At 45.1% G+C, this 57,671-nt stretch carries 47 protein-coding genes and 4 tRNA genes (2 of these 51 running past the window's edge); 9 read left to right on the top strand and 42 right to left on the bottom strand.

What is annotated here, in order from left to right; translation table 11 throughout:
- The 9 genes from cas5c to NEE14_RS01940 all read right to left on the bottom strand — a co-directional run.
- Positions 1-675: the 5' portion of a type I-C CRISPR-associated protein Cas5c gene (gene cas5c, locus NEE14_RS01980; RefSeq protein ID WP_251967672.1), read on the bottom strand. 6 nt of this gene lie to the left of the window's left edge; 675 of the gene's 681 nt are visible here — the first part of the coding sequence; the start codon lies at positions 673-675; its stop codon lies beyond the left edge, outside the window.
- Positions 676-690: 15 nt separating this feature from the next.
- On the bottom strand, positions 691-2,946 hold the full coding sequence (gene cas3, locus NEE14_RS01975; protein ID WP_251967673.1) for a CRISPR-associated helicase Cas3': 2,256 nt from the start codon (positions 2,944-2,946) through the stop codon (positions 691-693).
- A gap of 71 nt (positions 2,947-3,017) precedes the next feature.
- On the bottom strand, positions 3,018-4,148 hold the full coding sequence (locus tag NEE14_RS01970; protein ID WP_251967674.1) for a lactonase family protein: 1,131 nt from the start codon (positions 4,146-4,148) through the stop codon (positions 3,018-3,020).
- A gap of 130 nt (positions 4,149-4,278) precedes the next feature.
- The gene (locus NEE14_RS01965; RefSeq protein ID WP_251967675.1) at positions 4,279-4,599 is read right to left on the bottom strand and encodes a helix-turn-helix domain-containing protein; all 321 of its coding nucleotides are present in this window, start codon (positions 4,597-4,599) and stop codon (positions 4,279-4,281) included.
- Positions 4,596-4,961 carry a type II toxin-antitoxin system RelE/ParE family toxin gene (locus NEE14_RS01960; protein WP_251967676.1) on the bottom strand — a complete coding sequence of 122 codons (366 nt, stop codon included), beginning with the start codon at positions 4,959-4,961 and terminating at the stop codon, positions 4,596-4,598. Before NEE14_RS01960 ends, NEE14_RS01965 begins: the two co-directional genes overlap by 4 nt.
- Before the next feature lie 335 nt (positions 4,962-5,296).
- Positions 5,297-6,943 (bottom strand): diphosphate--fructose-6-phosphate 1-phosphotransferase, encoded by a 1,647-nt coding sequence (locus NEE14_RS01955; protein WP_251967677.1) that lies wholly within the window; start codon positions 6,941-6,943, stop codon positions 5,297-5,299.
- 88 nt (positions 6,944-7,031) lie between these two features.
- On the bottom strand, positions 7,032-7,553 hold the full coding sequence (locus NEE14_RS01950; RefSeq protein ID WP_251967678.1) for a hypothetical protein: 522 nt from the start codon (positions 7,551-7,553) through the stop codon (positions 7,032-7,034).
- Between the two features lie 362 nt (positions 7,554-7,915).
- Positions 7,916-8,134: a hypothetical protein gene (locus tag NEE14_RS01945; protein ID WP_251967679.1), complete on the bottom strand. Its 219-nt coding sequence runs from the start codon at positions 8,132-8,134 to the stop codon at positions 7,916-7,918.
- A gap of 49 nt (positions 8,135-8,183) precedes the next feature.
- Positions 8,184-10,310 (bottom strand): tetratricopeptide repeat protein, encoded by a 2,127-nt coding sequence (locus NEE14_RS01940; protein WP_251967680.1) that lies wholly within the window; start codon positions 10,308-10,310, stop codon positions 8,184-8,186.
- Positions 10,311-10,654: 344 nt separating this feature from the next.
- On the opposite strand from NEE14_RS01940, the gene NEE14_RS01935 reads away from it, so the two are divergent.
- The 4 genes from NEE14_RS01935 to yihA all read left to right on the top strand — a co-directional run bounded on the left by NEE14_RS01935 (position 10,655) and on the right by yihA (position 16,157).
- Positions 10,655-12,658, top strand: a complete 2,004-nt coding sequence (locus NEE14_RS01935; RefSeq protein ID WP_251967681.1) for an OPT family oligopeptide transporter — start codon at positions 10,655-10,657, stop codon at positions 12,656-12,658.
- 105 nt (positions 12,659-12,763) lie between these two features.
- On the top strand, positions 12,764-14,074 hold the full coding sequence (locus NEE14_RS01930; protein ID WP_251967682.1) for a SpoIID/LytB domain-containing protein: 1,311 nt from the start codon (positions 12,764-12,766) through the stop codon (positions 14,072-14,074).
- Positions 14,075-14,076: 2 nt separating this feature from the next.
- Complete coding sequence (locus NEE14_RS01925) at positions 14,077-15,528, top strand: sodium:solute symporter (protein WP_251967683.1); 1,452 nt, start codon at positions 14,077-14,079, stop codon at positions 15,526-15,528.
- Between the two features lie 8 nt (positions 15,529-15,536).
- Positions 15,537-16,157 carry a ribosome biogenesis GTP-binding protein YihA/YsxC gene (gene yihA, locus NEE14_RS01920; protein ID WP_251967684.1) on the top strand — a complete coding sequence of 207 codons (621 nt, stop codon included), beginning with the start codon at positions 15,537-15,539 and terminating at the stop codon, positions 16,155-16,157.
- A 71-nt stretch (positions 16,158-16,228) separates the two neighbouring features.
- On the opposite strand, the gene nspC is transcribed toward yihA, so the two are convergent.
- Both nspC and NEE14_RS01910 read right to left on the bottom strand, forming a co-directional pair.
- Positions 16,229-17,392: a carboxynorspermidine decarboxylase gene (gene nspC / locus NEE14_RS01915; protein WP_251967685.1), complete on the bottom strand. Its 1,164-nt coding sequence runs from the start codon at positions 17,390-17,392 to the stop codon at positions 16,229-16,231.
- A complete protein-coding gene (locus tag NEE14_RS01910; RefSeq protein ID WP_251967686.1) occupies positions 17,389-18,579 on the bottom strand; it encodes a saccharopine dehydrogenase family protein in 1,191 nt (396 codons plus the stop codon). Before NEE14_RS01910 ends, nspC begins: the two co-directional genes overlap by 4 nt.
- 248 nt (positions 18,580-18,827) lie before the next feature.
- On the opposite strand from NEE14_RS01910, the gene rlmD reads away from it, so the two are divergent.
- The 3 genes from rlmD to NEE14_RS01895 all read left to right on the top strand — a co-directional run bounded on the left by rlmD (position 18,828) and on the right by NEE14_RS01895 (position 23,101).
- Complete coding sequence (gene rlmD, locus NEE14_RS01905; protein WP_251967687.1) at positions 18,828-20,258, top strand: 23S rRNA (uracil(1939)-C(5))-methyltransferase RlmD; 1,431 nt, start codon at positions 18,828-18,830, stop codon at positions 20,256-20,258.
- Between the two features lie 3 nt (positions 20,259-20,261).
- Positions 20,262-21,653 carry a transglycosylase SLT domain-containing protein gene (locus NEE14_RS01900; RefSeq protein ID WP_251967688.1) on the top strand — a complete coding sequence of 464 codons (1,392 nt, stop codon included), beginning with the start codon at positions 20,262-20,264 and terminating at the stop codon, positions 21,651-21,653.
- A gap of 71 nt (positions 21,654-21,724) precedes the next feature.
- Positions 21,725-23,101, top strand: a complete 1,377-nt coding sequence (locus NEE14_RS01895; RefSeq protein WP_243323191.1) for an aminopeptidase P family protein — start codon at positions 21,725-21,727, stop codon at positions 23,099-23,101.
- 96 nt (positions 23,102-23,197) lie between these two features.
- Here the strand turns inward: NEE14_RS01895 and NEE14_RS01890 are convergent, their stop codons facing one another.
- The 10 genes from NEE14_RS01890 to NEE14_RS01845 all read right to left on the bottom strand — a co-directional run bounded on the left by NEE14_RS01890 (position 23,198) and on the right by NEE14_RS01845 (position 29,761).
- Complete coding sequence (locus NEE14_RS01890; protein ID WP_251967689.1) at positions 23,198-23,599, bottom strand: D-Ala-D-Ala carboxypeptidase family metallohydrolase; 402 nt, start codon at positions 23,597-23,599, stop codon at positions 23,198-23,200.
- A gap of 622 nt (positions 23,600-24,221) precedes the next feature.
- Complete coding sequence (locus tag NEE14_RS01885; RefSeq protein WP_251967690.1) at positions 24,222-24,413, bottom strand: hypothetical protein; 192 nt, start codon at positions 24,411-24,413, stop codon at positions 24,222-24,224.
- Between the two features lie 662 nt (positions 24,414-25,075).
- The gene (locus tag NEE14_RS01880) at positions 25,076-25,246 is read right to left on the bottom strand and encodes a DUF4248 domain-containing protein (RefSeq protein ID WP_251967694.1); all 171 of its coding nucleotides are present in this window, start codon (positions 25,244-25,246) and stop codon (positions 25,076-25,078) included.
- A gap of 83 nt (positions 25,247-25,329) precedes the next feature.
- Complete coding sequence (locus NEE14_RS01875) at positions 25,330-25,803, bottom strand: hypothetical protein (protein WP_251967691.1); 474 nt, start codon at positions 25,801-25,803, stop codon at positions 25,330-25,332.
- Between the two features lie 196 nt (positions 25,804-25,999).
- The gene (locus NEE14_RS01870; RefSeq protein WP_338578769.1) at positions 26,000-26,695 is read right to left on the bottom strand and encodes a hypothetical protein; all 696 of its coding nucleotides are present in this window, start codon (positions 26,693-26,695) and stop codon (positions 26,000-26,002) included.
- The gene (locus tag NEE14_RS01865) at positions 26,692-27,654 is read right to left on the bottom strand and encodes a DUF4373 domain-containing protein (RefSeq protein WP_338578768.1); all 963 of its coding nucleotides are present in this window, start codon (positions 27,652-27,654) and stop codon (positions 26,692-26,694) included. Before NEE14_RS01865 ends, NEE14_RS01870 begins: the two co-directional genes overlap by 4 nt.
- A 38-nt stretch (positions 27,655-27,692) precedes the next feature.
- The gene (locus NEE14_RS01860) at positions 27,693-28,025 is read right to left on the bottom strand and encodes an endonuclease domain-containing protein (RefSeq protein WP_251968798.1); all 333 of its coding nucleotides are present in this window, start codon (positions 28,023-28,025) and stop codon (positions 27,693-27,695) included.
- The gene (locus tag NEE14_RS01855) at positions 28,000-28,272 is read right to left on the bottom strand and encodes a hypothetical protein (protein ID WP_251968794.1); all 273 of its coding nucleotides are present in this window, start codon (positions 28,270-28,272) and stop codon (positions 28,000-28,002) included. Before NEE14_RS01855 ends, NEE14_RS01860 begins: the two co-directional genes overlap by 26 nt.
- Positions 28,273-28,722 (bottom strand): hypothetical protein, encoded by a 450-nt coding sequence (locus NEE14_RS01850; RefSeq protein ID WP_251968795.1) that lies wholly within the window; start codon positions 28,720-28,722, stop codon positions 28,273-28,275.
- Between the two features lie 310 nt (positions 28,723-29,032).
- Complete coding sequence (locus tag NEE14_RS01845; protein WP_338578765.1) at positions 29,033-29,761, bottom strand: hypothetical protein; 729 nt, start codon at positions 29,759-29,761, stop codon at positions 29,033-29,035.
- A gap of 509 nt (positions 29,762-30,270) precedes the next feature.
- Between NEE14_RS01845 and NEE14_RS01840 the strand changes: the two genes are divergently transcribed.
- On the top strand, positions 30,271-30,699 hold the full coding sequence (locus NEE14_RS01840; protein ID WP_338578764.1) for an HU family DNA-binding protein: 429 nt from the start codon (positions 30,271-30,273) through the stop codon (positions 30,697-30,699).
- Positions 30,700-30,844: 145 nt separating this feature from the next.
- On the opposite strand, the gene NEE14_RS01835 is transcribed toward NEE14_RS01840, so the two are convergent.
- Positions 30,845-31,222, bottom strand: coding sequence for a winged helix-turn-helix transcriptional regulator (locus tag NEE14_RS01835; protein ID WP_243323179.1), 378 nt, complete (start codon positions 31,220-31,222; stop codon positions 30,845-30,847).
- Between the two features lie 334 nt (positions 31,223-31,556).
- Here NEE14_RS01835 and NEE14_RS01830 point away from each other — a divergent pair, with 334 nt between their 5' ends.
- Complete coding sequence (locus NEE14_RS01830) at positions 31,557-32,012, top strand: ester cyclase (protein WP_251967725.1); 456 nt, start codon at positions 31,557-31,559, stop codon at positions 32,010-32,012.
- Between the two features lie 128 nt (positions 32,013-32,140).
- On the opposite strand, the gene NEE14_RS01825 is transcribed toward NEE14_RS01830, so the two are convergent.
- The 20 genes from NEE14_RS01825 to NEE14_RS01730 all read right to left on the bottom strand — a co-directional run.
- Complete coding sequence (locus tag NEE14_RS01825) at positions 32,141-34,444, bottom strand: TonB-dependent receptor (RefSeq protein ID WP_251967724.1); 2,304 nt, start codon at positions 34,442-34,444, stop codon at positions 32,141-32,143.
- Positions 34,445-34,544: 100 nt separating this feature from the next.
- Complete coding sequence (locus NEE14_RS01820; protein WP_251967723.1) at positions 34,545-34,901, bottom strand: hypothetical protein; 357 nt, start codon at positions 34,899-34,901, stop codon at positions 34,545-34,547.
- A 139-nt stretch (positions 34,902-35,040) separates the two neighbouring features.
- Positions 35,041-40,575 (bottom strand): alpha-2-macroglobulin family protein, encoded by a 5,535-nt coding sequence (locus NEE14_RS01815; protein ID WP_251967722.1) that lies wholly within the window; start codon positions 40,573-40,575, stop codon positions 35,041-35,043.
- A 115-nt stretch (positions 40,576-40,690) separates the two neighbouring features.
- Positions 40,691-41,512 (bottom strand): purine nucleoside phosphorylase I, inosine and guanosine-specific, encoded by an 822-nt coding sequence (locus NEE14_RS01810; protein WP_251967721.1) that lies wholly within the window; start codon positions 41,510-41,512, stop codon positions 40,691-40,693.
- A 12-nt stretch (positions 41,513-41,524) separates the two neighbouring features.
- A complete protein-coding gene (locus NEE14_RS01805) occupies positions 41,525-42,787 on the bottom strand; it encodes an amidohydrolase (RefSeq protein ID WP_251967720.1) in 1,263 nt (420 codons plus the stop codon).
- Position 42,788: 1 nt separating this feature from the next.
- Positions 42,789-44,096 carry a DEAD/DEAH box helicase gene (locus NEE14_RS01800; protein ID WP_251967719.1) on the bottom strand — a complete coding sequence of 436 codons (1,308 nt, stop codon included), beginning with the start codon at positions 44,094-44,096 and terminating at the stop codon, positions 42,789-42,791.
- Positions 44,097-44,107: 11 nt separating this feature from the next.
- Positions 44,108-46,645 (bottom strand): M1 family metallopeptidase, encoded by a 2,538-nt coding sequence (locus NEE14_RS01795; RefSeq protein ID WP_251967718.1) that lies wholly within the window; start codon positions 46,643-46,645, stop codon positions 44,108-44,110.
- Positions 46,646-46,656: 11 nt separating this feature from the next.
- The gene (locus tag NEE14_RS01790; RefSeq protein ID WP_251967717.1) at positions 46,657-47,112 is read right to left on the bottom strand and encodes a DUF4268 domain-containing protein; all 456 of its coding nucleotides are present in this window, start codon (positions 47,110-47,112) and stop codon (positions 46,657-46,659) included.
- A 211-nt stretch (positions 47,113-47,323) separates the two neighbouring features.
- Positions 47,324-48,007, bottom strand: a complete 684-nt coding sequence (locus NEE14_RS01785) for an OmpA family protein (RefSeq protein WP_251967716.1) — start codon at positions 48,005-48,007, stop codon at positions 47,324-47,326.
- 23 nt (positions 48,008-48,030) lie between these two features.
- Positions 48,031-48,357, bottom strand: coding sequence for a hypothetical protein (locus NEE14_RS01780; protein WP_251967715.1), 327 nt, complete (start codon positions 48,355-48,357; stop codon positions 48,031-48,033).
- A 134-nt stretch (positions 48,358-48,491) separates the two neighbouring features.
- Entirely contained in the window at positions 48,492-51,080 is a 2,589-nt protein-coding gene (clpB, locus tag NEE14_RS01775; RefSeq protein WP_251967714.1) for an ATP-dependent chaperone ClpB, read from the bottom strand.
- Between the two features lie 265 nt (positions 51,081-51,345).
- Positions 51,346-51,419 (bottom strand) — tRNA-Arg (locus NEE14_RS01770).
- 31 nt (positions 51,420-51,450) lie between these two features.
- Positions 51,451-51,524 (bottom strand) — tRNA-Arg (locus NEE14_RS01765).
- 31 nt (positions 51,525-51,555) lie between these two features.
- Positions 51,556-51,629 (bottom strand) — tRNA-Arg (locus tag NEE14_RS01760).
- 34 nt (positions 51,630-51,663) lie between these two features.
- Positions 51,664-51,737, bottom strand: a tRNA-Arg gene (locus tag NEE14_RS01755).
- Positions 51,738-51,894: 157 nt separating this feature from the next.
- Positions 51,895-53,211: a retropepsin-like aspartic protease gene (locus NEE14_RS01750; RefSeq protein ID WP_251967713.1), complete on the bottom strand. Its 1,317-nt coding sequence runs from the start codon at positions 53,209-53,211 to the stop codon at positions 51,895-51,897.
- A 189-nt stretch (positions 53,212-53,400) separates the two neighbouring features.
- On the bottom strand, positions 53,401-54,294 hold the full coding sequence (dapA, locus tag NEE14_RS01745; protein WP_251967712.1) for a 4-hydroxy-tetrahydrodipicolinate synthase: 894 nt from the start codon (positions 54,292-54,294) through the stop codon (positions 53,401-53,403).
- Between the two features lie 51 nt (positions 54,295-54,345).
- Positions 54,346-54,864: a DUF6913 domain-containing protein gene (locus NEE14_RS01740; protein WP_251967711.1), complete on the bottom strand. Its 519-nt coding sequence runs from the start codon at positions 54,862-54,864 to the stop codon at positions 54,346-54,348.
- Positions 54,861-56,861 carry an NAD-dependent DNA ligase LigA gene (ligA, locus tag NEE14_RS01735; protein WP_251967710.1) on the bottom strand — a complete coding sequence of 667 codons (2,001 nt, stop codon included), beginning with the start codon at positions 56,859-56,861 and terminating at the stop codon, positions 54,861-54,863. The genes NEE14_RS01740 and ligA overlap by 4 nt, the downstream gene beginning before the upstream one ends.
- Before the next feature lie 40 nt (positions 56,862-56,901).
- Positions 56,902-57,671: the 3' portion of a PCMD domain-containing protein gene (locus tag NEE14_RS01730; protein WP_422394666.1), read on the bottom strand. Its footprint extends 214 nt past the window's final position; the window shows 770 of its 984 coding nt (coding positions 215-984); the start codon falls outside the window, past its right edge; it ends in the stop codon at positions 56,902-56,904.

Genomic DNA, 57,671 nt, shown 5'->3' with positions numbered 1-57,671 from the left:
CATCACCTCCTCACTGTCTTTATCGGGTACAACAATTACTCCCTGCTCCATCTTGGCACGGTAAAACATGGCATCCGGCTTTTTAGGATCCTTGTCGAAATCCATATCATAAAGTATAATGCCCAAATCCCGGTCTTCGGAAAGTGGAGGCACAAGAGTTTCTGAGTCTTCAATCAACCGCCAGTTGGCTGCAAACTCACGACATCCCAAATACGGTTGCGTAAAACATTGCCCCTGTGCTGCACGCCGCTCGAACATCTGATAATATTTCATCGGATTCTCATCATCACCGGGCTTATGTTTGGCAAAAGCCTCTTTCGGACGGTCCTTAACCGGTATAAATACCAACTTGGCATAAATGCGATAACGCACATTCTGAAGAAGCAACGAATTTTTCTGTTGGCGTTTATCTTCTATAAAAATAGATGACTTACCGGCCACAGCACCGACCTCGTTTCTCCGGATCGTAGTCCATTTAATTGGATTCAGAACCTCTATTCTGGTAATTTGCCAACGCATGGCATAGCGTTTGAAAAGGATAGCTTCAAAAATAGCCCGTGCGGCAGATGGAGTAATCACATCGTAACTGACACGCTCCACCTTTAGCTCCGGACGCGTAAAGCACGCCCAGTCGCCCCACACTTCCAAACCGTATTCTTTATCTGTATATTCCATATCATATTCTTTTGTTTAGATCATTAATATCTCTTCCATCCAATGATTATCCAGTCTGACTCCTGTATCCTTATCATATTGCTCTCTGTCCGATAAAAGATAGATTCCTTCCAGAATCTCTTTCACTGCTCCATATTGCACCAACTTCTTAAAGTCCGACTGTCGGATACCAACAGTATACTTTGCGAGTTGTTTCATCAAGGAATAGGTGCATCCGGACGTTTTTAATTCGGCAACCAAATCCATACTGTTTCCCCAATTTACGATCAAATTGACTCCATCATCCTCTATCAGTTTAAACGCATCAGATGCTTTTTCGAAACACAGTTCATTAGGTTTATAAAGATAATGACTGATCGTTTTCCGGTCAAATGTCTCTGTACGCGAATAAAGTTGTTTGAAATATGCTTCCATCACAGAAGGAGCAAACCAATCGCTCGTTGCCGGCAAATTCAGCCGGGCATTGTTCGCCGCAGCCATAGAGCCGTATGGTTTTCTGTTTTCGGCACTCAGGCTGAAAACAAAAGTTTTTCCTTGTGCCAATTTTCCTTCTCGGTTACAACGGCCCGCAGCCTGCAAAACAGAGTCCAACCCGGCTTCTTGCCGGAAAACTACTGGAAAATCCATATCTACACCCGCTTCAACCAACTGCGTGGCAATTAACCGAATAACCGGTACGTCATTGCTTCTCAAAAGTTCTTTTATCCGGTTTATCGTTTCGCAGATATGCTCCGGACACATCATTCGCGACAGATGGAGCTTAACGCCTTCTTCCGGCAGACGATCATAAAGTTCTTTGGCATCTTTTCGTGTATTCACGATGCAAAGCACCTTTTCAAATTGTACCAGTCTCCCGGCAATCTCATCATACGTAGAACCGGCATCATCTATCTCCAGACGCACGCGACGCAGTTTGTCGTGCAGAACAAAGTCCTTTGGAATGATTTCCGTAATCCGGTCTATCCCTTTAAAACTTACTCTTGGATTAGAGCCCTCAATCAAACCGCTAAGAACCGGCTGACTGGCTGTGGTAAACAGAACCGATACTCCGAACATCTCTTGATATGCCTTCATTCCATCTACTATCGGTTGCAGAAAATCGGTCGGCAAAGTCTGTGCCTCATCCAATAGAATTACGGAATTTGCCAAATTGTGTAATTTACGGCAAACAGAAGGTTTGTTGCTGAACATGGATTCAAACAACTGCACATTTGTGGTCACAATAATCGGATAATCCCAATTTTCTGTTGCCAGCTTTGCTTTTTCACGTAACGCAATGATTTCTTGTCTTGTCTTTCCATTCAGATTCTCGTCCTGAATCTCATCCGGATTAAAGCTACTATGATGCTCCAGAACATTTTCTTCTCCGAAAATCCTTTTCAACTGGGCCGCAGTCTGAACAATGATACTGGTATAGGGTATTGCGATAATAATACGGCTCATACCGTTATGAACAGCGTGCTTCATAGCCCAAAGCAAAGAAGAAAGAGTCTTACCGCCACCGGTAGGCACCGTCAGACTGTAAAAGCCCTTTTCTCCAGTGGACATCTTTATGCACTGCTGCAATATCTGCCTGCGAATCCGATTTACATCAGTATCTGAAGCTTTTTCCTGAAGATCTTTCATATACATTTCTAATTCAGGCAATAATTCAGCAAGTGTACTTGCACAACCCCGCTTTTGCCACGACTCTACATTCATAAAATGTTCTGTATCGAGCCGATCAGCATCTACCAGACAAGAAAACAGCATACGCGAAAGATGATGAAAATGCTTTAAATCAATCTTCTGTTTTGCCAAAGGAGCTTCACTCAATTCTTTGATCAACTGCACTTTGTCCAATACAATACTTTTACGATCTATTTCTTCCGGCAATTGTTTTTCTTGCAAGATTGTCTCTATATCCGAATAATCATGTAATCCGGAATGATGAGAAATGATCTGGTTCGTGAGAAGATTAAGGACACTCATACCCATCAGTTTCCTCGCCAATATACCTCCCACAAAGGCATGATTATGCTCTTTATAAATCTTGTTATCGGTAACCGGTAACCCATTTGCTTTACGGATGTATTGCTGAAAAGCATTACGTTCCTTTCCTTTGTCATGAAGCAAACCCAAAGAATATCCCCAAGAAGAGTATCCGAATTGTCCGGCAAATGCCGCTGCCAATTCAGCTACCCCTTTTTGATGTTCTTCATTTGTTTGAATAATCCATTCTCCCCTATCATCTTGATATAGATGAGAAATTACTTGCTTCTCCGTTTTCATTGTATTAGACCTATTAATTGGTGATTTTCAAGCAAATATACCAAACTGAAATTAACTCAAAAACCCCAAGCTCACTTATTGCCAATATAAAGTTGTAGGCAAACCGGTTGCGACATTCTGATTCTTTTCTTAGTATCCTGCAATTTACCCGTTTGCAAATCACGTTCATAAATCTGGACTTCATTATCATCCCGACAGGCTACCAGCAAAAAGCGCCCGTTTGGCGTAATCATAAAGTTACGTGGATGACGGCCTGTCTGCTGATAAGCCACTTTCGTCAGTTCTCCTGTTGTTTCAGATACAGAGAATATAGCGATACCATCATTCTGTAAGCGATTGGAAGCATACAGAAAACGGCCATCAGGCGAAAGATGTATATCGGCACTGCCCTGTGCTCCTACTTCATCCGCCTGAACGGATTGTTTTTCCTTTAAATGTCCTTCCTGATAGGTAAAGAAGATAACAGCTCCCGACAATTCATTGATCAAATAAGCCCATTTACCATTCGGATGAAAGCACAGATGCCGAGGTCCAGAACCCGGTCGAACAACATTATCAATTCGTTCTGCCTGCGGCACATAAGGAGCATTTTCATGGACGGGAAAACTATATACCTTGTCGGTTCCCAAATCGTCGGCCAATAAATAGTTTCCATCCGGACTAAAGATCGAATAATGAAGATGTGATTTTTCCTGTCTTTCCTTATTCGGACCTTTTCCTTCAAACCTCAAAACCTCGTCCCGGGCATGGATACAACCTTTTTCATCCAACGAAAAAAGGCTTAAACTGCCACCATTATAATTGGCTGTTATCAGATACTTTCCAGAGGGCGACAAGCGTACATGGCAAGGCGAAGCACCCAACGTCGGTAACGTATTTACCAGATGCATGGTTCCTGTCTGCTCATCCAAAGATACCGTATGAACTGTAGAGTTGGCATCGGTATCTCCTTCTCCCACAACATACACCAATCCCTTTTCCGGATTAGGCGTCAGGAAGGATGGATTCAAAATACCAGCCAACCCACTGACTCTTTCCACCTCTGCTGTTTCTTGATTCAAACGATATAATGCAAGTCCTTCACTTGCTGCCGGTGCATAGCTCCCGATCAATAAATAATCACTCTCTGGCTTTTCAGCTGCTTGTAATACTTGTAATCCGACCAACAGGCAAATGCTCCAAATGTACTTCCGTATCTTCATAACTTATCTTTTCTCCTTATTATTTAGCAAAGATAATCGGAATAATTTTCTTTGCTACTATACTATAAGGAAAGTACATCCAAAAAACATTTTTGTCCGATTTAACGAAGAATAGCACCTGTTGGCTTCTTCAACGGATAGGGTTGAAGGTAGGTGTGAACTCTATTCCCAAAGCTCGTGCAATACGAAAGAAACTTGATAATTGTATATCCACTTCGCCTTTTTCTACACGAGCAATATAACTTTGTTCTTTACCGATCTTCTGAGCCAACTGTTTTTGAGTTAGTTTAAGTTCTTTACGACGATCTCGAAGTATATCACCATAATACCAAGCCATTGCTTTTTCATTGAAAGCCTCACGGGTAGCCGTACCATGTTTCCCGTACTTTTCATCAAGCGACTGATTGGTGGTTTTGAGCTTTCCCAATTTATTTTCATCTAACTGTATCATAATGCTAAACTTTTTAATATTCGTTCTGCTTTGGCTATCTGCTTACTATAGTCCTTTGTAGATTTCTTTAGGAAACCGTTAAGTAGAATTATTTTTGTTGATAATATGACATTACTGTTATCAATTGCGAACAGTACTGTTCTATACTCATTAGATCCGACTGATACACGCATCTCATATAGGTCTGTTCCCTCTAAATGTTTTACATATTTTACTGGTATGGCATATACAGTTTGTACAAGTTCAAATGTGTACTCAAACTTGTCTTTGACCTTTTTATCCAAACCATTATAGAACTCTTCAAATTCATCTGTTTTGAATATGGTCCTTATATCAGAGGCCTTGTCTTCAACTGATTCCATATTGCAAATATAACTAATTAGTAATATTTACACAAGAGTGATCAAATAAAAATTTCATCTTTCTCCATATCCAACTTCTCATTGCTTCGTTCTTTATCGATAATTCACAACAAAATTTTCAATTCTTGTCTTCACGGATCTTATCAAGTTTGCGATTTTTCTAATCAATCTTTTATTAATTAAACTTCCATCTCTAATATAAATTCATCTTATTATTCTCCTTACCCCATAAAACTTCTCCCCTCACACCAAGAAAAAGAAAGGAGATTCCCCAGTGGAAAATATCGCCACCGGGAAATCTCCTTTTATGAAAAGATTTGATTTATAAAATCAGATTATTTTGCCTGTTCCAACTGTAATGTCTTAGTCGGCTGGTCGCATACTTCAGTCGGACCGAAGTACTGGATCGGACCCGGATATACATAACATGTATTCATAGCCCATTCGTCACGCTGTGCAGCGAATGCCTTGAATGGAGCACCGTCCAATTTAACCAAAGCCTTCTGGATAACTGGTTTCATTTCGCCATGACGACGTTCCATGTTCATCATCATCGTTACAGGAATACCACCTGCAATCCACTGGTCAGCCGGAGCTGTTGTGTTGCGTACAGATGACATATAACCAGTCTTACCAGCAGCGATCAGGCAAGATGCTGTGTAACCTAATGAATAGCAATAGTCGGCATCGTAGTTTGACGGAGCAGCGCAACGGCCTTCGTAACCGAAGAAGTGGTGCTGTGCAGCGAATTTACCTACATATTTGCCTTCAGCCTTCCATTCAGCCAACTTCTTACCTACCATTTCTGACAACAGCTTTTCAGTTTCGATCAATGAAACCTGTACGTTTCCGTGCGGGTCACGATCCAAAGACAACTGACGGGCTACGCCTTCCGGCAGAGAAGCATACAGTTCTGAGTTTTCTTTTGTCAGCTTGCTGATGATGTAAGCACGCTGTTCGCTCTTCTTGATCATCTTGAATTCAGCATCGTGCTTAGCCAGGAAGTCGTTCAATTCAGCGATCAGACGTTTCATAGCCGGTACGAACTCGATCAGACCTTCCGGAATCAATACAGTACCGAAGTTATGACCTTCAGCAGCACGTTTAGCAACGATGTTTGCAATATATGTTACGATATCGTCCAAAGACATATCTTTTGCTTCTACCTCTTCAGAGATGATACAGATGTTCGGCTGAGTCTGCAAAGCACATTCCAATGCGATGTGAGAAGCTGAACGACCCATCAATTTGATGAAGTGCCAGTATTTCTGAGCAGAGTTACAGTCGCGCTGGATGTTACCGATAACTTCTGAATATACTTTACAAGCTGTATCGAAACCGAATGAAGTTTCAATCTGAGCGTTCTTCAAGTCGCCGTCGATTGTTTTCGGGCAACCGATTACCTGAACACCGGCACCGATAGCCTTGTAATATTCAGCCAATACGCAGGCATTCGTATTAGAGTCGTCACCACCGATGATAACCAGAGCCTTGATACCTAATTCGTTCAAGATTTCCAGACCTTTGTCGAACTGTTCTTTTGTTTCCAGTTTAGTACGACCTGAACCGATCATATCGAAACCACCCGTATTACGATATTCATCGATAATATCGGCAGTCAGTTCCATATACTTGTGATCAACCAGACCACCAGGACCCAAGATAAATCCGTACAGACGAGATGCAGGATTGTGAGCTTTGATACCATCGAACAAACCGGCAATAACATTATGACCACCAGGAGCCTGTCCGCCAGACAAAATAACACCTACGTTCATAGCAGGGAATTCTTTCACGTCATTTGTCTTTTCGAAAGTAACCACCGGCATACCGTATGTATTCGGGAACAATTTCTTGATTTCTTCCTGATCAGCTACAGACTGAGTGTATTCTCCATCAACAGCCTTTACTGCACCTTTCAAAGCAGCAGGAACCTTTGGCTGGTAAGCTGCTCTTGCAATTTGTAATGCACTTTTTACCATTTCTACTTATGTTTTACAGTTTGCTTTTATATCTCTGCAAAGATAATACTATTTCTTCTAATACGACAAATGCTCTCCCTGCATTTTTTCAGAATTCGTAGCCGAAACGGATAGCTAAACCGTTCATGTTAATAGGTTTTACAAACAAACCTGCCCAAGGAACGCTAATAAAGGCCTCTCCTTGCTGAACCGCATATCCCAATTCAAAACGGACGGCATTCCGGGAACGGACGGCACATCGCACGCCTACTGCAGGCGATGCAAACAATCCCATGGGTGTTACTCCGTCGGATACATTGAAACTATAACCTAATTTAAGACCAATTGTCGGAGATACTTTTCGTCCCGGCAATAAGGTACTGCGGAAATCGGCATAGAGAGGCAACAAGAAACTCTCGGGCAACGTATAATACTGTAAACCCGTTCCTGCACCGGCAAAGAAATACGGAGAAAATTCATACCCATGACTTGTCAATACTTCCAACCGGTGTAAGTTCCAATTTCCTAATCCGGCTGTAAAGCCGCCTTCTACAAATCCTTTATAACCTTTTTGAGCATGGGCCAGACCTAAACTGCTCGCTAAAAGGGCCAACATTAACTTTTTCTTCATACAATACTCCACTCTTTTATAAATTAAACATATATCTATTTGTAGTCTTTCTTCCGGTTATTCCGCCGGAAAGACTTCTTTCTGCTGTTTTTGCTAACACGCCTTTTCAAAGAAACGAACGAAAAATGCCTCTTTGCCGACTTCAAACACCATTTTTTGTGCCCCAAAAGGGTATTTTTCCCCTATTTTTCGGCCATTTCATGCCTATCTTTTCCGAAAAATGTCGTTATGTTTTACTCAAAACACGCCGGCTTTTCATTCATTCCCGGTATATTTTGTCCAAAAACCTCGTATATTTTGCCTTGAGAAGCCTTCAAACCCGGTTTCAGGACTTATTTCGGCCGTTTTTATTATCTTTTTTGTCACAAAACAAGACCTGTTTCCAATGAACAAAATGCTTGCTGATCGGACTCATTCCTGACTACTTTCTGGAATTGCTGCCTGACATGCCGGCGGCCTTTATCTTTTAGTAGCCAATCGGCCCGTTTCACTTTCTTTTCGTCAATGCTGAACTCCGCCAGAATCGCATAAAAAGAAATGTACCTGAACTTTGGTCCGTACAGACGAAAAATCAGGTACATTCATTTGACAATTTGACAAAATGACTTTCTGACGGTTTCAGCCCGCCGTTTATTCCATCATCCGTTTAATGATGCTATACGCATTGATGATACCCAATTCTCCGGCTTTACTCAAATCGGCAATGCCCTGACTCGTACTTCCTTGTGAGAGCCTTGCCAAGCCCCGGTTGAAATAGGCTTCGGCAAATTCCGGATCGCGGCGGATGGCTTCCGAATAATCCTCGATAGCTGCCCGGTAATCGCGCAAAGCACAGCGCAAGTTTGCCCGGTTGAAATAAGCATAGACAAAATCAGGATAGATTTTGATGGCCATATCATAATCTCGCGTTATCTGCTCATGCTGGTAAGCCCGTCGTTCTTCCTTGATCGCATTCAAATCGTCTTTCGAAGGAGTTACAGCCGAATGTACTATTTGTTTTCCGCCGATATTGAAGTTCATCGTCATATCCGAACGGATATCCATAATCTCGGCCTCTTCATTCGAATCCTGGTATTGCATTTGCTTGTAACGGACAACTGCCCGGTTGAAGAATGCAATCATCGAATTCGGATCCAGCTCGATTACCTTATCATAATCTTTGATGGCCGATGCAAAGTCTTGTACCAGCATATAATCGATGGCACGTCCGAGATAAGAATTCACGTCTGAAGGATTCTTGGCGATCTGGGCCGAATAATCATCAATCGAAGCAAAATGGGCAGCAATCTGGTCTTCCGTCAGAGCCGCTTCTTCATTGGTGATCAGCAGCTTCATCTTCAATACCATCTTCTGGTTGAAATCGTCGATCAGCTTACTGTAATACAACTGCTTCTTCACCGGATCCGGTTTTTCGTAGAATGTCAATACAAACTGCGGTTCGAGGTCTACACGAACATTCCGATCCTGAACACGGCCACGCACATCGCTGTTGAACTTATTCCGGCGTTCTTCTTCCTTGTCATATACCACCAGACGGTTGAACTTGTCGATGTTCTTATCCGACTGTTCACGGGTATTGTTATCAGTTGCATTTCCACTTCCAGAAGAGCTGGCCGTCGTGGTTCCCGAAGCTGTCGAAGCCGTCGTCTTACCGGCAGCCCGGTCTTTCTTCATCTGCTCTTCCTTTTTATAAGCCGTCCAGACATCCCGGTCGGCACCCGCCAGGTCGTTCATCTTTTTCTTGGCTTCCGCCCGGCTGTAATAACCCGGCAGGAAATCCGGATATTCGGCCAGCACCACATTGAAGTCGGCTACTGAACCCCTATAATCGCCAGTCTCATACCGCAGCAAAGCCCGGTTATAATAAGCCATATAGTTGTCTGGTTCCAGCTGCAGTACCACATCAAAGTCTTCAATCGCCCGGTTGTTGTCGCCCACCTGGAAACGCAACAGTCCGCGGTTGAATCGGGCAATCAGGTTATCATGATCCATATTGATCACCTGATCATAATCGGCCATTGCGCCTTTCAGGTTATTCATCTGATAGCAAACCAGACCCCGATTGATGTAATAACCACTTTCTCTCGGGTCAAGATGAATGGCTTCATTCAAATCGGCCAGCGCCTTGTTGAAGTCTTGTAACTGATAATACAGGATGGCGCGGTTGCCATAAGCCGGCGGATAATACGGATCCAGTTCGATGGCCTTGTCGTAATCGGCAAGTGCCTTGGTGGTATCTCCTTTTTCGATGTACATGGCACCACGGGAAAGATAAGCCATCGGATAACGCGGATGAGCCGTCATCAGTCTTTCGAACATCTTTTCCGCTCCGTCATAATCTTTCTTCTGGATATAAGCGACCGCTTCATTGACCATCATCTGCCGGTCATCCCGCTTAAATTCCAAACCCTTTTCATAGTCGGCAATGGCGCCGTCAAAATTATCCATACTCTGCCGCGCAATGCCTCGGGCATAATAAGCCTGTGCCAGGAAAGGGTTTCGTTCGAGGCAAGCCGTACAATCATCTTCCGCACCCTGAAAATCATCCAGACTGATTTTTGCCACAGCCCGGTAGAAATAAGGCTCAGCCAGCCAAGGTTTGGAACGGATCACCTGATTGAAATATTGGATTGAGAGCACATAATCTTCGAAATACAAGGCATTCCGTCCGATGGCTAACACCCGGTCCGTATTGATTTGTGCCCATATTGAAAGCGAACACAGTTGAAACACAAGACAAAAAATCAACTTCTTCATTCGTAAAATCTAAATGTATGATGTCTGCAAATCTATTATGTATTACGTTCTTTCGTTTTTGAGTCAGGGGTTCACATCCTTCTAAGATCAGCAAACTTAAAACCAAAAAACTGGGAAACTAAAAAAACCAGAGGTTTTCAGGCAACAAATGTAGTAAAAATTTTAAGTTCCGGCGTCTGTGAGCTGCTTTCATTATAGAGATTATAAGTTTTTTAAGCCGATTATGCTTCAGCCAGTCTGCCGGATAAACTACCCTGTTAAATTTGTCATTTGAAAAATAAAATCTATTTTTGTATCTGTTGAAAATCAAAATGCAACGATTAATCGTAAAAAAACAGGATAAAATGGAAGAAAAGAAAGAACAAATGAGCGGTTTGCCCGAAAACGCTTACCGCGAGTTAAAAGAAGGGGAAGAATATCGCCCTATTATGCATCCCGACAAAACCTACCGGGAAGTAACACCGTGGTCTGTCTGCTGGGGTTTGGTCATGGCAGTTGTGTTCAGCGCTGCCGCAGCCTTTTTAGGATTGAAAGTCGGACAGGTATTCGAAGCGGCCATTCCGATTGCCATCATTGCCGTCGGGCTTTCCAGCGGATTCAAACGGAAGAATGCTTTGGGCGAGAATGTCATCATCCAGTCAATCGGTGCCAGCAGCGGTGTCATCGTGGCAGGAGCCATCTTTACCCTTCCTGCTTTGTATATCCTTCAAGATAAATATCCGGAAATTACCGTCAACTTCTTCGAAGTATTCATGAGTTCGTTGCTTGGCGGCATCTTAGGAATCCTGTTGCTGATCCCGTTCCGCAAGTATTTCGTTTCGACCATGCACGGAAAATATCCTTTCCCGGAAGCAACAGCTACAACGCAGGTATTGGTTTCGGGTGAAAAAGGCGGAAACCAGGCAAAGCCGTTGATCTTTGCCGGATTGATTGGTGGTTTATACGACTTCATCGTGGCGACATTCGGCGGATGGAGTGAAACCGTCAGCACTACCATTGTCAGTGCGGGAGAGACATTGGCCGAAAAGGTCAAGCTCGTCATGAAAGTCAATACCGGTGCAGCCGTATTGGGATTGGGTTATATCATCGGACTCAAATATTCCTTAATTATATGTGCCGGTTCTTTCCTGGTTTGGCTTATCATCATCCCGGTGATGTCGGCAGTCTTCAGTACAGATGTGCTGACTTTCGGAAATGACGCCATCACGGCTACGGTAGGAAGCATGAGTGCCGAAGAAATCTTTACGACCTATGCCCGCCATATCGGTATCGGCGGTATTGCCACTGCCGGTGTAATTGGTATCATCAAATCGTGGGGAATCATCAAAGGAGCCGTAGGACTGGCTGTCAAGGAAATGAACAATAAGGGAGAAGCCAATATGCAACGTGTGCCCCGCACCCAACGGGATATTCCGATGAAGATCATTTCGGTGGGTGTTGTCCTGACGTTGTTCGTAACAGCCTTCTTCTTCCAGTTCGGTTTGCTGCATAATCCGTTCTATGCCTTCATCGGACTCCTGCTGGTTGCCGTCATCGCCTTTCTGTTTACTACGGTAGCCGCCAATGCCATTGCGATTGTCGGTACAAACCCGGTATCCGGAATGACGTTGATGACGCTGATCTTAGCTTCCATCATCTTGGTAGCTTGCGGATTGAAAGGAACAGCCGGCATGGTTTCAGCCCTGATCATCGGAGGTGTTGTGTGTACGGCTCTGTCTATGGCCGGAGGTTTCATCACCGACCTGAAGATCGGATATTGGTTAGGCACGACACCGGCGAAACAGGAAACCTGGAAATTCTTAGGCACGCTGGTTTCGGCAGCTACTGTGGGCGGCGTGATCCTGATCCTGAACCAGACTTACGGATTTACGAGCGGACAGCTGGCTGCTCCGCAAGCCAATGCCATGGCAGCTGTAATTGAACCGCTGATGAGCGGAGCCGGAGCACCATGGGTACTTTACGGCATCGGTGCTGTATTGGCCATTATCCTCAACTTCTTAGGTATTCCGGCATTGGCATTTGCCTTGGGTATGTTCATCCCGTTGGAACTGAATACACCGTTATTGATAGGCGGTGCCATCAGCTGGTATGTAGGAAGCCGGAGCAAAGACCAGGCATTGAACAATGCCCGTCTGGAAAAAGGAACACTGCTTTCATCCGGATTCATTGCCGGTGGCGCTCTGATGGGCGTTGTCAGTGCCGCCCTCCGTTTTGCTGGAGTCGATTTATATCAAGCCGATTGGGCCGGAAGCAAGGGAGCCGAAGTCCTGGCCATCGTCATGTATCTGGCCTTGATGGCTTATCTGACCTACAGTTCATTGCGGGCTAAGAAAGAGACCAATTCATAAGCCCTTCGTCTGAAGGAACAATCGCCCTCGGCATGAATGGAATGTTTTTCTTCCTCTGCCGAGGGTAAGCAAACATCAATAAAAGAAAGGAATAACATACAAATCATGCGAGCACCAACTATTTATGTGGGCATTCTGACCCGCAAAGCCATTACGTTTACCTTCAATCAGGAATACGTCATGGTAGAAAACGGAGCTTTTCTGAGAGGCGAACAACGGGCGATACTTATTGACGGGAGAATCGTCTTCAACGGGAAAATGTATAACCAGCTTTTCTTCGAGCCTACTTCACCTAATGCGACATTCGACTTACAGGCCGTAACCATCGGCGTAGATTTTCACTGGCAACAGCAGGAAGACCAGCGCTTCCAGGGAGCACTCGAAATTACTCCCTCGAAAGAAGGTCTGGTAGCAATCAACCATATAGACCTTGAACAATATCTGACGTGCGTAATCGCTTCTGAGATGAATGCCCGTTCTCCAAGAGAATTTCTGAAGGCTCATGCCGTTATTTCCCGAAGCTGGGTATTGGCACAGATCGAAAAGAAGCGTAAACAGACGGAACATCCGCAGAGTTGTTTTCGGGACAATGAGAAACTGATCCGCTGGTACGACCGCGAAGACCACACCTTGTTTGATGTCTGTGCCGACGATCATTGCCAGCGTTACCAGGGTTTGACTCGGGCTGCCCAAAATCCATATATTCAAGCCATCATCAAAGCGACGAGAGGAGAAGTACTTACTTACGAAGGAGAAATCTGCGACACCCGCTTCTCGAAATGCTGCGGTGGCGTTACCGAAGAGTTTGAACATTGCTGGGAACCGGTTCATCATCCTTACTTGTCGAGTGTGGCTGATCGCCCCGATACGAAACCTGTTCCGGACTTAACCCAAGAAGCAGAGGCCGAGAAATGGATCCGTTCTTACCCGCCTGCCTTTTGTCAGACAAGCGATACGCATCTGCTCTCAATAATTCTCAATAAATATGATCAGTCTACCCAGTTCTACCGCTGGGAAGTCAGTTATTCGCAGGAGGAACTCAGCGAACTGGTTTACCGGAAAAGCGGTATTCCTTTCGGAAAGATCATCGACTTGCTTCCCCAGAAACGCGGAAAGTCCGGTCGAATCGAGGAACTGAAGATTGTCGGCTCAGAGCGTTCCTACATCATCGGGAAAGAGCTGGAAATACGCCGGGTCTTATCAGAATCTCATCTGTACAGTTCGGCCTTCGTCGTAGACCGGATTTTTGGGGAAGATCCGAAAGTTCCGACCCGCTTCGTCCTGAAAGGTGCCGGCTGGGGACACGGAGTCGGTCTCTGTCAGATCGGTGCGGCTGTCATGAGTACACAAGGATATAATTACCAGCAAATACTGGCACATTACTTTCCTGGATCCAATCTGGACAAACGCTATTGACAATGAACAGTTACCTGATACTTCTGATTATTGCCCTTTACTTCGGACTTCTGCTGTTCATCGCCTGGCTGACCGGGCGAAACAGCAGTAACGAAGCCTTTTTCCTAGGAAACCGAAAGTCGCCCTGGTACATCGTTTCCATCGGCATGGTAGGAACATCACTTTCGGGTGTGACTTTCGTCTCCGTTCCTGGCATGGTACGCGGGATCGACATGACTTATATGCAGACCGTGTTAGGATTCTTTGTCGGCTACATCCTCATCGCACAAGTTCTCTTACCATTATATTATAAGCTGCAGCTGACGTCTATCTATTCCTACCTGGAAGAACGGATCGGACGATACAGTTACAAGACGGGAGCTTCCTTTTTCCTGCTCTCCAAGATTGTAGGAGCGGCGGCCCGGCTTTATCTAGTCGTACTGATCTTGCAACATTACGTTTTCAGTACCTGGAATATTCCCTTCGGTGTGACGGTTGTCATCAGTATCTTTCTGGTGTGGCTATACACGTTCCGAAGCGGTATCAAGACCATTATCTGGACCGATACGATTCAGGCCATCTGTCTGGTGGCTATGCTGATTGTCATTATCTGGCAAGTCAAAGATAAATTAGGCCTTGACATGAGTGGCATGGTAGAAGCGATTGGTCATGACCCGCATTTCCGTATCTTCGAGTTCTCCGACTGGCACAGCACCCAGCATTTTGCCAAGCAGTTCTTCAGTGGAATCTTCATTACCATTGTGATGACCGGTCTCGACCAGGATATGATGCAGAAGAATCTTTCCTGTAAAAGCCTGAAAGATGCCCAGAAGAATATGTACACATACGGATTCGCCTTCACGCCGGTCAATTTCCTTTTCCTTTCCTTAGGCGTCTTATTGCTCATCTTAGCCGGGAAGGAACAGATCGCCTTACCCGCCATGAGTGACGATATTTTGCCCATGTTCTGTACATCAGGTATCTTGGGAAACAGCATCCTGATCTTTTTTACCATCGGTATTATCGCGGCAGCCTTCAGCAGTGCCGACTCGGCTCTGACAGCCCTGACGACTTCTTTCTGTATTGATATTTTAGGAGTAGCCCATCAGGCGCCCAAACAAGCGAAGAAGACCCGATTGAAAGTACATCTGCTCATTTCCGTCCTGTTTGCCCTTATCATTATCATCATCAAGGAAGTGAACAACCGCAGTATCATTGATGCCATTTACATGATCGCCTCATATACTTACGGCCCGTTGTTAGGCCTGTTTGTTTTCGGACTTTTCACCCAAAAGCATCCAAGAGACAAATTTGTTCCGTATATTTGCATCGCCTCTCCGTTAATCTGCTTTTCCACCAGCTATCTGGTAGAGAAATACATCGGATACACATTCGGATACGAGATGCTCATGCTGAACGGTCTTATAACCTTTATGGGACTTTGGCTGTTATCAATTAAACATCAAACGAAATAAAATAGAACATGGAAATAAAAAGCGCAGAATTTGTTATCAGTAACACCGACGTTAAGAAATGCCCGGAAGGAATACGGCCGGAATATGCATTTATCGGACGAAGCAACGTGGGGAAATCATCCCTCATCAATATGCTGACAGCCCGGAAAGGCTTGGCCATGACTTCCCAAAAGCCGGGAAAGACGCTTTTGATCAATCATTTCCTCATCAATAAGGAATGGTTTCTGGTTGACCTTCCTGGATACGGATTTGCCCAGCGGGGAAAAGAAGGACGTGAAAACATCCGCCGCATCATCGAAAGCTATGTCTTGCAACGGCCACAGCTGACCTGCCTGTTCGTTCTGCTGGACTGCCGCCACGAACCTCAGAAAATAGACCTGGAGTTTATGGAATGGCTGGGCGAAAATGAAGTTCCGTTTGCCATCATCTTCACGAAGATCGATAAAATCAGCCGGGGCAGACTGACGGATAACCTGAATAAATACAAAGAGAAATTGCTGGAAACCTGGGAAGAACTTCCTCCTATCCTATTATCGTCGTCTGAAACTAAAGATGGACGGGAAGAGATTCTCGACTATATCCAGTCGATCAACCAACAGCTGCGGGATGAACAACTGGCGATGAATTAATGCAAACGATAAAGGGCATAGTTTCCTGACGAAAACTATGCCCTTCCTTATAATAGGATATCCTAAAAATACTACGACATCCGGTTCTTGTAGTCTTCATAACCAAACTGGCGGACTAAACGGAAACCCGTCTGCGGATTCCAGATACCGATGGAAGGATGCGTTACGCCATTAAACATCGTCGTCTTGACCATTGTGTAATGGATCATATCGCGGAAAACAATCTTCTCTCCTACTTCCGGTTCTCGCCCACCATCGAAAGCCCAGTCGCCATAGTAATCACCAGCCAGACAGCTGTTGCCGCCCATTCGCCAGCGTTTCTCTCCGGCTTCCGGCTCATGCGTACCCAAAATCACCGGTTTGTACGGCATCTCCAGACAGTCCGGCATATGACAGGCAAACGATACATTCAGCATCAGGGTATTCACACCTCCGTGACACACCTTGTCTTCTACCGTAGCGACCAGACAACCCGTATCCCAGGTAAAGGCACTGCCCGGCTCTAAGATCAGGCGCAGATGCGGATAGCGTGCCTGAAACTCATTAAGAATGCGTATCAGTTCGTCTTCATCATAGTCCTTATGCGTCATCAGATGACCGCCGCCCATATTCAGCCATTTAATCTGCGGGAAAAACTTGCCGAAGCGTTCTTCTACGGCTGCCAGTGTATTCCGCAAATCGTCCGGACGAGACTCACAAAGAGCGTGGAAATGCAGGCCATCAATACCTTCGGGCAAAGCCGTCAGCTCTTCTGCCAAAATACCTAAACGGGAACCCCGATCACAAGGATTGTATAAATCGGTCTCGACAGTCGAATATTCCGGATTCACACGTAATCCACAAGAAACCCCTGCGGCATGCGCCTTGTCGGCAAACTGGGCATACTGCGTCAGCGAGTTAAAGGTGATATGACTGCTGTAGCGCAAGATTTCATCAATCTCTTCAGGCGCATAGACAGGCGCATACGTATGCGTCTTTTCGCCATACTCTTCATATACCAAACGAGCCTCCGCCAGCGAACTGGCAGTGGCTCCGTCTGAATGTTTCTTCAACTCAGGGAAAATACTCCACATGGCATTGGCCTTTAAGGCAACGATAATCTCAGCCTGTGTAGCCCGGCGTACCTTATCGATCACTTCCATATTGGCAGCCAACATGCCTTCGTGCAACACATAGCACGGAGAAGGCACGGTAGAGAAATCCCATTCGTTTAATAAGGCTTCCTTATCGATCATACCTCCAGGTCAATATCAAACTTTTCAACCCAAGGCAATCCTTGTTCTCCCAGTTCAGCCAAGAATGGATCCGGATCAAACTGCTCTACATTATATACTCCTGCGCCTTTCCACAAACCGCGGGCAAACATGGCAGCACCCAAGGCAGCAGGAACACCCGTTGTATAGCTGACAGCCTGTGTACCGGTTTCCTTATAGGCTTGTTCATGATCGCAGTTATTATAAATGTAGTACGTTCTTTCTTTTCCGTCTTTGATACCGCGGATACGGCAACCAATAGAAGTCTGACCATGATAATTAGCTCCTAATGATTTCGGATCGGGCAATACGGCTTTCAAGAACTGCAACGGAACGATCTTCATACCATTGTATTCAACTTCATCAATACGGGCCATACCGATATCCTGGATTACACGCAGGTGTGTCAAGTATTCCTGACCGAATGTCATCCAGAAACGGGCACGTTTGATTGTCGGGAAATTCTTCACCAGTGATTCCAACTCTTCATGATACAACAGATAAGAATCACGCTTTCCGATATTCGGATATGTCAGTGAATTATGGATTTCCAACGGACCGGTCTTGATCCACTGGCCATTTTCATAATAACGGCCGTTCTGAGTAATCTCACGAATATTGATTTCCGGATTGAAGTTCGTGGCAAATGCCTTACCATGATTACCGGCATTACAGTCGACAATATCCAGATACTGGATTTCATCGAAATGATGTTTGGCAGCATAAGCTGTAAAGATAGCCGAAACACCCGGGTCAAAGCCACAGCCCAAAATAGCGGTCAAACCCTTTTCCTTAAAACGGTCCTGATAAGCCCACTGCCAGCTATATTCAAAATGAGCTTCATCCTTCGGTTCGTAATTAGCTGTATCCAGATAATTCACACCACATTCCAGACAAGCATCCATGATGGTCAGGTCCTGATAAGGCAAAGCTACATTAATCACAATGTCAGGCTGGAATGACCGCATCAGTGCTACCAGTTCTTCTACACGATCCGCATCCACCTGAGCCGTCTGGATACGGTTACCGCCTACAGCAGCCGCAATCTGATCACATTTTGACTTTGTACGGCTGGCCAACATAATATCGGTAAAGATCTCATTTTTTGCGACCTTATGCGCAACAACGGTACCTACACCTCCGGCACCAATAATTAAAACTTTTGACATTAAATTATCAGTTTGTAAATATATCATGCAGAGTACAGAATTGAGGACCCTGCGAACCCATTTCGTTTTCCGGCGTGAATTTACTGTTTTTTTATGAAACGAATAGAATATCAGCCGAGAAATATTGTATAATCAGCAGCCCGGAAGGTGTAAAACGGAGGTAAAAAGACGAAACATAGGCTTTTCATTCGCTTATTCCGGCAAATTCCGTACATTTGCAACCAGAAAATTTTTAATCCATTCATATTTTGGCACGAAAAAGAAAACCGTTACCCGTCTTGGAAGGGGTAACCATTACAGATGTGGCCGCCGAAGGAAAGGCGCTGGCTCGGGTAAACGACATGGTGGTATTTGTTCCTTATGTCGCTCCTGGTGATATAGTTGATATCCAGTTAACACGCAAAAAGCACAGCTATGCCGAAGGGAAAGCTATTGCGTTTCACAAATATGCGGAGGAACGTGCTGTACCTTTCTGCGAACATTTCGGTGTCTGCGGCGGATGCAAATGGCAGCATCTGCCCTACGAAGCGCAACTACGCTACAAACAGAAACAAGTCATCGACAACCTGACCCGCATCGGTAAAATCCAAATGGAAGAAGTCCTGCCTATCTTAGGCTCTGAACATACGCAGTTTTATCGTAACAAACTGGAGTTTACCTTTTCTAACAAGAAATGGCTGACGGAAGAGCAGGTGCAGTCCGGCGAATCGTTCGACTGCATGAACGGTGTCGGTTTCCATATTCCGGGAATGTTCGATAAGGTACTGGATATTCACAAATGCTGGTTGCAGGACGATATTTCCAACCGCATCCGCCTGGCGATTAAAGATTACTGCCTGACGCACGAGGGTTATCCTTTCTTCGACCTGCGCAACCAGGAAGGCTTCATCCGTACGCTGATGATCCGGACGGCTTCGACCGGCGACTTGATGGTGGTAATTGTCTTCTTCCACGAAGATAAGGAACGCCGTGAAGCGCTGCTTTCCTACGTGGCTGAGCAATTCCCTGAAATCACTTCACTTCAATACGTGATCAACGAGAAATGCAACGATACCATCACCGACCAGGAAATCCTTGTTTATAAAGGGAAAGATCATATCATCGAAGAGATGGAAGGACTGAAGTTCAAAGTGGGACCGAAATCTTTCTACCAGACAAACAGTGCTCAGGCTTACAACTTATACAAGGTAGCCCGCTCGTTCGCCCAACTGACGGGGAATGAACTGGTGTACGACCTTTATACCGGAACCGGTACCATCGCCAACTTCGTTTCTCGCCAGGCCCGCAAAGTGATCGGTATCGAATACGTGCCTGAAGCCATCGAAGATGCCAAAGTCAACTCTGCCTTCAACCACATTGAGAATACGCTGTTCTACGCTGGCGACATGAAAGATATCCTGACACAAGACTTCATCAACGAACACGGACGTCCGGATGTCATCATCACCGATCCGCCACGTGCCGGCATGCACGACGATGTGATCAAGACAATCCTGTTTGCCCGTCCGCAACGGATTGTTTATGTCAGCTGTAATCCGGCAACTCAGGCACGCGATTTAAGTCTCCTCGACGGAGCGTATGCCGTGAAGAAAGTACAGCCGGTAGATATGTTCCCACATACTCACCACGTGGAAAATGTGGTCTTGCTGGAATTAAGAACTGAAACAAACCAAGCATAAATCATGCCCAGACTCTGCTTCCTCTTCTTCACATTACTACTGCTGCTATCCGGTTGTCACAGCAACGGGAAGCAACAGGAGGAAGAGGAATGCACGCCTGCGGCCGACTTGCCGCAGCTGAAAGAAAAAGGAAAGCTGACGGCGGTCACCTTATACAGCTCTACTTCGTATTTCCAGTACAAGATGCAGCCGATGGGATACGAATACGACCTGATTGAAGACTTCGCCCAGTCGCAGGGACTGGAGCTGGAAATCAAGATTGCCCAAAGCACGGCTCAGCTGGTTTCCATGCTGCATGCCGGCGAAGCAGATGTAATCGCCTACCCGGTCTTTATCAGCAACCAAAGCAAGCAGGAAGTGCTGTTCTGCGGACACGAACAGCAGACCAGCCAGGTGATTGTCCAACGGGCCAACAAAGGAGATACGATCCTGAAGGATGTCACCGAACTGATTGGGAAAAAGATTTACGTACAGAAAAACTCCAAATACGAAGAACGGCTGAACAACCTCAACGAGGAATTAGGCGGAGGACTGGAAATTATCTCCCTCGAAAAAGATTCGTTGTCCAACGAAGACCTGATCAGCATGGTTTCCAACGGAGAAATTCCCTATACCGTTAGTGATGATAACATGGCCCGGCTGAACAAGACGTACTACTGGAATATCAACATCCAGCTAAAGATCAGTTTTCCGCAGCGCTCGTCGTGGGCCGTGCGGAAAGATGCTCCCTTACTGGCTGCTGCTATCAACCAGTGGGCCACCGATACCAAGCGGAACCAGTCTTTCCGAACCATCACCAAACGCTATTTCGAACTGAGCAAGGTGTCGGAAGGTTTCGATATTCCGGAAGTTAAGAACGGACATATTTCGCCCTACGACAACCTCTTCAAGAAGCATGCCGAAGTATTGGGCTGGGACTGGCGCCTGCTGGCTTCCATCTCTTATCAGGAGTCTAAGTTCAATCCGCATGTCGTTTCCTGGGCAGGAGCCGAAGGACTGATGGGCATCATGCCGAATACGGCCCGCCGCTTAGGTGTATCTCCACACGAACTGAAAGACCCGGATGCCGGTATCCGGACAGGCGTTGAATGCCTGCGCCGTTTCCGCCAGGGATTCAGTGAAATCACAGACCCGGAAGAGAAGATCAAATTCACACTGGCTGCCTACAATGCCGGAATCGGGCACGTCTATGATGCCCAGAAACTGGCAGAGAAGTACGGGAAAGACCCGCTGGTGTGGGACAAGAACGTGGCCGAATTCATCCGCCTGAAGAATGATCCGGAATATTATAACGACCCGGTATGCAAACACGGTTATCTGCGCGGCTCAGAAACATTCGCTTATGTCAGCGAAATCATGAAACGCTACGAATATTATCAGAAAAAAGCGAAATAATATTACTTAACACACATATTCTGAAAATATTCCTACCTTTGGTTCTGTTAAATCAAAAAAATCATATTGCTATGTTTAGTAAAGACACGTATATAGCTCGCCGAGCTAAACTGAAACAGACCATCGGTTCCGGTCTGTTGCTTTTCCTGGGTAACGACGAATCAGGTATGAATTATGCAGACAACACGTACCACTTCCGCCAGGATTCTACTTTCCTTTATTTCTTCGGACTTCCGTATGCAGGGCTTTCTGCTATCATTGATATTGATAATGACCGCGAAATCATCTTTGGTGATGAGCTGACCATCGATGCCATCGTCTGGATGGGTATTCAACCGACGCTGAAAGAAAAGAGCGAGGCTGCCGGTATCAAGGAAGTCCGTCCGTTTAAGGAAATCGAAGCGTATCTGAAGAACGCGCAACAGAAAGGACAGCAGATCCACTACCTGCCGACTTACCGGGCTGAACATCAGCTGAAGCTGTTTGCCTGGTTGGGCGTCATGCCGGGAGCAGAACAGCCGTCTGTTCCGTTCATCCTGGGCGTAGTCAACCAGCGTAATTACAAGAGCGCGGAAGAAATAGCCGAAATCGAAAAGGCCTGCGTGGTAACTGCCGATATGCACCTGGCTGCCATGCGTACCGTCCGTCCGGGCATCCGGGAAAGTGATGTGGCTGCCGTTGTTGCTGAGACAGCCTACAAGCACAATTACGAACTGTCGTTCCCAACGATCGCTACCGTCAACGGTCAGACACTGCACAACCATGACCACAGTCATCTGATCAAACCGGGCGACATGCTGCTGCTGGATGCCGGTGCTGAAACAGAGATGGGATATGCCGGCGACATGTCGTCGACCATTCCGGCCGACAAGAAATTCAGCCAGCGCCAACGCGATGTTTACGACATCCAGGTAGCTGCCCACGAAGCAGCCGTTGCCGCTCTGCGTCCGGGTATCAAGTTTGTCGATGTCTATGAAAAATCGTGTGCTGTAATTATGGAAGGCATGAAGAGCCTGGGCTTTGCCAAAGGCGACCCGATGGAAGCTGTTAAAGCCGGTGCCCACGCCATGTTTATGCCTTGCGGATTGGGCCACATGATGGGACTCGACGTACACGATATGGAAAACCTGGGTGAAGTCTACGTTGGCTACAACGGACAGCCGAAGAGTACACAGTTCGGACGTAAATCACTGCGCCTGGGCCGCGAACTGGAGCCGGGCTTCGTCCTGACCATCGAACCGGGTATTTATTTCATTCCTGAACTGATCGATCTCTGGAGAAGTGAGAATAAATTCACCGAGTTCCTCAACTACGACAAGCTGGAAACCTACAAGGACTTCAGCGGTATCCGCAACGAAGAAGATTATCTGATCACAGAAAACGGCGCTCGTCTGCTGGGCAAGAAGATCCCATTGCACGCCGAAGATGTAGAGAAAGAACATTGCTAATAGCCAAAGAGGGTGTGCCCAAAAGCACACCTTCTTTTTTATAACAAAGCCCCGGCTTGTGTGTAAGCCGGGGCTTTGTTATAAACTCCCTCATCCCTATTTATACAACACCATCTTCCGGCACCGTCCTTGCCGATACGAAAGATGCAGAAAGCGTTTCCGCCGATAGACAATGGCCTGATCGAATGGCAGACCGCTCTCAAGCAAGACTTGCAACAACTGTTCCGGACCGGAAGCACAGTAACAATCGGCGGCCTCGCCTTTTGTATGTTGGCTTGTAGGAACGCCGCCCACCAGGCGGTTTACTTCCTGATTCCGAAAACCACTGGTTATGGCAATGGCTTCGCCTATTCGTTCCCGGAGTGGCTGCAACAAATGATCTACTAACTGCCCGATGGCTTCGCGCTGTTCGGCGTCGGGTTCATTCAATATTCCCCATTCAATAGCCATTTGGCTATGGGTAAATTCGTCCAACGTAAAATTTGGGGATAGTTTCATATGGGTATAAATGTTTGATTTCTTATTTTCAAGATCGTATTGTACTTTTGCCTTGATGTTAACGTGTATGTTCTTTCTGGCTTGACCCAAACCATGTACGTACTTTTGCCTTGATGCAACGCGTATGTTCTTTCTGGCTTGACCCAGAAAGAACCAAAGAAGTCAAGGCTGCGTCTGCTGAGCTACTCCGTCACTTCGTTTTGCTGTGCGCGCCGCAAACTCGCCTTCGGCTCAAACAGCGACGCTCCGGCCGCTCCACTTCGTTCCTTCGCTTAACGCTCACCAGAACGAGGCCGATCCTTCTTCTATTGAGATGAGGCCGGTCGGTCAAATTGATAATTGACGATTGAGAATTGAAAATTATAGGATATGGACAATTTTATCCATAAAACCGACCTTGCGACGGTAGAGGCGTAGCGTTGCTGCGCCTCAAAACGGCATTGCACAACCGAATGGCGATCAATATAATAACGAATAATATTATTATGTTTTTCGCCTGTTTTTTCCTGTGGCGTTTGGTATGAGGCGCAGCAGCGCTACGCCTCTACTGTCATTTTCAATTTTCAATTCTCAATTTTCAATTGATGAAGTCCGTGCCTAATTAATTGTCAATTCTCCATTTTCAATTTTCAATTGACTTGCGCTTATATCTATAGTCCACCCCGAATAAAGCGCCTGCAAAGGTGGATGTCTCGCCAAAGGCAACTAATACCGATGGATCAATTTCTCCTTGTGGCGGAATCCAAAAGCCTAAGAATAACAGGGTTATTCCGGACAGGCACAGCAGGGTGGCAATGATTAATTGTAGTTTCATATCGTTTTTTCTTTTTTTGATTTATTCGTGTATGTTCTTTCTGGCTTGATCCCAAACCGTGTATGTACTTTTGCCTTGATGCAACGCGTATGTTCTTTCTGGCTTGACCCAGAAAGAACCAAAGAAGTCAAGGCTCACACTGCGGAGGCTACGGCTTCGGTCGCTGCGCTAAAATCTCGGAAAACTCGCCTTCGGCTCAAACAGCCGAGATTTTTTGACGCTCCGCTCGGTCAGCCGCTTCACGCCTCCTCCGTTAGGCCGGTCCTTCTTCTATTGAGATGAGGCCGGTCGGTCCAATTGATAATTGATGATGGATAATTGAAAATTATAGAATATGGACAATTTTATCCATAAAAACCGACCTTGCGACTGTAGAGGCGTAGCGTTGCTGCGCCTCAGCCCAATGCCATGGGATAAAATGGCGAAAAACATCATAAAATTGTTTGTTATTTTATTGATTGCCATTTTATTACGAAATTCCGGTTTGAGGCGCAGCAGCGCTACGCCTCTACAGTCATTTTCCATTTTCAATTTTCAACTCTCAATTGTTTTGCGCCTCTACAGTCATTTTCCAAACTCAACGGATAATTATAATTTCCGTGTTATCCGTGAATTCTGTGCCAAATTAATTGTCAATTCTCAATTGTCAATTGTCAATTGATTTACGGTTCCCCAAAATAACGAAAAACTAATTCTACCTGGCGCGGGGTGAACACCCGTTGCCCTTCTTTGTATCCGGTTTCGGTTAATTCGTTTTTCAGGGGTTCATTTCGTCTGATCCAACGCCTTAGCTGCGTTGTGGCTGACCTTGGCGAACAGTTCGCAAAGTACATCGTAGCTAATTCTTTTGTGCATAGTGCTTGTGTTTTCATATACACAACATAATCTTTATTCATTAAACAATTTTTCTGATAGATCACCTGCCTGGTGACTTGTTTTTTATCCAAATCCAACCAAGCAATATGAGAAGCCCGATCATGAAGATGATTCCAATTATCGGCCCTTTCCAACCGACATCCCGCTCTTGGTGCACAACCTGATTTTGGCGTTCCTGCTGCCATTGGTTGATCTGGTTCTCGTACTGATACACCAATTGCATCAGGCTGTCGCAACGGGATTCGACAAACAGGGTGTCGTGCACCAGCCGGACCGAAACATGCGCTTGTCCGCTGCTCTGGTGAAAGGCGGCTGTGGGTGGCAAGTCGTTCAATTCGGCTACCGGGATTGCCAGATTCGCCTCGCTCATCGGGACGACCTGCGTTTGCAAGGTCTCGCGGAAAGACTGTTGCCCCCAATCCGCCTTCTGTTGGTTTACTACGCTTTCTCTGCTGGCTTCACACGCCGTCAGTGCCAATGCACACATCCAAATGGAAATCACATGCTGTCTCATATCGTTTGTTTTAAAGTTTACATCAAAGATATAATACAGGATTTCGGTACTGTTGACGTGTGTCGCCCAGTGTCGCTCAATGTCGCCCAGTGTCGCCCAAAAGGGGGAAAAGAGTATCATTCATGCGATAAAGCCAAAGAAAGCAAGCATAACTACATAAACCGCTCCATAAACTACCTCCGCACCAGCTCCCGACTTATCTTTCAAACGGCAAGCGCGCCAATGAATTGAAATATTGTTTCAACAGCCATTCCTGGGCTTTGAGTTTGATCATAGCCTGGCGGTAATCTTCGCTGACGTGCAGGTTGTTTTGTGGCCGCCAACGGGAAAACTGCGCCATCGCGCTGAGCTTTTCTTCCAGGCTGTTGCGGATAAAACCGCGGCTTTGCAGTTCTTGATACAAGATGCTGGCAAATGGGATTTCCAAGTCCGGGCGGCTCTTGTATTCGTGAAACCGCTTGATGATCAGTCGGTTCATGCTCTGCTCGTTGTATTCGCGGCTCACCGCCGGCAAGGCTTTGACTTCTTTTTCCTGCTCCATCTGCTTGATCATCTGATAACGCAAGTCGCTGGTTTTGTAGGCTTTCAGCCATTTGCAAAATGTGCGCAGATTGACGCCTGTATAATCGCCGTACTCGCCTTTGGCGCCCAGTTCGAAACAGATAACGATTTCGCCACGATGCAAATACGGATATGATTCTCTTAAATCCGAACAAAGTTTAGCTGCCAATACACTAATATCCTTTTCATCGTAGGTCAGGTAACCGACTATGATGTAACATTGTATAATCTGAGCACTTGCAAAGTCTGTTAGATCTTTGGGCATAATATCAGTAATGCGGGGCGTTTGAAACGCCATCCGCATCTTGTTGGTAAATATATCTAAATTCATAACGGGTTTTGTTGCATTAATTGATAAGCCATTTCAGAAGCACGTTCGGCAACAGCCATCGCTTCTTCTATTTTGGATGTTTTTTGTACCGTTCGCGGCGCGGAACATTTGTTTTCTATCATAGCGGCTTTTGCGCCGGTCAGGATTTGCAAATCGGTTTCCCAATTGTTATATCGCCACCAGCCAAAAAGTCCGGACTGGTAATCTTTTTTTGTCTGAATAGTATTTTCGCTGGATCGCAAAATAATGTAATCATCGAAGCATTTCATAATTTCATAAGCGTTATGGAGTATCAAGATACCTTTTCCGCTGTATCGAACCAGTGTAGCGCACCAATCTTCATCATTCAGCATTTCCATCTTCCACTGATCCCATTCGGCTTTTAGTGATCGAATTTTTTCGCTCTCGCGCGCGATGTGTGTGTGATTATTTATACTTTCCTTTCCTTTACTTTTATCTACTTTACTTTCATCTACTATACTTTGTTCAAAATTGCATGCAATTTTTGGATTTTTGTCGACAGAATTGTCGTTCAAATGCTCTTTTGGGGTAGTTGAACTCGGTATCATGTCTGCAATTAACAAATATTCAGGATTCGAGATTTTCTGTTTTTTCCGCCGAACAGTGGCTGAGAAGTAGCAATTTTGAATTTTTTCAGACGTCAAAATGTGATACTCTTCATACATTTTTTTATTGAAAATATCTTCTTCTACCAACGAATTGACCAGATTCATTATGGTTGCATACGAATATTTAGTGTGGAAAGAGGCAGAGAATATTTTTCCTATCTTTTCGTTCCAATCCATATAATAACCGGATTTGTAAATCTGGGAAAACAGTTTAAGAACCACTGCGGTGGCTTCCAATCCGTAATCGCTGATTATAATTGCTATTTTGTTGTTCTCAAAAAAGTTTACATCGAGAGGGAAATATTGTAATCCCTTTATAGAGAGTGCCATGTTTTTTCTTTTTATTATTGATTATTAGTTGATTATAATTACAAACTGACGGTAGTCAATTTCTTTCTGCAAGCGCGGACTATCTGCTGGATCGTCTTTACCCGCAATAATTCGGACGGAATGGTGCGTATAACAAGCCAGCCGCAAGCGGCTGCCTCGTTATACTTTTCCATATCCCGCAAATAACCTTCCGGGCGGAAATGACGCCCGCCGTTCCAAACACCGCCTTCCACTTCGATGGCTACATGAGCTGCCGGTATGGCAAAGTCAAAACGCCATTCGCGCGTGGGGTGAAAACGGTATTCGCGCTTGGTTTCCAGACCTGTCAGGTTATAGATTTCCCGTTCAAGGGGTGAAAAGTTCTTCTCCATCTATTAATAAATTAGTCGCTTCATCGACTGTTTTACACGTGGTGACAAAAAGTGCTCCCATGCGGTTGTCAAAAACAACCCATCGTTCTTGCCACGGTTCATAAAAGTAGCCAAATTCGCTTTGCTTGGAATCGTATCGGTAAGTCCGCGAACCTCGTTCGCCGTCCACTAAGTTGAAGAAACAGCGGGCTGCCGCCGTTTCTATCAGACAACCGGGCAAAAGCCGGTCACGCACCTCGTCGTCCATTTAATTCGCCTGTACCGTGATGAACGAATCCGATTCAAACCGCTTTCCTTTCGTGATATACAGCAGGGCTTCGCGTTCGCAGAATGACAAGTCTTCCATCAGGCGCTCCAGCCACTCATACGAATCTTTGCCGGTATTGACACGCACCGCCAGATTGATCGGACACGTGGTTTCCGTCCGGAAACAGGCATAGATATTGATGATTTCCGAATTGCCGCTGGGCTGACGGTAGAAGCCGTCGACATATAAACCGGGAATTTTACTATGGGTGAGTTGCTCTACATGGAAAAGCAAGTTTTGCATGGCAAGACCTAATTCTTCATGAATGGGCGCATCATTCATATAGGTGTTTTGAAAAGCGTCATTATTTTCCGGGTTGTACTGATCTACCTTGACTTTCAATTTGTTATCTCGTATTGAGATCAGCATGAATTTCTTCTCGGTATTCATAATAATCTGATTTTTAAAGTTTGTATAATATAAAGTTTCTACTTCCCCAATTGAGAATTGAAAATTGATAATGGAGAATTAGTAATGAGGGCGACTGTAGAGGCGTAGCGTTGCTGCGCCTCATCCCAATGCCACGGGATAAAATGGCGAAAAACGCAATAAAATCATTCGTTATTTTGTTGATTGCCACTTTATTACGAAATTCCGTTTTGAGGCGCAGCACGCTACGCCTCTACAGTCATTTCCTATTGCCAATTTTCCATTGATGAATTCCGTGCCAAATTAATTTTCAATTCTCAATTCTCAATTTTCAATTTAAGAAGGGTTCTTCCTGATATTCAACATATTGGCTATCAATAAAAACCCCTTTTTGCGCCTGCTGGCGTGCGAAGGTGAGCGGGAGTTTGAAGAAACGCTCCATGTCTTCCTGGGGCAAATACTGGCCTTTTTGTTCCCACCAGAATTTGAAGAGTTCGATAAAACCTAACGGATCGTTCGGTACCGGGAGTTTTTGTACCTGAATATCAGACAACTTACGTTCTTCTTCCAACAGCTTTTTACGGGCATTCAAACGGGCTTCTTCTTTCTTCTCGTCAGATACCTTCCGTTTGTCAATCCGCTTCAGCTGGCGTTCGTAGTTGGTTTGCAACTGTTCTTTTACCTGTTTGTTCCGTTCCCATTCCTGGCGGAGCAATTCACGCAGACGGCTTTGGCAAGCATGAGCGATCGAGCCCGGTTTAAGCGGATCGATCTCACTCTCCAGCGACGTAAATTTTTTCTGCAACGCCAGTAGCCTATCAGTATAAGGCTTTCTGAGCGAACGCATCCGCACTACCTCGTCTTTACACTCCTGCACAAATTCAGACAGCTCAACCGCAACTTCTTTCACGTCAGATTTGGTGCTCAAATTTACGCTATTCAAAATTTCTTCACCCCGTTTCTTTAGTTCGGCGTTTGTCGTAACAGACAGATTCAAGGCACTCTGTAAATTTTCCATAGGTTGCAATGCCAAGGCATTGCTTTCTTTATTTGTTTTCATCTTTATTACTTAAAATTGTTACTAAAAACATTAATACAATCACTTTGTTTATTCATGAATCAACATTACAAATGTAATTAATACTTTTCTTTTTAACAAATAAAATAGCATATTAATTAGCCATTTATTCCTGTTTTATGGTATTTTAAACCTAATATCGATTTATTTAGTCCATGTTTATTTGGTTAATTACCTATTTATATATTAAATAAAATAAGGTAAAGAAAGAAGAGGAAATATCCGGCGTCTTTTGATCATTTCCCGGCGTATTTTAAGAAAAAGCCGGCGTCTTTTTGGGAAAAGGTAGGCAGGAAATTGGGGAGGAATCCTGTCGGAAAAATGAATGCCCAAATACTTTTTTTATCCTTTTGGGCGACATTGAGCGACACTGAGCGACATTGGGCGACACACGTCAACAGTACGGTTTTCGGGTGTTGTATCTTTGTAGTGTGACAAGAGAGGAAGAGGCGCGGTTGCCGAACCTGTAAAAAACTTGTCCCGATAAAGTTATGGCAATTTCTTATACCTTAGTGCAGCGAAAAGACATGAGTAAGGGCGCGTTGGAAGGCGCAAAGTTGTATTATGCCCAGGCAGTGAGCACGCGCCGGGTGAATTTCGATGATTTGTGCGACGAGATCGCTGAAACCTGTACGCTGACGTCGGCCGACATCAAGGCGGTGTTAGACCGTGTGATCTGGGGCATGGTAACGCACCTGAAGAACAGCGAGATCGTTCAGTTCGGCGATTTAGGTAACTTCCGCATCGCTGTGGGCAGTAGCGGAGCGTCGACGCCCGAAGAATTCACGGCGACCATGCTCCGCAAGCCGAAAGTGGTGTTCCACCCGGGCAAACGCTTGCAGGAGATGCGCGATGTTGCCAAGTTCGCCCGCTTCACCGTCGATAAAGACGAGGGCGCAGATGCTGGCGGCGGCGTGTAAGCCCTGCCCTGTAATGATCCGGCTTCCCCGAAGTCAGGCTGTCACATCAGTCGCTTCCGGGAAGACAGATTTGTTTTTGGATGGATTGATGAAAGAACAGACATAGCCCTTGATTTTGTGCCAAAGGGAAGAGAGGAAGACGGAATTATCCTTCATCTTCCGCTTCGAACTCTTTCCGGTGTGCTACTATCTTTTTCATATTGGTCTGTGCCCACTCCGTTAGCTGAACAATAAGAGGAACCAGCGTGCGCCCCATTTCCGTCAGTTGGTATTCGACTTTCGGAGGAACAACAGGATAAGTTGTACGTGAAACAAGACCGTCTGCTTCCAGTGTCTTTAATGTACCCGACAAAACACGTGACGAAATATCCGGTATCAACCGGCATAATTCGCTAAAACGAACCTTTTCGTGTTCGCTTAAAACCAACACTACCAATAAGGCCCATTTATTGCCAAAACGTGCGATCACATTACGAACCGGGCATATTTCAATGATTGAGTTTCTCTCTTCCTTTCTTAGCATCTCTTACAAATCAGAAGTTACTTTTATCGCAAAGTTAGTCATGATATCCGTTATATAATACAGCCTACTAAAAATTATATTTCTTAACATATCACTAACAGACTGGTTTTGTACAAAAGCGAGAAATAGGTTACTATGGGATAAAAATGTAACGTATTGTTGGATAGCTTTGTTAAAGCTAACTTTACAGCATTATATGCGTGAATAACATTGCCTCTTACGGTCTGTTGCACTTGGTGAAACTCTCTATATAATCAGACCGGAGTAGAATAGCTGCCGGCAAAGTTTTTTCCGCAAAGAAATTTCATTTAATCAGTAAAATAACCAAAGAAAAATGACAAAAGTAATGACTATGCCATCAGTAACCGACGCGAACAAACAGGTAATGGAACAGTTTATTCGCTTCATCAATACGGGCGACAAGAGTATCGGAGAAGCCATCATCTCGCCCGACGTAATATTTTATGCTCCGACTTCTCCTGAGCCCCTGCACGGATTCAATGGCTATATTGCCGTTCTCGACATGATGCGTGGAGCCATGCCGGATGTACAATGGAAAGCGGAGGAATTCATTGCGGAAGGAGACAAGGTGATGATCCGTTTTACGATGAGCGGGACACAAACACAACCTTTCATGGGAATACCGGCAACAGGAAAGGCTGTCAAAGTAACAGCAATGAATATTTATCAGCTGAAAGACGGCAAGATTATTCGGGAACACGGGTTGCCCGACATCTTCACGATGTTGCAACAGCTCGGTGCCATTCCGGCTCCCGCTCCTCAACAATAACCGGGATACGCGAAGTGATGGAGTATTTCTAAAATTCCGGTGAGCCTCAGCGGGAACTTGACTGCTCAGGGGAAAAACCGATGAGGCTCAGCGGAATTCATCTTATATTACTACTCGTTTCTTTTCTCTCAATAAGAAATCTTACAGCCTACGAAATAACTCCGCGGCATGCCGGGACCATATATATAACCCGCATCGCGTTTCTCGCCCTGGTCGAAATCATTCTGATAGGCATTGAAGATATTCTTCACGCCGGCATTCACCTGCAGGGTTACGGTCTTAAACAACGGAATATCATAGCCCACCTTCAGGTTCAGGTCGAAGAAATCGGGCGTCGTCACATCCTTATCCGGGATATTGTATCCTTCCCGCAAATTATGCTGCACCAGCATGCTGCCCGTATACGTTCCCGTCAGGGCAAGCGACAGACGCTTCACCGGCGTAAAGGTGGATGTCAGGTAACCATACAAATCGGGTGTGCGGTACATCTTTTTCTGCGGAGTCACATCGTCGCTCCACTGCATGGCTTCCTTATAACGGCTCCGCTGCCAGGTAGCTCCTGCCTGAATCTGCATCCACGAGTAGGCCATCTTTCCTTCCAGGTTCAATCCCATCACCCGTGCGCCGGAAGCATTATAACGCACCATCACGATATCGCCATGCTCGTCGAGGCCCGTCTTCTTCAGATCAAACACATCCTTCAAGTCGGTATAGAATCCTTCCACCAGGAAGTTCACCTGCACCGGACCGAAGCGATGGTAGTAATCGACCGACGCACTCAGGCTGTTGGAACGCTCTTCCTTCAAATTGTCGGACAGTTCAATCTTCGAAACCGTACCGCCCACCGCCTCGATATGCAAATCTTCATCGAATGCCTGCGGAGCCCGGAAACCGCTTGAGTAAGCCAGGCGGATATTGATATTGTCGGTCGGGTTATAACGCACATTCGCCCGCGGACTGAAGATGACATGATTGATCAGGTTGTGCTTATCCAGACGGCCACCGATCAGGAAGCTCCACCGTTTGTTCTTCCATTCATTCTGCAAGAACACACTCTCGATATGTGTCGTCTGCTTCACCTCGCGGTCGTGACCGAGCATCAAGTCGTGCAGATTGTCGAAGTTATACTCCAATCCAGTAGTCAGTTCGGCCGGCATGAACAGGCAGCGGTCGAACGAATAGCTATATTGCGAGCCGACGATAGCCGTCATATCCGTGGTCGAGCCATAAGCATTCGGGTCTTTTCCGGCTCCATAATAACTCTCGCGCTTGGTATGCTGTGCCGACGCATAGGCACCGAAACGATGCTTATAATCTTTCGAGAACAAATCATACTTCAATCCGCCACCGTTGATGTCATGATCGGTCTGCTCGGCAATATCCGCTTCGTGAGGAGGCTTGTTGAACGAGTTTCCGCCCCGGCGGAATTCATGGATACCATGATACTCCAACGTCAGTTTCGAATAATTACTTGTCTTCAGGTACGAACGGAAACCGATGGTCTTCGCACGGATTTTTCCCAATTCCGAATAACCGTCGCCGTCATGGTCATACGGATCACGGATACGGCTCTGACCGAAGATATAAATACCAGCTTTCTGATCGTCGGTTACCAACGAGGCATTCACCGTGGTGTTATTGTCGGCACTGCTTCCACCAACCATGGTCAGCGAATGAGACACCTGGGCCGAATTACGTAAAGGCTCTTTGGTAATAATATTGATGGTTCCCGCAATGGCCGACGAGCCGAACAGGGCCGAGCCGCCACCGCGCATCACTTCCACCCGTTCGATCATATTGGCCGGAATCTGTTCCAATCCATACACGCCGGTTAATGCGCTGAAGATAGGACGGCTGTCTACCAATATCTGCGTATACGGTCCGTCCAGTCCGTTGATACGCACCTGCTGGAAGCCGCAGTTCTGACAGTTGTTTTCCACCCGCACTCCCGGCTGGAAATTCAGTCCTTCGGCCAACGACACCGCGTTGGACGATTCAAACACTTTCGAATCCAAGACATTCACCAGCGACGGAGCCATCCGGCGTGTTGTCTCATTGCGGTTGGCCGACACGACGACGCCATCTAGGGAAACGGCATCTTCCTCTGCCTCAAAATTTACCTCCAAGGTTTTCCCCTTCTTGAGGACCACCTTTTTCTTGACCGTCTGATACCCGATCGATTTCAGCACCAGCTGAAATTCTCCTTCCGGCAGATTGGTCAACGAGTAATGACCGGTAGCATCGGTAACCGTTCCGATCGTTGTTCCTTCCAGGAAAATATTCACATAAGAGATATGCTCTCCTGATTTTTTATCTACAACATGTCCGAAGATATTGGCATCAGACGGATTCAAATTCACTCCCTCGTGTTCAGCTCTGGCAGCAAACAGGATACAGCACAGGCTGAACCATACTAAAAATATTCTTTGCATGATTTCAATTCTTTTAGGATAATAAATTGGGGATGCCCTCTCCTTTCGACAGAAGAAGCCATAATGATTCAGGGCCCGGAAAACTATCCTGCCCTTTAGATTAAATGAATGAAATCAGAACCGGAGGAGCCCGCAGATGATAAGGAATAAAACAAACCTTTCTCAAGAACCCGAAAACCTGCGATTCAATTTCCTGCAAGAAAGAAGGAATGAAATCGAACAGAGAGAGAACGGTAACGGCTCCGTCTTCTACAGTAATCGTAGAAAGAGCATGAAACAGCTGCAATTCCTGTAAAGAATGCTTATGCTGTCCGTCCTTGTCTTGAGAAGGGTGAGCGTGCACGATCGTAACACCGTTCACAATATGAACATGTGTGAATGAGACGATTTCTCCCAAATACAAGATGAAGATAATCGGGAGAATCCATCGGAGATATGTCTGCAATCGTGCTTTCAATGATCAAATCTTTTTTGGATCTGCAAAATTACGGAAATCAAGAGAAAAGACAATACCTATCTTCGGGTATTTCTTCCAAAAACGAGAAAAGGCTTGAAGAAGATCGTTCCCCAAGCCTTTCCGACTATCATCCATCTGTTTATTTCACTTCCACCATGCCACTTGCCGTATTCGCTGCAATCTGCCGGTCGTACATCGCCTCGCAACTCACTGGCGGCAGATAGAATTTACCCGGATATACAGCACAAAGGTTCACGCGAACCAGCACATGACTGCCCGGAGCCAGATAATCGACATAGCTGCATACCCGATCATCACGAATATCCTGATAACTGACATTGCTGTCTGCTGAAGAAACAACCGTCGGCATAAAGCGTGTATTCAGGATTTCCCAACCCGACGGGAAGATTTCTGTCAATACCAGATTCCGCAAAGGCAAAGCCGTCGGGTTCTGGATCAGTACCTGCGCAGTGAAATTCGTTCCCTGTTCCAAGGAAGCGATATCCAAAGGCCGGCCATCGGTTGTCTGATACGTGACAGACAGCTTCAGTTTACGCTGCGACTCTTTCACATCCTGCTGCGGAATCTCGGCCAACGATTCTGCCTGGACATACAAGGCCGTTTCCCCTTCGTTCTTGATCACAAGATCGGAGGAAGAAGAATCCGCCCCCTCCAACAACCGGTCTGACCAGACAGACTTCTCTGTCCGAACCGTTTCCTGCTGGTCTGCATACTGATAAGTGAACTGCATTCTTCCGGTCTTCGTAGGATACTGCTGATAATAGCCCGCCAATGCCACCAAAGCAAAAGCCGTCTCCTGCGTACTCAGCCAATCATCCGAAGCAAGTTTCTTGGCCAGACGAGTAACCAGCGTAGTCGCTTCCTCATTCTCTTTCACCAGGCAAAGAGCGACCAGCCGTATGGCTTCATTCCGGAAGGCCGAACCAAACGTCTCATCATATACCAGCGAAGATGTCGAATTCTCAGTTGTCTTCTCCAACAAGGTCTTGGCTACGTCAGAGCGTCCGACCACAGCATACGAAGCCGACAACATCCACTGAGCTGCGACAGGCAATTGCTGCTGCGCACGAAGGCGGTTCATGGCTCCCATATCTGCTTTATTCGCCAAGGCCAAGACATACAGCCGATAAGCCTGTGTCAACATCTCGGCTTCCTGCTGATAACCCGTTGCGACCGGTTTCCATCCCGACGCCATCTTCTGCAAATCAGCCAAAGCCTGCAGCTTCAAGGTAGCCGGAACTGCATATCCTTTTCCTTCAGCCATCAACAGGAAATGCAGGGCATAAATACTTCCCCATGCATTCGAGTTGCTCTGTCCGGGCCAATAAGCAAAGGAGCCCGTCGGCAACTGATACGAGCGCAAGCGGCTGATGATTTGTTTCACCTGCTGTTCGGCTCCCATTACCTGATCGGCTGTCTGTTCCGATACATCCGACAGATACAACTGCGGGAACGCTTTTGAAACCAGTTGTTCCAGACAAGCATGCGGATAGTCTGTCAGCTCGCTTAACCGGGCAGATAAATTGAGAGGCTGAATAGACGAGACATCCAACAACAGGCGGTTGCTTCCATTCATTCCGCTTAGCTGAACCGGCTGCTTCCAGGTTTCACCCGGCTTAATAACGGCCTCCCAGCCTTTTCTTTGTACCGTAGTAACCGTCCGTACCGCTAAATCAGCAGCATAAGTTGATATTTCGCCTTTCCCTTCCGCCTGCATGGTAACCCGGATCTTGTCTACCGGATTCTTCACTTTGATCCGGAAAGAAACCGTTTTGTCATCTTTCTTCGTGAAATGAAGCGTTTGCGTGGTATTACCCACTATTTCGACAGCAGCAGAACATTGCAGTGATACCGTTACGTCTCCGACGTTATCTTCCGTAGCAAAAACCGTAGCCGGAATGACGATTTCTTCATTCGTTCCCACAACCCGTGGTAACGTACCTAATAACATAACCGGCTTACGGACCATGATACTTTGTTCCGTATGACCAAATGAGGCACCGTTCGTAGCAACCACCATCACCCGAACACGACCATTGTAATTAGGAATATCAATCTGATGCGTTTTCCGTTTGCCTTTCTTCAATTGGAATGGACCTATGAACTTAACAACCGGAGCAAAGCGGTTCACGACAGCTTTCGGTCCCTTGTTCAAGGCATCATCACCACCAATACTGAACAATTGTTCGATTCGTCCGCCATAAGCACCCAGAACATAATTATACAAATCCCAGGTCTCTACACCTAAAGCTTCGCGAGCATAGAAAGTCTTCCACGGATCGGGCGTCTGGAAACGGGTCAAATCCAACAAACCTTCATCTACAACTGCTAAGGTATATGACATCGCCCGGCCTTTCTGTTCCGAGACTGTCACCTGGCACATACTCTCCGGTTTCCATTCTTTAGCCGTTGTCAGCTGAGGATGCAAATGACTCTCTTCTGAAATTACGGTAAACGGAACGACACCGAACATCCGGATAGGCATATCATTCACCGTTGCACCATGCGGTTGTAACAATGAAACGAACAGATAAGCATTCGGCTGCATCTCTTCAGTTGCCCGAATGGTAAAAGTCGTCTGATTCGCTTCACACTCAAACTCTTTTACCAGCAATACGGTTGAACCGGTCTGTACACTGACAACAGCACGGCTCCTGGTAGAAGAAGGAATCGTAACCCGAATATCCTCACCTGGAACATAACTGTCCTTGTCTAACTTGAATTCCAATATGGAAGCCGCATCTGTAGTCGAAAAATCTCGCTCCCTATTCACATTAGGCCAGTCGAAATAACTAACCACTCCAGTTGTATGTCCGCTCTTCCGATCTTTTGCCTGGATGAGATAAGTTCCCCAATTCTTCTCATCGAACGAAAGGGCTAAGGAAGCTTTTCCGGTTTCATCGGTAGTCAGCTTTTCCGGTTTCACCGGTTTATAATAACTGCTCGAGGTAAAATTGGCCAATGTACTCTGGTCGGCACTCCACCACCAATACCAATCCAATTTATAGACGGAAACATCCAATTCTGATCCAGCTATCGGCGTACCGTTATAATCGACAGATACGAGCTGGAAGGTATGATCCTGATCCGTACTTAACGGTTGCCGGTCCGTCTGTGGAGAATGAATACCGACATAACGCTGATAAGGAGAATACAACAAACGAACCGCATCGATACTGAAATCGCCGGATTCTTCATAAACTTTCGTCGTAAAACTACCCAACAACATTCCGGGTGCTGTTGCACCCACATTCAGCCGAATCCTCACAGAAGCATCACCTTCACCATTTGTAGTTCCGGAAATCAGCTGACTTTCTTCACTATTAAATGACACCGTCGGATTATCAAACGTATAATCCGGATAATTCTTGAATGAAGTTCCGGTAGAAACGAATGTCCCTTTCACATCATATTTCAAGTTACGTGCTTTTGCCCCTTGTAACCATTCGGCATGCAACGGAATAGAAACCTCCTGTTCCCGAAGCAATAAATCCGGAACATCCAACCGGATTTTCAGGCGATTCGGTTTGATGCTTTCCACCCGAAGTCGCTTATCAAACGACACGCCTCCTACTTCAACTTTTACATTCCAGGCGCCCGTTGGAACCGATGCTTCAGTCGGAATATGGAAAACATACAACCCGTCACTTCCTTGTGTACTGACTTTCTGCTGATACAGTTGCCCCAGCGGATTAAATAACGATAGCTTCACCGGATGATGGGCCGGTAACATCTTGCTTCGGTCGAACAACATGAATCCGACATGAATGGTATCGCCCGGACGCCAAACACCTCTTTCTCCATAAATGAAACCTTTGATTCCTTTCTGTACAACTTCTCCATCCACATCAAATGAGCTCAAAGAGAGATTAGAACCTTCATTCACTCTTAGATAGGAGCGCTGTTTACCTTCTGAAGCCAACAGATAGTAAGGACGTCCACCGGCTTTTCGGCAATCAAAGACCACACGTCCGTCATTATCCGTAGTCCCTTCAGCCAATAATTCTTTCTGATAGTTATAGGCTCCGATCTGCACACCACTCATCGGTTCCGTTGTTTGCAGATGATGTGCCAGCACAACCATCTTTCCGTCAGTTCCAGCCATCGCCATCAGTCCGATGTTAGAGACCAATATATTCTTTCCGGCAGAACGATTGAAATAATAGGAAGGAGAACACGGATCATTCCGCTCGGCATACTTATACGTATTCCAATCTGTATTCAGACTTTCCTGATAATACCAGCCACCGGCATCAAACTGATTCAACTCTTCCCGAAAAGCCATCTCGTTTTCAGCCAGAATCTGTTCTTTCGTCTTGGTTTCCAACTGAGGACAATCATACGCTGAAAGACTTTCATCGAACGATAAAATAACCCGATAGATAGCTCCCGGTTCCGGATCAATGAGTTGCTTCAGATCAAGGGCAAATGTGTTCCAACGCGTCAGATCGTAATTATGCTCGTCGAAGAAGATGACCTGACGGGTAATCAGCCGGCCCAAACGCATCAGTTCAGCCGTGCCATCCAGTTCATTCGTCTGGAGAAATTGTCCGATATTCTGTTCTCCGATTTTCACCACTCTAACAACTACCCCTTTCAGCGCTATTGCCTGGAAAGGAACATGCAACTTGTCGGACTGCGGAATGATCACGCCATCACCCATGAACCGGACATCCGGACATCCGTCGTTTTCCCGGATTTCCCTTGTCTCATCTTTCGCCAGTAAAGTACCTGATGTACTTTGAATCTCTTTCTTTAAGACAACCTTTAAGTCTCCGTTCCGATTCTGATCCGGATATAAACGCAACTTATTTCCTTCTACCGATACCAGTTTGGAAACGTTGTCTTCGATATAAGCCAGACCATCTAATACCTGATCTTTCTTCAACGCCTGTGTAAAAGTCACTTCCACATATCGTTCCGGAGTCCGGACATACTGGATATCAAACACCGAGAAGTCATCTTTAGCCGGGACAGACGTACAAACCAACGTTTTTTCTGCAACATTCCATTTGTTGGGCAACACGGAAAGGCAGACATCTTCACTTCCCGGCACAATGTTCTCAAGCGTCAAAACATGCTTCTTCCCGTCTGATCCATGCTGCCAGACACCTTTCAGGTCGGATGATGGACCGACTAATTGTTCTACGTTAGCAGGCAATTCTCGATCGGAAGTCAGGACAAGGTAAGTCAGATTATAATTCCCGCTATTCGAAGGATTTATGTCTAAAGAGGAAAGATAAGCCTTTACCTCAAGGGCTTTTGTATGAAACGAAGTGGAGAAATGCTGATACTTCTTTTCCGGAATCGATTTCCAAGCCGCAAGATCGACAGACAACGTATAACGTGTATCTCGTTCCAGACAGCCGGCGGGTTTGAACTTCACAATCCGCCCTTCTTCCAGTACAAACGTGCCTTCAGCCTTAGGATTCAGCTGTACATGTTCTTTCCATTTGCCCTCGGCTTGCATCTCTGCCGGAATTTCCTCCTGCAGAACCAATGTTGGTGTCACATACCGTGACACCAAGCCGGAAGTAAACGCCTCCACATACGGGTTAAAAGTTATTGTTTCCTTTGTTGAATCGGAAAAAGAACAACTTATCAGACTCAGATAGCTTAACAAAGTAAGCAGACAAAACAAATATCGATTCATGGCAGTTCTCTCTTTTATTATATAAAAAATGTATGTAAAGATATTCTCTCACAGCACAGCCCGGGCTGTTGCACGATTGATTACCGGAAACAAATGTATTGAACCCTCAATACGATCAGATACGAGCAATTAGTTCGGAGAACAAAGTTGTCATTCGTTCAGCAGCCCGATTGGCAGCCTCAATCACATCATTAGCATCGTTCACAAAATCATCGGCAAAATGATAACCTTCATTGGTAATGACCGACATACCAAACACCCGGATACCACAATGACGCGCTACGATGACTTCAGGAACCGTACTCATTCCAATAGCATCGCCACCGGCTTTTCCATAGAAAGCATATTCGGCAGGTGTTTCATACGACGGACCAGTCAGACCAACATAAACACCTTTCTTTAATGCGATCTGTTTCTCTGCGGCAATTTCTTCCATCAGACGGATAAACTCCCGGTCGTATGCCCGTGTCATGTCAGGGAAACGCGTACCAAATTCCTCTTTGTTCGGACCAATTAACGGATTGGGCATCATATTGATATGATCACGAATAATCATCAGATCACCAACCTTGAAACTCGTGTTGATTCCTCCGGCCGCATTTGAGACAAAGAGGTTCTTGATACCTAAAAGTTTCATTACGCGGATAGGAAACGTCACTTGTTCCATCGTATAACCTTCGTAATAATGGAAACGTCCCTGCATGGCCAATATTGATTTACCACCTAACTTGCCACAGATAAAATTCCCTTTATGACCCGAAGCTGTTGAACGCATAAAATGCGGAATCTGGTGATAGGGAATTATTGTAGGCTCTTCGATGGCATCAGCCAATGAACCTAGTCCACTACCTAAAATTACAGCTGTTTCCGGCTTGCCGGATATACAAGCGGCTAAGAAAGACGCTGTTTCAGCATACAAATCTCTTGTTTCTTTCATATCTATATCTTCTTATCGTTTTACTAAATTATAGGCGCACCGAGCGGCCTGTTCCAATATTTCTGCTTCACCCGGTACTTGCTTATGACGCATCAATACTTTACCATTGCAGATAACCGTATCAACACAACTTCCATTGGCTGCATACACCAAATTGGAAACAAAGTTGAAATTCGGGGTAAATGCCGGACTCTGCAAGTCAATCAAACAGAGATCTGCCAGATATCCCGCTTCAATCCGACCAGCTTTCAGACCTAAAATGTCTGCTCCCGTACAAGTAGCTGCCTCCAGCATTTCTGACGCAGTCAATACTTCCGGATCTTTCCGCCAGGCTTTTCCCAACAAAGCAGCCTGTTTCATGGCTTCGATCATATCCAGATTATTGCTGGATGAACAGCCGTCCGTACCAAGTCCTACTTTTACACCGGCCTCTTTCATTTCAGCGAACTGAAAGCAGATACCCGAAGCCAACTTCATATTTGAGGCCGGATTATGAATAACCTTTACTCCATAATCAGACAGCATCCGGATTTCGTCTTTATCAACATATACACCATGCGCTATAACCAAACGCGGTGATAATACGCCAAGCTTATACAGATAACGAACCGGTGAAAAGCCAAACTGACGAATAGAATTGTTCACCTCTTCTTCTGTTTCCGCCAAGTGCAAATGTATTAAACATCTATGATCGTTGGCAAATGAATGAATCCATTGCAGCAGCTCTCCTGAAACCGTATAAATTGCATGAGGACCTAATGCATACTGAATTCTCGAACCATATTCATCTACAACCGAATATAACTTCTCACATTCTTTTTTGCCTTTCTCGGTGAGCGCTGGATCAAAACGGTCAAAACAAACTGCCGATAAATATCCTCGGATTCCCATTTCTTCAACGGCATCCGCTGTTCCCCGGAATTTCTGATACATGTCCAGAAACGTAGTTGTCCCGGACTTAATCATTTCTAAGCAAGCCAATTTGGCGCCCCAATACACGTCCTCGCGTGTCATCTTCGCTTCGTTGGGCCAAATTTTCTGTTCCAGCCAAGGCATTAACTTCATATCATCAGCAAACCCTCTGAACAGAGTCATAGCAGCATGCGTATGTCCGTTCACTAATCCGGGAATAACTGCCATGCCCTTCGCATCAATCACTTCAGCATCCTCTGCAACCAGGTCTTTACCAATTTGGCTGATCAGATTCTTTTCTATCAGAATGTCAACCTTTTGTTGGTTCAATTCTGCCTGTTTAATCAATATCCGATGAATCATCTTATGAAAATTTAGCTTTGATATTCTTTATTTTCTCTTCCCGAATCCGGGAAAGTAATTCCTTTTTACAATTTTTCTTGACAGCGACCAATGCGCATGATTCAAAGACTTCGATCACACCCACGTCTTCTCGGTTAATCTGTCCTTTCTGGTACAAGAAACCGGCAATGTCTTTCTTGCTTAACTTATCCCGTTTTCCCCGATGAATAGTCAGTGTAGTCCATTCAGAAGCCTTTGGCCGACGAGGCTTTTCGGGTAAAAAGAACTCTTCCGGTTCCGGTGAAACATATTCCGGCACAGTTTCAGCTTCATTCAATAACAAATAAGCGGCACCTTCGGCATGCATACGCGCTGTTCGCCCGTTACGATGCACAAAAGCCTCTTCATTCAGTGGCAGATGATAATGGATCACATGCTTCACTTCCGGGATATCCAATCCCCGGGCTGCCAAATCCGTTGATATCAAGACAGAGGCAGTCCGATTACGGAAAAGAGCCAACTGCTGTTCGCGGTCTGCCTGTTCCATTCCACCATGGAAGCAGACACAGTCTACTTGTTTTTGGGCCAGAAATTGTCCTACCCGCTCAACAGACTCCCGATGATTACAGAATACTAAAGCTGATTCTCCATCCAATTCTCCCAACAGTCCATAAAAACACATCAGTTTGTCCTTCTGAGGAGACCGAACCTGATATAATTTCAGACCTTTCAATGATTTCGTAGCAGTCAGATAAGAAATCCGTATCGGCTGATGCAAATGGATAAATTCCGGTATTTCGATCGCTTCCGTTGCCGAAGTCAAAACCTTACGTCTTACCTGTGGCAAACGGGCCATGATCTTTTTCATCTCTGGAACAAACTTCAACTCCAACGACTTGTCGAACTCATCCAAAATAACCGTGTGTACCGACTGTAAAGACAGATTTCCTTTCTCTATATGATCCAGAATACGTCCCGGTGTTCCTACTAATAATACAGGCGGATGCTCCAGACTCCGTTTCTCTACCTGGAAAGGATGCCCGCCATAACAGCAGGTTACTTTTAATCCTGTTCCCAACGAACGGAACACAGATTCTATCTGTAAGGCCAGCTCCCGAGAAGGAGCAATCACCATCACTTGCGTTTTCTCTTCTGGTGTTAATATCGGTAATAATGGCAGCAAAAAGGCCAAGGTCTTACCCGATCCGGTCGGACTGAGCAAAACCAAGTCTTTTTTTGTACCAGCCTCCAACACCGACCGTTGCATATCGTTCAGCGATGCAATGCCTAACCTCTGAAGAGCTTCTGATATCTTATCTTGATCTGACATATAATATCTCTTTATTCATTTGGGTGTTGTCTATATAAATGATCTGCCTGCTGACGTACTTTATTCAACAACATCTCAGGATAATCCGGATATTCCGCATAAAAGGCTTCAACCTCATCCCGGGCCTGAAGGGATGAATGGGCACCTAACAAAGACCGTAACCACGACGTCGGGAAAAAGATATCGCCTGTCCGTTGTACTTCTTGCAAGACGTCCAAAGCCGGACGGATGTATTCTACCGACTCTTTTTCTCTTAACCGATGGTTCAATAATGACAAGGCAGCAGAAGCCCACGGCTCAATCCGACGGTTATCAGCTATAAGCAATGCGTCAAATACACTGTCACGAACTTCCTTCCGGGGTGAAACCGACGGAGAGATAAAACGGTATTCTGTCTGTCTGTCCGGATTTGAGATACGCTTTAATTGCTCTTCCACAATTTCATCCGCCTTTTCTGGCAAACGGATTGCCAGCTGATATGACAGGTTGATTTCATCCCGTTCGCTTAAAGGTAAACCGGCTCTTTTATCTTTGTTCTTCCATAAAAGATACAGACGGTCTGTCGCCTCCTTTGATTCTGCCAGATTCATATATTGGCGGAAAGCCTGTAAGCGACGTCCCTGAGTTTTCCCTTCAGCTACCAGTTGCCATAAACCGGTTTCGAGCCAAGAAGGAGTCTCTGAAAGAAAATGTGCCGCATTTCCTACATATCCTAATGCTGAAGAATACAACAAATCATTCTTTTCCTGTTTAAGATAAGTCAACAAAGATTTCAGAAAATAATCTGCATCCAAAGTTCCTTGCTGTAAATTTTCATATAAGGTAATAAGCAAAGAACCTTTCAGTACATCATCATTTGTTGTATCTAAACTGGCAAATGCTGCTTCGCTATCTGTGCTTCCAAGACGGAAATAACCATATCCCCGCCCGTCAATATTCGGCAGAATCGACGGCTTTTCATATGTATGCGTTAACTTAACCGACTGAATGCGATCTGTATCTCCTATTTCCACCATCACATCTTCTGTTGTACCTTCTTCACAGATGCGATACTTCAACTGCTGGGGCCAAACAAATCCCCTATCCCTTGGATCTGATTCTTCCACATGCAGACTGTCACCACTTACATAAGCTTGCAAGACTGGCATTCCCGGTTCTTTCACCCAGACCTGACTCCAATGAATCAGGTCCCGTTCAGTGTATTTGCTTAATATGGCAATTAACTGATCCCAAGTTGCATTAGCATAACCATAAGTCATCAAATAGTCATGAATTCCTTTCTGGAAAGCGTCAGCTCCCATCCGCTGAATCAGCATTTCCAGAACTACCGGAGATTTATCATATACAATATTACTATATACCAGACCTGCATTTCTCAAATTATCCAAATCTTGTTGAATTGGAGTTGCTCCGTCAGTCCGGTCTTCCGCATAAGCTGCCGGTATATAACTACGAATAAAATTTAACCGATGATTTATGGTTGGATAAACAGGTTCTACCATCCTTGCGGCAAAATAATTGGCAAAGACTTCTTTCGTCCAGACATCATTAAACCATTGCATCGTAACATAATCACCAAACCACATATGGGCCGTTTCGTGGGCAATCAAAGTACTCCGCCTCAATTGTTCATCTAATGTTGGCTCCTCATTCAGGAACATGCTTTGATCATTATATAAAGTTGCTCCCGTATGTTCCATGCCGCCATACTGGAATCCCGGAAGAATGACCAGATCATATTTGGCAAACGGATAAGGAACACCTGTATACGCTTCCATCCAGTCTAATGCATCCAATACTTGACGGGCTATCTCCGGACATTGCTTCTGACGGGCAGGATCAGTTTCCCTATGATAAATTGAGATATCCCGATTTCCTCTTGAGAAAGTTTCTTTCTCAAGCTTCCCGGCAACAAATGAGAATAAATAGGTAGGCAACGGCTCAGTTTCCTGAAATGTTATGATATGTTTCCCCGGGTGAGACAACGAATCTATCTTTTCAATTTTACCATTGGCAACAGCTCTCCATGATTCAGGAACAGTTAATTCCAACGAATAATGTGCTTTAATATCAGGTTGGTCGAAACAAGGGAATAATGTCCGCGCACGATCAGGAACCAGCAATGTATATAAAAAATCATCTCTTCGGTTTAACGACTGATCAGAGGAACGAAATACTATCGAAACCATATTTTTCCCGGACCAGGAACTGGATGAGGGCACAATGATATGTTCGTTCTTTACACTGTAATCAACAGGTTCCCGATTTAGCATCACGGAAATGATTTGGGAAGAATCGCCACGAAAGTCAATAATCAAAGGTAACTTTTCTCCTTGATCCCATAAAATATTGGCCACTCCCGTAACAGGTTCCTTCTTATTTTCAGGTATATGAAACGACAAATTATATGAAACATTCAAATATTTTTCTGATCGGAACACTGCCAGCTCTTTACTCACTCCCGATTTAGCCAATACATTCAAGACATCGTCACCTGATTGGCACGACATCATTATAAGCGCCAAAAATATATTTCCTATCCATCTCATGCCACCATCTCCTATTCACGTATATATTCTGCAATCTTCATGAAATTACGTTCCAACAAATACATTTGTTTAGCCATAAATGAGAAAAAATCGCCCCAATCTTCACGTCTGTGAAAATCTATACCCGTCTTTTTGGTATAGATACGAGCAACCTGTTGACCGGTTTCACGAACAAAACATATATCCCAAATCAGACCTTCTGGAAAATCCTTTTCCAAATTATCTCTATACCATGTCAATTTCTCATACATTTCCAGGCGCTGATCTTCCTGCCGATGGTTAACTTCCAATATGACAAAAGCACCATCCCGAGTTGCATCAAACTTCAACTCAACCCCTTTTACTTTTGTATTATATAAAACCCACATCTTACGACGCCGGCGTAAATAAGGCTGAACTTCACAATAGGAAGCAAAACTTTCCCAAAACTCTTTCTTTAAACTTTTTAGTTCATCTTTACTGTACATGCATTTGCTTTTCTTTCCGATGAAATACCTGATACTTTCTCAACAGGAACTACCAGGTCTTATAAAAGTAACCGGTATATGATTCCAAATGTTTTTATCTTTTAAATATTTCCTTTTTCTTTACACAAAAACCTCCGATCTGCCCCTTTCTCCCGTTTCATAAACCGAGAAACAAACAGAGGCGGATCGGAGATTCACTATATAATCAAGATTATTTCAAAGTACCATTTTGTGCATCCTCTATCATCTGCTGACTTGGCAAAATCAGAATTTCAACACGACGGTTCAACGCACGGCCTTCGACGGTTGAATTATCAGCCACCGGCTCGTGAATACCTTTTCCTTCATACGTCATGCGCTTACTGCTGACACCTTGATCAACCATCAAATAATCAAACACACTTTTTGCTCTTTTTTCTGACAAGGTTTGATTATAATCAACATTACCTGTATTATCCGTATGGCCGACAATCTTAATATCCGTATCCGGATTCTGATTCAAACTGGTCGCCAGATTACGCAATGCACTCTTTGAAGCATCGCTCAAAGTACTTGAATTAGTTGCAAACAGAATACCCGAATCGAATGTCACCTTCAAGGCTTCTCCTTCATTAATTGTTTCTACGGTTGTTTCCTCAGGCAAAGTAGCTTCGAGTTCCTTCTTCTGCTTATCCATTTTCTTTCCTATCAAGGCACCGGCAGTACCACCAACTGCAGCACCGATAACTGTGCCTAATGCCGTATTACCAGCCAACGCACCAACACCTGCACCAACGGCAGCTCCACCACCAACACCTATGGCAGCTCCTTTCTGCGTATTATTCCAAGTGCCACAACTTGAAAAAATCAATGCAAAAGAAAGAAGCAATGCTGACAACACTTTCACACTTTTCATCTTGTTCCGTTTTTTATTAGTTATTATTCAAACATATCTAATGACTCGCAATAGGCCATTTCTCCCTGCACAATAAAGGTGATTTCTTCTGGAGTAAACTTTCCTACACCATCTTTCAGCGCATTCTTGACAACAAAGGCCGTCAGTTCGTCTTCATCGATTTCTATTTCTGTATCATCATCAATATCTTCATCCATACAGCCTTTACTTTCGTAGTATTCATAAATCACATCAACAATATAATTTATATCATCATTGCTGAATTTGCCTTTTAACTCCTGAGGTAAATAATTCTGTATAAATTTCACGGATTCATCCTCGTCATAGATAAAATCTTTATTCTCGCCCATAATTTAAAGCTTTAATGATTAAACTATTGACAAATATAGTATTTATTTTCATAACAGCAATAAGAAAGGCACAAAAAAAGCCCTGGCTGCTTTGCAGCAACCAAGGCTTCTATTTTACTTCATGAATATACGCTTTAATTCTTGAAGATAAGTCCATCACCATTGCGGTCGATCACAATTGGACGAGACCGGTCAACATGACCACTTAAGATCTCTTTTGACAACTCATTCAAGACATACCGCTGAATAACTCGTTTAACAGGACGTGCACCGAATTGCGGATCGTAACCTTCGTGACTGATAAAGTCGAGAGCAGCATCTGTAAACTGCAAGTCGATACCGTTCTTCTCAACCATCTTCTTCACCGCATTCAACTGCAAACCTACTATTTCACGAATTTCCTTTTCGTTCAACGGTGTGAACATGATGATTTCGTCAATACGATTCAAGAATTCCGGACGAATAGTTTTCTTCAACAATTCGAGTACCTGTTTTTTAGTCTCTTCAACCACCGTATTCCGGTTGGCATCGGTTATCTTTTCAAAGTTTTCCCGAATCAAGGAAGAACCCATATTACTTGTCATAATAATAATGGTATTCTTGAAGTTTACCGTACGGCCCTTGTTATCCGTCAGTCGACCATCATCCAATACCTGCAACAAGATATTGAATACATCCGGATGAGCTTTTTCGATTTCATCAAACAAAACAACCGAATAAGGTTTACGACGAATAGCTTCTGTCAACTGACCGCCTTCATCATATCCTACGTATCCCGGAGGTGCACCAATCAGACGAGTCGCACTGAACTTTTCCTGATATTCACTCATATCAATACGAGTCATCATGTTTTCGTCATTAAACAGATAATCAGCCAACGCCTTAGCCAATTCTGTTTTACCTACACCCGTCGTACCTAAGAAGATGAAAGAACCGATCGGTCGTTTCGGATCTTGCAGGCCTGCACGGCTCCGACGAACTGCATCCGCAATAGCATGAATAGCTTCATCCTGTCCGATTACCCGCTTATGCAATTCCTCTTCCAGATGCAACAGCTTATCTTTTTCGCTCTGCATCATCTTGGTGACAGGTATTCCGGTCCAACGAGAAACGACTTCTGCGATATCATCGCTGTCGACTTCCTCCTTGATCATAGCTGCACCACCTTGCATGCTATGCAGTTTTTCCTGCACTTCCTTGATATCGTTTTCCTTTTCCTTGATCTTACCGTAACGGATTTCGGCAACTTTTCCATAATCGCCTTCACGTTCCGCTTTTTCAGCCTCGAACTTCAAGTTTTCGATATCAATCTTATCCTGCTGGATCTTGTTGATTAATGACTTTTCGTTTTCCCACTGAGCCTTCTGTTTGGTTTCCTCATCTTTCAGGTCTGCGATTTCCTTATTCAACTGTTCCAGTTTGTCCTTATCATCTTCACGTTTGATCGCTTCACGCTCAATCTCCAACTGTTTGATACGGCGAGATACTTCATCCAACGCTTCCGGCACTGAGTTCATCTGCATACGCAGACGGGCAGCAGCTTCATCCATCAAATCGATGGCTTTATCCGGCAAGAAACGATCGGTAATATACCGTGTTGACAACTGAACGGCAGCAATGATAGCGTCATCTTTAATACGAACCTTATGGTGGTTTTCATACTTCTCCTTCAAACCACGAAGGATAGAAATGGCATCCACTTCATCCGGTTCATCTACCATGACAATCTGGAAACGACGTTCCAAGGCTTTATCCTTTTCAAAATACTTCTGGTATTCATCCAAGGTAGTAGCACCGATAGCTCTCAAATCACCTCTTGCTAAGGCCGGTTTTAAGATATTGGCAGCATCCATAGCGCCTTCTCCTTTTCCGGCACCCACCAACGTATGAATTTCATCGATAAACAGAATGATTTCACCGTCTGATTTCATCACTTCGTTTACAACAGCCTTCAAACGTTCCTCAAACTCACCTTTGTATTTGGCTCCGGCAATCAAAGCACCCATATCCAATGAATAGATCTGCTTTGATTTCAAGTTTTCAGGAACATCGCCTCGAATGATTCGGTGTGCCAGTCCTTCTGCGATGGCGGTCTTACCAACACCCGGTTCACCAATCAGGATCGGGTTATTCTTGGTACGACGACTCAGAATCTGAAGTACACGCCGGATTTCTTCATCTCGTCCGATTACCGGATCCAGCTTACCACTACGGGCCCGTTCATTCAAGTTGATGGCGTATTTACTTAAAGCTTCATACGTATCTTCAGCCGACTGACTTGTTACCTTGTTTCCTTTACGTAATTCTTCAATTGCCTTCCGCAATTCTTCTTCGGTAACACCTGCGTCTTTCAATATCTGTGAAGCTACACTTTTCTCTGTAAACAAAGCCAGGATGATCGGTTCCAATGACACATACTGATCTCCCATCTTCGAAGAATAATCAATTGCCTTCTGTAAGATAGCATTTGATTCACTCGACAAATAGGGTTCACCTCCTGATACTTTAGGCAACGATGCAATCTGAGCATCAACAGCCCTCATCACATTCTGCTGATTAATACCCAACTTCTGGAAGAGGAAATTCGTAATGCTTTCACCTGTCATCATAACAGCCTTCAGCAAATGAACTGCCTCGATTGCCTGTTGGTCATTTTGCGTAACCAACTGCACTGCTTGTTGGACAGCCTCTTGTGCTTTAATTGTAAAATTGTTAAAATTCATATATCTAATTCTCCTTTCTCATCTCTCTTTTTATAGATCGATTACACCTATATCTTTACAAAACGAGTGCCAAACCCCAATAATGACGTTTTGTCATAATGAATCGGTTCATAAAGATACTAAAACTGCCTTATCGTCCATTTTATGTGACAAAACAACACATAAAACTGGATATTGATCTATATCCGTCTCACTCGCACCATCCAAGAAGGAGAAATATGCAGGCATAAAAAAAGCGAAGACCATCAAATAGTCTCCGCTTATGTGACTCGCATAGGATTCAAACCTATAACCTTCTGATCCGTAGTCAGATGCTCTATTCAGTTGAGCTAGCGAGCCATTGTAAATTAGAATTCTCAATTTGAAGAAGTGACTCGCATAGGATTCAAACCTATAACCTTCTGATCCGTAGTCAGATGCTCTATTCAGTTGAGCTAGCGAGCCATTGTAAATTAGAACTCTCAAATTTGAAGAGTGACTCGCATAGGATTCAAACCTATAACCTTCTGATCCGTAGTCAGATGCTCTATTCAGTTGAGCTAGCGAGCCATTCTGTAAATTAGAACTCGCAAACTTGAAGAAGTGACTCGCATAGGATTCAAACCTATAACCTTCTGATCCGTAGTCAGATGCTCTATTCAGTTGAGCTAGCGAGCCATTTTTCTCGATTGCGAGTGCAAAGTTAGATATTATTTCTAAATAAACAAGCGTTTCCGGGAAGATTTTATGCATTATTTTCGTAGCCAGACTGCCACTCCCATATCGTCATGAGGCAATTTCATGTATTATAAACATTTATCATCAAGATTGCTTTTTACTCTAATTTCAAGAACATATCTTTCAGATTAACGACAACACAATGAAACGGATTTACCAGATCCATTCCTATTATTCCATCGTCTCCTGCGATCTGAATACCGGCCTCATCAATATTGACAGCAAGATTCCGCAATTCCATGTTTGTTCCTCCGACTGTCATCGTAAAGGCAGGCAAACACAGGATTTCACTTTTACGAATCACATTAAAACCGCCTCCGGTACGTATTTCTCTTTTACCAACAGCATCTAATTCTTCTTTATGCTTATTATAATAGGTATAGTACAAGCCTGCCGTCGTGCAACCTGTATCAAAATGTAGCCGAAGAGATTCTCCCTGTGATTCAGCTTTTAGTTTTAAGGCTTTATCAGAAAGCAATAAGTTCCGCCCAGAGGAAGGAAGTTTTTCCGGAACAATAGGAAACACTATCCGCCCTTCTTTTGGATAAATACGAAACTCATCAAACAGACGGATAAAATCCATTCCCAAAACAGCATCGACCGTCATGATACTATCCAGTTTGTTTGATGTAGCGACAGCAATCAGCGAATTCCGGAACGTCATATCACCAATCTGCATACTGTCCAATGTTCCCATCTTTCCCCTGGCTGCTCCTTCCAAACCCTGATTGATCATTAAAGAATCATTTACGATCCGAACACCGACTTGACGAGCAAACTGTTCAGACATATAACTTGTACCGGCCCCGGTATCAAAGATGAAGCGATAGTTGTTTCCATGAATGCTCACCGGTATCAAGATATGCGTTCCTCGTTCACCTTTAGGATCAACAGATACGGGTAATTTCACTTTTTCTATTGAAACCGGAACTGAAACGTCTGTGGCAGGTCTTTCTACTTCGGGAGCCGGAATATCGCGCAACTTATCATAGTAGTCATAAACAGCCTGCAACGCCGAATAAGCATCCGGATTTCCTCCTTGCGCTTTTACTTGTTCCATGATGCTTTTCGCCCGATCGGCAGCGACGGCATAATTACCTTTGTCTCCTTCTATCTGGCAAGTCAGAATAGCCAGACCGAGCGCATTCTCAGTCCCTATTTCTGCCTGATGATTTGTCAGTAATTGCTGAATGCCAGTCAACGCTTCTTCCGGACGATTGAAATAATTGCCAATCATCACTTCTGATAATAATTTCAGGAAATCAGCTTGCATAGCATCCTTCAAAGCTGGATAAGCACTTTCCAGACTAAACCAGTCTGATTGATTAATCAGGTTACCAATACGCTCATCGGCCTGCTGCGAATAAATAGGGAAAGACAAAGCAAGGGCCACAAACAACAAAAGCTTTTTCATCTCGATATCGTTTAATAAATAAGTCTGTGGCAAAAATAATCAGACGGATGCAAACCTTCAGTTATCTACTGTTACCTACTGTTAAACCAAAACACCCGAGAAGCCAGATCAAAACTCGTTAGAGTTGAAATGGATTCTCGGGTGTTTCGCCAACGATTCTCATCAGAATCGTTTCAGCTTATGGGATGCTTAACATTTAATGCTTAATTCATGCAGCACGTGGCGAATCTTTTCGTATGTCACAATCCGTGTCGGGACTAACGGAAGACGCAGGCGGTTCTCCACAAAGCCCATCATACTTAACATACTCTTCACACCGGCCGGATTACCATCGATGAAAAGCAGACTGAACAATTCCGTAAAGCGATGATGAATGGTACGGGCACTTTCATAATCTCCTGCCAGGGCCAGACGCACCATTCGGCTGAATTCACGCGGGAATGCGTTGCCGATGACCGAAATCACCCCGATAGCACCTAAGGTAATCAGCGGGAAAGTGATGCCGTCATCGCCCGAAATCACATTGAAATCTTTCGGTTTGTTCTTGATGATGTCGTCCATCTGTGTGATATTGCCCGAAGCTTCCTTCACGGCAATGATATTCTTGAATTCACGAGCCAGTCGCAAGGTCGTTTCTGCCGTCATGTTTACACCTGTTCTTCCCGGTACATTATATAATATAACAGGCAGATCTGTTGCCTGGGCAATTGATTTATAATGCTGATAGATTCCTTCCTGAGAAGGCTTATTATAATAAGGAACAACCGACAGGACAGCATCAATACCCTCAAAGTTGTCGTTCTTCAACTTGTCTACTACCGATTTTGTGCAATTGCCACCAACACCCAACACGATTGGAATACGATGACGAACTTTCGTTACAACCAGTTCTATGATCTTTTTCTTTTCCTCTTCAGTCAATGTCGGAGTTTCTGCAGTGGTACCTAAAACGACTAAATAGTCTGCTCCATTCTGCAACAAATAATCGACCAACCGACCTAAAGCCTCGTAGTCAACGCTCTCATCTTCCTTGAATGGGGTTATCAAAGCAACACCCATCCCTTTTAAATTTATATCCGCCATAAGTTTTAATTGACAAATCTCTATATTTCTTGCAAAAATAAGAAAATTCTATTATTTCGTACGAAATGTCTGCAAATAAAATACGATTTGTTGCCATACATACGAAATCTTTTCACGCGAGTTTAATGCCAGTGAAAAATCATAAAACTCACCGAAGGGTTTCTTCACCCCAGCTTTCATTCCGGCCGTATGCTGTGCCACCAAATATAATAATGGATAACAGACGTCGGTTGTCAGGTCAATCAGCAGATCGGCTTTAACGGATTTTACTTTTTCCACCAAAGCCTCCGGAGGGAAACCTTTGGCATCCAGTTCTTTTTTGGTACAGACAATCGTATCTGAAGTAAGCGCTGTTTCCGGCACCGGAACTTCAGAGAATAACAGATGTGTCCATTGATGTTTCCCCTTCACCTGAGCCAGACAAGCCTCTACTTCTTCTTTGTCCGGATACGTATATACCAGAAGTATATGTTCTGCCTCCGGCAAAGACAGACCTTTCGGCTGACGGGTTGCTGGCTGTGCCAAGATCGACAGAATTTTCTTCCGTATGAAATAATGCGACAGTATCATTCTTCTATCATTTTCAAGAACTCATCTTCATGAATGATACGAACACCTAATTTAGCCGCTTTCTCCAACTTCGCCGGTCCCATGTTCTCGCCTGCCAGGATATAACTGGTCTTGCCTGAAACAGAGCCGGTATTCTTGCCGCCGTGCTGTTCGATCATAGTCTTATATTCATCTCTCGAATGTTGTGAAAACGTACCGCTGATCACAAAAGTCAGGCCTTTCAGCCGATCGGAACGATTGGCCAATACAGCTTCTGAAACAGCCATCTGCAAGCCTTGTGCACGCAGACGCTCCACGATCTGACGATTCCGTTCGTCAGCAAAATAAGTCACCACACTCTGTGCTATGCGATCACCAATCTCGTCGACTGCCACCAGCTGTTCAAACGAAGCGTGCATCAGCTCGTCTATCGAATGGAACGACATGGCTAAGCGCTTTGCGACCGTCTCGCCCACATAACGGATACCCAAGGCATACAGCACCCGCTCAAAAGGAACAGACTTCGACTCTCTCAGACTGTTCAACAGATTCCGGGCGCTCTTTTCGGCCCAGCGTTCGAGCGACATCAGGTCGGTTATCTTCAGGTCATACAAATCGGCCACGTTCTTTACCCAACCGGCTTCATATAAATCTTCGACAGTCTCAGGACCCATGTTGATATTCATCGCCCGCCGTGTAACGAAGTGCTCAATCCGTCCCTTGATCTGAGGCGGACAACCGCTGTCGTTCGGACAATAATGAGCGGCCTCGCCTTCCGGACGGACCAACGGTGTTCCACATTCGGGGCAACGGGTGATAAAACGTACCTTATCGCCTATCATCATTGTCCGGGCTTCGGTATTCACACCGACTATCTTCGGAATGATCTCTCCTCCTTTTTCTACATAAACCTGATCGCCGATATGCAGATCCAGGCCTTCAATGATATCCGCATTATGCAGGGAAGCACGCTTAACGATCGTTCCGGCCAGCAACACCGGTTCCAGATTAGCTACCGGAGTAATCGCGCCCGTCCGCCCTACCTGGAAAGAAACCGAATTCAAACGGGTTTCAGCCCGTTCTGCCTGGAACTTATAGGCGATGGCCCAACGCGGACTCTTGGCCGTAAATCCCAGGTTTTTCTGCTGGCGAAGCGAATTGACCTTCAAGACAATGCCGTCTGTTGCCACCGGCAGATTCTTCCGTTCCGTATCCCAGTAATGAATGTAATCGAATATATCCTGCAGGTTATGGCAGATCTTCATCACATCCGGTATTTTCAACCCCCATCGCCGGGCAGCTTCCAAATTACCATAATGCGTATCGGCCGGCAGATGTTCGCCCAATACATAATATAAATAGGCATCCAACTTGCGGGCAGCCACAATGGCCGGATTCTGTTGTTTCAATGTGCCGGACGCCGCGTTCCGCGGATTGGCAAACAAAGGTTCCTCCTGTTCTTCCCGTTCTTTATTCAAACGGTCAAATTCAGCCCAGGGCAATAACACTTCTCCGCGGATTTCCACCTCTTCTGGATAATCATTTCCCCTTAAACGCAAGGGAACAGAACGGATGGTCTTCACATTCGCCGTTACATCATCTCCCTTTGTACCGTCACCGCGCGTCACGGCGCGGACCAGCCGTCCTTTTTCATACCACAGCGAAATCGACGTACCGTCATATTTCAGCTCAGCCACAATTTCAAAGGGTTCATTCAGCGACCGTGCCGTACGTTCGTAAAAGTCGCGCACATCTTCTTCCGAATAGGTATTACCCAGCGAAAGCATCGGATAGCGGTGCTGTACCTGTTCGAACTCTTTCGACAAGTCACTTCCCACCCGCTGTGTCGGAGAATCCGGATCATAATACTCAGGATGAGCAGCTTCCAGATCCTGAAGCTCTTTCATCTTTTTATCAAACTCCTGGTCGGAAATCGTTGGAGCCGACAAGACATAATAATTATAATTATGCTGCTCCAGCTCACTCCGCAAAGCTTCTATTTGTTCTTTCACTGACATCTTGAAATATCTTTTATCGTTTTATTTTGTACTGCTGAAATCAATAAACCAGTTTCACATTATCAATCCAGAAAGTATTTCCCGGCGAACCGATATAGGCTCCGCCGTGGCTGGATACAAACTGAAGAATCATGTGCGTCGGTGTCTCGTTCTTGTCGGCCCATCCTATTTCGTGGATAGGAACGCTTTCACCTTTGCTGTTGGTGGTATAACGCTCTTCCACCTGAATGCGCATATAGTCTTTGTAGGCCGGATCTTTGGTGATGTCTCCATACAAAATCGGATAAGTCGCGTTGTTTACCCATCCGTTACTCGATTTTGCATAACGCTGAACCATGGTCCCGACCCGCTTGCAGAAAACATTCCCGTCTTTATCTTCCCAGCGTTTCTGTAAAAACAGGACGACGGCAATCGAATCCTGACCCGGCACGGTTGTTTTCCGGCTGAATCCCGTACTGCGCACCCGATGATGCTCCGGCATAACCTTTACTTTATAGTCGAACCGAAGTGCCTTCGGACGTTTTGTGAAAGGAATACCGCTCAACAGCATGCTCTGCGGATTCTTTGTTCCTTTGATCGGTTCATGAATCTTACCCAGAAAAACGGAACCGGCAGCAACGACTTCAATATCCACGATACCGAATACCTTGACCTTTTCCATCCGCGTTTCCAGGCGGGCACACCAGCCTGTTCCCCGACGTTCCGGGAAAACAGATACATTTGTCTTGACAATGCCTGCCACCTTGGCCATCACATTGGAAGTACGCCAGGGCGAACCGCCGGCATTTGTATAGGCAATATTTCCTACCA

Source organism: Parabacteroides sp. AD58 (genome assembly GCF_023744375.2).
Taxonomy (GTDB): Bacteria; Bacteroidota; Bacteroidia; order Bacteroidales; family Tannerellaceae; genus Parabacteroides; species Parabacteroides absconsus.
Note: the sequence above shows the minus strand (reverse complement) of the source record. Positions and strands in the feature narration are given on the sequence as shown.

Coding starts and splice junctions, on each gene's coding strand:
- NEE14_RS01875 (WP_251967691.1), bottom strand. CDS start 25,803: ATGAGACAGCATGTGATTTCCATTTGGATGTGTGCATTGGCACTGACG.
- NEE14_RS01800 (WP_251967719.1), bottom strand. CDS start 44,096: ATGTCAGATCAAGATAAGATATCAGAAGCTCTTCAGAGGTTAGGCATT.
- cas3 (WP_251967673.1), bottom strand. CDS start 2,946: ATGAAAACGGAGAAGCAAGTAATTTCTCATCTATATCAAGATGATAGG.
- NEE14_RS01955 (WP_251967677.1), bottom strand. CDS start 6,943: ATGGTAAAAAGTGCATTACAAATTGCAAGAGCAGCTTACCAGCCAAAG.
- NEE14_RS01880 (WP_251967694.1), bottom strand. CDS start 25,246: ATGTACTTTGCGAACTGTTCGCCAAGGTCAGCCACAACGCAGCTAAGG.
- NEE14_RS01750 (WP_251967713.1), bottom strand. CDS start 53,211: ATGAAAAAGCTTTTGTTGTTTGTGGCCCTTGCTTTGTCTTTCCCTATT.
- NEE14_RS01740 (WP_251967711.1), bottom strand. CDS start 54,864: ATGATACTGTCGCATTATTTCATACGGAAGAAAATTCTGTCGATCTTG.
- clpB (WP_251967714.1), bottom strand. CDS start 51,080: ATGAATTTTAACAATTTTACAATTAAAGCACAAGAGGCTGTCCAACAA.
- NEE14_RS01785 (WP_251967716.1), bottom strand. CDS start 48,007: ATGAAAAGTGTGAAAGTGTTGTCAGCATTGCTTCTTTCTTTTGCATTG.
- NEE14_RS01830 (WP_251967725.1), top strand. CDS start 31,557: ATGACAAAAGTAATGACTATGCCATCAGTAACCGACGCGAACAAACAG.
- NEE14_RS01895 (WP_243323191.1), top strand. CDS start 21,725: ATGTTTAGTAAAGACACGTATATAGCTCGCCGAGCTAAACTGAAACAG.
- yihA (WP_251967684.1), top strand. CDS start 15,537: ATGGAAATAAAAAGCGCAGAATTTGTTATCAGTAACACCGACGTTAAG.
- NEE14_RS01950 (WP_251967678.1), bottom strand. CDS start 7,553: ATGAAGAAAAAGTTAATGTTGGCCCTTTTAGCGAGCAGTTTAGGTCTG.
- NEE14_RS01965 (WP_251967675.1), bottom strand. CDS start 4,599: ATGATACAGTTAGATGAAAATAAATTGGGAAAGCTCAAAACCACCAAT.
- NEE14_RS01855 (WP_251968794.1), bottom strand. CDS start 28,272: ATGGACGACGAGGTGCGTGACCGGCTTTTGCCCGGTTGTCTGATAGAA.
- NEE14_RS01945 (WP_251967679.1), bottom strand. CDS start 8,134: ATGTACCTGATTTTTCGTCTGTACGGACCAAAGTTCAGGTACATTTCT.
- NEE14_RS01960 (WP_251967676.1), bottom strand. CDS start 4,961: ATGGAATCAGTTGAAGACAAGGCCTCTGATATAAGGACCATATTCAAA.
- NEE14_RS01910 (WP_251967686.1), bottom strand. CDS start 18,579: ATGTCAAAAGTTTTAATTATTGGTGCCGGAGGTGTAGGTACCGTTGTT.
- NEE14_RS01805 (WP_251967720.1), bottom strand. CDS start 42,787: ATGATTCATCGGATATTGATTAAACAGGCAGAATTGAACCAACAAAAG.
- NEE14_RS01835 (WP_243323179.1), bottom strand. CDS start 31,222: ATGCTAAGAAAGGAAGAGAGAAACTCAATCATTGAAATATGCCCGGTT.
- ligA (WP_251967710.1), bottom strand. CDS start 56,861: ATGTCAGTGAAAGAACAAATAGAAGCTTTGCGGAGTGAGCTGGAGCAG.
- NEE14_RS01930 (WP_251967682.1), top strand. CDS start 12,764: ATGCGAGCACCAACTATTTATGTGGGCATTCTGACCCGCAAAGCCATT.
- NEE14_RS01900 (WP_251967688.1), top strand. CDS start 20,262: ATGCCCAGACTCTGCTTCCTCTTCTTCACATTACTACTGCTGCTATCC.
- NEE14_RS01935 (WP_251967681.1), top strand. CDS start 10,655: ATGGAAGAAAAGAAAGAACAAATGAGCGGTTTGCCCGAAAACGCTTAC.
- NEE14_RS01825 (WP_251967724.1), bottom strand. CDS start 34,444: ATGCAAAGAATATTTTTAGTATGGTTCAGCCTGTGCTGTATCCTGTTT.
- NEE14_RS01940 (WP_251967680.1), bottom strand. CDS start 10,310: ATGAAGAAGTTGATTTTTTGTCTTGTGTTTCAACTGTGTTCGCTTTCA.
- NEE14_RS01870 (WP_338578769.1), bottom strand. CDS start 26,695: ATGAATTTAGATATATTTACCAACAAGATGCGGATGGCGTTTCAAACG.
- NEE14_RS01850 (WP_251968795.1), bottom strand. CDS start 28,722: ATGAATACCGAGAAGAAATTCATGCTGATCTCAATACGAGATAACAAA.
- NEE14_RS01780 (WP_251967715.1), bottom strand. CDS start 48,357: ATGGGCGAGAATAAAGATTTTATCTATGACGAGGATGAATCCGTGAAA.
- NEE14_RS01890 (WP_251967689.1), bottom strand. CDS start 23,599: ATGAAACTATCCCCAAATTTTACGTTGGACGAATTTACCCATAGCCAA.
- NEE14_RS01795 (WP_251967718.1), bottom strand. CDS start 46,645: ATGAGATGGATAGGAAATATATTTTTGGCGCTTATAATGATGTCGTGC.
- NEE14_RS01860 (WP_251968798.1), bottom strand. CDS start 28,025: ATGGAGAAGAACTTTTCACCCCTTGAACGGGAAATCTATAACCTGACA.
- nspC (WP_251967685.1), bottom strand. CDS start 17,392: ATGATCGATAAGGAAGCCTTATTAAACGAATGGGATTTCTCTACCGTG.
- NEE14_RS01815 (WP_251967722.1), bottom strand. CDS start 40,575: ATGAATCGATATTTGTTTTGTCTGCTTACTTTGTTAAGCTATCTGAGT.
- NEE14_RS01865 (WP_338578768.1), bottom strand. CDS start 27,654: ATGGCACTCTCTATAAAGGGATTACAATATTTCCCTCTCGATGTAAAC.
- NEE14_RS01810 (WP_251967721.1), bottom strand. CDS start 41,512: ATGAAAGAAACAAGAGATTTGTATGCTGAAACAGCGTCTTTCTTAGCC.
- NEE14_RS01790 (WP_251967717.1), bottom strand. CDS start 47,112: ATGTACAGTAAAGATGAACTAAAAAGTTTAAAGAAAGAGTTTTGGGAA.
- NEE14_RS01970 (WP_251967674.1), bottom strand. CDS start 4,148: ATGAAGATACGGAAGTACATTTGGAGCATTTGCCTGTTGGTCGGATTA.
- NEE14_RS01845 (WP_338578765.1), bottom strand. CDS start 29,761: ATGAAAACAAATAAAGAAAGCAATGCCTTGGCATTGCAACCTATGGAA.
- NEE14_RS01925 (WP_251967683.1), top strand. CDS start 14,077: ATGAACAGTTACCTGATACTTCTGATTATTGCCCTTTACTTCGGACTT.
- NEE14_RS01840 (WP_338578764.1), top strand. CDS start 30,271: ATGGCAATTTCTTATACCTTAGTGCAGCGAAAAGACATGAGTAAGGGC.
- dapA (WP_251967712.1), bottom strand. CDS start 54,294: ATGGCGGATATAAATTTAAAAGGGATGGGTGTTGCTTTGATAACCCCA.
- NEE14_RS01885 (WP_251967690.1), bottom strand. CDS start 24,413: ATGAAACTACAATTAATCATTGCCACCCTGCTGTGCCTGTCCGGAATA.